Source organism: Bacillus litorisediminis (genome assembly GCF_022808645.1).
Lineage (GTDB): Bacteria > Bacillota > Bacilli > Bacillales > JC228 > Bacillus_BF > Bacillus_BF litorisediminis.
Genome location: NZ_JAKZKT010000030.1, coordinates 1 through 53829, shown reverse-complemented (window position 1 = coordinate 53829; position 53829 = coordinate 1). Strand labels below are relative to the sequence as shown.

General features: G+C 38.0%; 47 protein-coding genes, 1 other RNA gene, 2 pseudogenes and 1 riboswitch. Of the genes and pseudogenes, 16 read left to right on the top strand and 34 right to left on the bottom strand.

All coding sequences use genetic code 11. The features are described 5' to 3' along the window. A partial coding sequence (locus MLE14_RS15225) for an ATP-binding protein (RefSeq protein WP_243299272.1) occupies positions 1–367 on the top strand: 367 nt, incomplete at its 5' end. A gap of 633 nt (positions 368–1000) precedes the next feature. Here the strand turns inward: MLE14_RS15225 and MLE14_RS15220 are convergent. The 3 genes from MLE14_RS15220 to MLE14_RS15210 form a co-directional block, all read right to left on the bottom strand. Then, entirely contained in the window at positions 1001–1321 is a 321-nt protein-coding gene (locus MLE14_RS15220; protein ID WP_243299271.1) for a hypothetical protein, read from the bottom strand. 462 nt (positions 1322–1783) lie between these two features. Continuing rightward, entirely contained in the window at positions 1784–4252 is a 2469-nt protein-coding gene (locus tag MLE14_RS15215) for a restriction endonuclease-like protein (RefSeq protein ID WP_243299270.1), read from the bottom strand. Beyond that, positions 4221–6752, bottom strand: coding sequence for an MrcB family domain-containing protein (locus MLE14_RS15210; RefSeq protein WP_243299269.1), 2532 nt, complete (start codon positions 6750–6752; stop codon positions 4221–4223). Before MLE14_RS15210 ends, MLE14_RS15215 begins: the two co-directional genes overlap by 32 nt. A gap of 633 nt (positions 6753–7385) precedes the next feature. Between MLE14_RS15210 and MLE14_RS22500 the strand changes: the two genes are divergently transcribed. Further along, positions 7386–7517, top strand: a complete 132-nt coding sequence (locus MLE14_RS22500) for a hypothetical protein (protein ID WP_279326855.1) — start codon at positions 7386–7388, stop codon at positions 7515–7517. A 16-nt stretch (positions 7518–7533) separates the two neighbouring features. Next, complete coding sequence (locus MLE14_RS15205) at positions 7534–7890, top strand: hypothetical protein (protein WP_243299268.1); 357 nt, start codon at positions 7534–7536, stop codon at positions 7888–7890. 58 nt (positions 7891–7948) lie between these two features. Here the strand turns inward: MLE14_RS15205 and lsrF are convergent. The 4 genes and pseudogenes from lsrF to MLE14_RS15185 all read right to left on the bottom strand — a co-directional run bounded on the left by lsrF (position 7949) and on the right by MLE14_RS15185 (position 13280). Continuing rightward, positions 7949–8735: pseudogene (gene lsrF, locus MLE14_RS15200) on the bottom strand (3-hydroxy-5-phosphonooxypentane-2,4-dione thiolase). Continuing rightward, positions 8732–9067, bottom strand: a pseudogene (locus tag MLE14_RS15195) (cupin domain-containing protein); the annotation flags it as partial. The pseudogenes MLE14_RS15195 and lsrF, both read right to left, overlap by 4 nt. 497 nt (positions 9068–9564) lie before the next feature. Beyond that, a complete protein-coding gene (locus MLE14_RS15190) occupies positions 9565–11130 on the bottom strand; it encodes a serine hydrolase domain-containing protein (protein ID WP_243299267.1) in 1566 nt (521 codons plus the stop codon). 176 nt (positions 11131–11306) lie between these two features. Beyond that, positions 11307–13280, bottom strand: a complete 1974-nt coding sequence (locus tag MLE14_RS15185; protein ID WP_243299266.1) for an LTA synthase family protein — start codon at positions 13278–13280, stop codon at positions 11307–11309. A gap of 341 nt (positions 13281–13621) precedes the next feature. On the opposite strand from MLE14_RS15185, the gene pepT reads away from it, so the two are divergent. After that, positions 13622–14851, top strand: coding sequence for a peptidase T (gene pepT / locus MLE14_RS15180; RefSeq protein WP_243299265.1), 1230 nt, complete (start codon positions 13622–13624; stop codon positions 14849–14851). 134 nt (positions 14852–14985) lie between these two features. On the opposite strand, the gene MLE14_RS15175 is transcribed toward pepT, so the two are convergent. Together MLE14_RS15175 and ssuE are read right to left on the bottom strand one after the other, a co-directional pair. Next, positions 14986–16344, bottom strand: coding sequence for an LLM class flavin-dependent oxidoreductase (locus MLE14_RS15175; RefSeq protein WP_243299264.1), 1359 nt, complete (start codon positions 16342–16344; stop codon positions 14986–14988). A gap of 219 nt (positions 16345–16563) precedes the next feature. Further along, positions 16564–16950 carry an NADPH-dependent FMN reductase gene (ssuE, locus tag MLE14_RS15170; RefSeq protein WP_243299263.1) on the bottom strand — a complete coding sequence of 129 codons (387 nt, stop codon included), beginning with the start codon at positions 16948–16950 and terminating at the stop codon, positions 16564–16566. An 88-nt stretch (positions 16951–17038) separates the two neighbouring features. After that, positions 17039–17145, bottom strand: a riboswitch (SAM riboswitch). A 724-nt stretch (positions 17146–17869) separates the two neighbouring features. Here ssuE and MLE14_RS15165 point away from each other — a divergent pair. Both MLE14_RS15165 and MLE14_RS15160 read left to right on the top strand, forming a co-directional pair. After that, complete coding sequence (locus MLE14_RS15165; RefSeq protein WP_313897765.1) at positions 17870–18181, top strand: hypothetical protein; 312 nt, start codon at positions 17870–17872, stop codon at positions 18179–18181. A 195-nt stretch (positions 18182–18376) separates the two neighbouring features. Next, on the top strand, positions 18377–18892 hold the full coding sequence (locus MLE14_RS15160) for a DUF3189 family protein (protein WP_243299261.1): 516 nt from the start codon (positions 18377–18379) through the stop codon (positions 18890–18892). Between the two features lie 30 nt (positions 18893–18922). Here the strand turns inward: MLE14_RS15160 and MLE14_RS15155 are convergent, their stop codons facing one another. From MLE14_RS15155 to xylF, 7 genes are all read right to left on the bottom strand, one after another. Further along, complete coding sequence (locus tag MLE14_RS15155; protein ID WP_243299260.1) at positions 18923–19594, bottom strand: CAP domain-containing protein; 672 nt, start codon at positions 19592–19594, stop codon at positions 18923–18925. A gap of 453 nt (positions 19595–20047) precedes the next feature. Next, positions 20048–21037, bottom strand: coding sequence for a Gfo/Idh/MocA family protein (locus MLE14_RS15150; RefSeq protein ID WP_313897633.1), 990 nt, complete (start codon positions 21035–21037; stop codon positions 20048–20050). 20 nt (positions 21038–21057) lie between these two features. Next, entirely contained in the window at positions 21058–22557 is a 1500-nt protein-coding gene (xylB, locus tag MLE14_RS15145) for a xylulokinase (RefSeq protein WP_243299259.1), read from the bottom strand. A gap of 112 nt (positions 22558–22669) precedes the next feature. Continuing rightward, positions 22670–24004, bottom strand: a complete 1335-nt coding sequence (gene xylA / locus MLE14_RS15140) for a xylose isomerase (RefSeq protein WP_243299258.1) — start codon at positions 24002–24004, stop codon at positions 22670–22672. A 30-nt stretch (positions 24005–24034) separates the two neighbouring features. Further along, positions 24035–25192 carry a sugar ABC transporter permease gene (locus tag MLE14_RS15135; RefSeq protein WP_243299274.1) on the bottom strand — a complete coding sequence of 386 codons (1158 nt, stop codon included), beginning with the start codon at positions 25190–25192 and terminating at the stop codon, positions 24035–24037. Next, positions 25176–26720, bottom strand: a complete 1545-nt coding sequence (locus MLE14_RS15130) for a xylose ABC transporter ATP-binding protein (protein ID WP_243299257.1) — start codon at positions 26718–26720, stop codon at positions 25176–25178. Before MLE14_RS15130 ends, MLE14_RS15135 begins: the two co-directional genes overlap by 17 nt. A 77-nt stretch (positions 26721–26797) precedes the next feature. After that, positions 26798–27883, bottom strand: coding sequence for a D-xylose ABC transporter substrate-binding protein (gene xylF, locus MLE14_RS15125; protein WP_243299256.1), 1086 nt, complete (start codon positions 27881–27883; stop codon positions 26798–26800). A 141-nt stretch (positions 27884–28024) separates the two neighbouring features. Here xylF and MLE14_RS15120 point away from each other — a divergent pair, with 141 nt between their 5' ends. Next, on the top strand, positions 28025–29074 hold the full coding sequence (locus MLE14_RS15120) for an aldose epimerase family protein (RefSeq protein WP_243299255.1): 1050 nt from the start codon (positions 28025–28027) through the stop codon (positions 29072–29074). A 132-nt stretch (positions 29075–29206) separates the two neighbouring features. After that, complete coding sequence (locus MLE14_RS15115) at positions 29207–29827, top strand: YesL family protein (RefSeq protein WP_243299254.1); 621 nt, start codon at positions 29207–29209, stop codon at positions 29825–29827. A 102-nt stretch (positions 29828–29929) separates the two neighbouring features. Here MLE14_RS15115 and MLE14_RS15110 read toward each other — a convergent pair whose 3' ends face one another. The 4 genes from MLE14_RS15110 to MLE14_RS15095 all read right to left on the bottom strand — a co-directional run bounded on the left by MLE14_RS15110 (position 29930) and on the right by MLE14_RS15095 (position 34934). Then, positions 29930–31543 (bottom strand): glycoside hydrolase family 43 protein, encoded by a 1614-nt coding sequence (locus MLE14_RS15110; RefSeq protein ID WP_243299253.1) that lies wholly within the window; start codon positions 31541–31543, stop codon positions 29930–29932. Between the two features lie 73 nt (positions 31544–31616). Then, on the bottom strand, positions 31617–32438 hold the full coding sequence (locus MLE14_RS15105) for a carbohydrate ABC transporter permease (RefSeq protein WP_243299252.1): 822 nt from the start codon (positions 32436–32438) through the stop codon (positions 31617–31619). A gap of 15 nt (positions 32439–32453) precedes the next feature. After that, positions 32454–33332: a carbohydrate ABC transporter permease gene (locus MLE14_RS15100; RefSeq protein WP_243299251.1), complete on the bottom strand. Its 879-nt coding sequence runs from the start codon at positions 33330–33332 to the stop codon at positions 32454–32456. A gap of 294 nt (positions 33333–33626) precedes the next feature. Next, complete coding sequence (locus MLE14_RS15095) at positions 33627–34934, bottom strand: extracellular solute-binding protein (protein WP_243299250.1); 1308 nt, start codon at positions 34932–34934, stop codon at positions 33627–33629. A gap of 364 nt (positions 34935–35298) precedes the next feature. On the opposite strand from MLE14_RS15095, the gene MLE14_RS15090 reads away from it, so the two are divergent. Continuing rightward, entirely contained in the window at positions 35299–36480 is a 1182-nt protein-coding gene (locus MLE14_RS15090; RefSeq protein WP_243299249.1) for an ROK family transcriptional regulator, read from the top strand. 158 nt (positions 36481–36638) lie between these two features. On the opposite strand, the gene ssrS is transcribed toward MLE14_RS15090, so the two are convergent. Together ssrS and MLE14_RS15080 are read right to left on the bottom strand one after the other, a co-directional pair. Continuing rightward, positions 36639–36834: non-coding RNA, 6S RNA (ssrS, locus tag MLE14_RS15085), on the bottom strand. A 68-nt stretch (positions 36835–36902) separates the two neighbouring features. Then, positions 36903–37097 carry a hypothetical protein gene (locus MLE14_RS15080; protein WP_243299248.1) on the bottom strand — a complete coding sequence of 65 codons (195 nt, stop codon included), beginning with the start codon at positions 37095–37097 and terminating at the stop codon, positions 36903–36905. Between the two features lie 158 nt (positions 37098–37255). Here MLE14_RS15080 and MLE14_RS15075 point away from each other — a divergent pair, with 158 nt between their 5' ends. After that, positions 37256–37414 carry a hypothetical protein gene (locus tag MLE14_RS15075; protein ID WP_243299247.1) on the top strand — a complete coding sequence of 53 codons (159 nt, stop codon included), beginning with the start codon at positions 37256–37258 and terminating at the stop codon, positions 37412–37414. Next, complete coding sequence (locus tag MLE14_RS22495; protein WP_279326448.1) at positions 37398–37529, top strand: hypothetical protein; 132 nt, start codon at positions 37398–37400, stop codon at positions 37527–37529. The genes MLE14_RS15075 and MLE14_RS22495 overlap by 17 nt, the downstream gene beginning before the upstream one ends. A 74-nt stretch (positions 37530–37603) precedes the next feature. Here the strand turns inward: MLE14_RS22495 and MLE14_RS15070 are convergent, their stop codons facing one another. Next, positions 37604–38047 carry a hypothetical protein gene (locus MLE14_RS15070; protein WP_243299246.1) on the bottom strand — a complete coding sequence of 148 codons (444 nt, stop codon included), beginning with the start codon at positions 38045–38047 and terminating at the stop codon, positions 37604–37606. Between the two features lie 135 nt (positions 38048–38182). Further along, a complete protein-coding gene (locus MLE14_RS15065) occupies positions 38183–38710 on the bottom strand; it encodes a CBO0543 family protein (RefSeq protein WP_243299245.1) in 528 nt (175 codons plus the stop codon). 203 nt (positions 38711–38913) lie between these two features. Between MLE14_RS15065 and MLE14_RS15060 the strand changes: the two genes are divergently transcribed. Further along, the gene (locus tag MLE14_RS15060) at positions 38914–39438 is read left to right on the top strand and encodes a CBO0543 family protein (RefSeq protein WP_243299244.1); all 525 of its coding nucleotides are present in this window, start codon (positions 38914–38916) and stop codon (positions 39436–39438) included. A 49-nt stretch (positions 39439–39487) separates the two neighbouring features. On the opposite strand, the gene MLE14_RS15055 is transcribed toward MLE14_RS15060, so the two are convergent. After that, positions 39488–40258, bottom strand: a complete 771-nt coding sequence (locus MLE14_RS15055; protein ID WP_243299243.1) for an SDR family NAD(P)-dependent oxidoreductase — start codon at positions 40256–40258, stop codon at positions 39488–39490. Between the two features lie 176 nt (positions 40259–40434). On the opposite strand from MLE14_RS15055, the gene MLE14_RS15050 reads away from it, so the two are divergent. Next, entirely contained in the window at positions 40435–41025 is a 591-nt protein-coding gene (locus MLE14_RS15050) for a TetR/AcrR family transcriptional regulator (protein WP_243299242.1), read from the top strand. Positions 41026–41068: 43 nt separating this feature from the next. Here the strand turns inward: MLE14_RS15050 and MLE14_RS15045 are convergent, their stop codons facing one another. Next, entirely contained in the window at positions 41069–41860 is a 792-nt protein-coding gene (locus tag MLE14_RS15045; RefSeq protein WP_243299241.1) for an ABC transporter ATP-binding protein, read from the bottom strand. A 268-nt stretch (positions 41861–42128) separates the two neighbouring features. Between MLE14_RS15045 and MLE14_RS15040 the strand changes: the two genes are divergently transcribed. Genes MLE14_RS15040 through MLE14_RS15030 form a run of 3 tightly spaced genes read left to right on the top strand, consistent with a single transcriptional unit; the run spans position 42129 to position 43501 of the window. Continuing rightward, a complete protein-coding gene (locus MLE14_RS15040) occupies positions 42129–42641 on the top strand; it encodes a hypothetical protein (RefSeq protein ID WP_243299240.1) in 513 nt (170 codons plus the stop codon). Positions 42642–42684: 43 nt separating this feature from the next. Next, positions 42685–43167 carry a putative iron-sulfur cluster-binding metallochaperone gene (locus MLE14_RS15035; RefSeq protein WP_243299239.1) on the top strand — a complete coding sequence of 161 codons (483 nt, stop codon included), beginning with the start codon at positions 42685–42687 and terminating at the stop codon, positions 43165–43167. After that, on the top strand, positions 43154–43501 hold the full coding sequence (locus tag MLE14_RS15030) for a n-acetylglutamate synthase (protein ID WP_243299238.1): 348 nt from the start codon (positions 43154–43156) through the stop codon (positions 43499–43501). Before MLE14_RS15035 ends, MLE14_RS15030 begins: the two co-directional genes overlap by 14 nt. A gap of 324 nt (positions 43502–43825) precedes the next feature. Here MLE14_RS15030 and MLE14_RS15025 read toward each other — a convergent pair whose 3' ends face one another. From MLE14_RS15025 to MLE14_RS14990, 8 genes are all read right to left on the bottom strand, one after another. Continuing rightward, positions 43826–45469 carry a DUF4127 family protein gene (locus MLE14_RS15025; RefSeq protein WP_243299237.1) on the bottom strand — a complete coding sequence of 548 codons (1644 nt, stop codon included), beginning with the start codon at positions 45467–45469 and terminating at the stop codon, positions 43826–43828. Between the two features lie 135 nt (positions 45470–45604). Further along, complete coding sequence (locus tag MLE14_RS15020; protein ID WP_243299236.1) at positions 45605–46945, bottom strand: FAD-dependent oxidoreductase; 1341 nt, start codon at positions 46943–46945, stop codon at positions 45605–45607. Positions 46946–46981: 36 nt separating this feature from the next. Next, positions 46982–47818 (bottom strand): carbohydrate ABC transporter permease, encoded by an 837-nt coding sequence (locus tag MLE14_RS15015; RefSeq protein ID WP_243299235.1) that lies wholly within the window; start codon positions 47816–47818, stop codon positions 46982–46984. Further along, the gene (locus MLE14_RS15010; RefSeq protein ID WP_390628961.1) at positions 47808–48740 is read right to left on the bottom strand and encodes a carbohydrate ABC transporter permease; all 933 of its coding nucleotides are present in this window, start codon (positions 48738–48740) and stop codon (positions 47808–47810) included. The genes MLE14_RS15015 and MLE14_RS15010 overlap by 11 nt, the downstream gene beginning before the upstream one ends. Positions 48741–48753: 13 nt before the next feature. Next, positions 48754–49452, bottom strand: a complete 699-nt coding sequence (locus tag MLE14_RS15005; protein ID WP_390628959.1) for a hypothetical protein — start codon at positions 49450–49452, stop codon at positions 48754–48756. A 61-nt stretch (positions 49453–49513) separates the two neighbouring features. Further along, entirely contained in the window at positions 49514–50794 is a 1281-nt protein-coding gene (locus tag MLE14_RS15000) for an ABC transporter substrate-binding protein (protein WP_243299233.1), read from the bottom strand. Positions 50795–50899: 105 nt separating this feature from the next. Next, the gene (locus tag MLE14_RS14995) at positions 50900–51601 is read right to left on the bottom strand and encodes a response regulator transcription factor (RefSeq protein WP_243299232.1); all 702 of its coding nucleotides are present in this window, start codon (positions 51599–51601) and stop codon (positions 50900–50902) included. After that, positions 51598–53412 (bottom strand): sensor histidine kinase, encoded by a 1815-nt coding sequence (locus MLE14_RS14990; protein ID WP_243299231.1) that lies wholly within the window; start codon positions 53410–53412, stop codon positions 51598–51600. The genes MLE14_RS14995 and MLE14_RS14990 overlap by 4 nt, the downstream gene beginning before the upstream one ends. Positions 53413–53829 lie beyond the last annotated feature (417 nt).

Sequence of the window (53829 nt, the reverse complement as noted above, 5' to 3'; positions counted from 1 at the left end):
TAAGTTCGTTACAGCCGCTGAACTAGTGGAAGAACTCCTAATGGCGAATGAAGAACACAAACTTGTCTTGTTTGAGAAGAGGTGGCTCAAATTTGATCTAATCATCATAGATGAACTGGGGTATGTACCCTTTACGAAAATAGGAGCAGAACTATTATTCCAATTCTTCTCTGGAAGATATGAAAGAGCAAGTGTAGTGATTACAACCAATCTAGAATTTACTGAATGGACCTCCATTTTTGGAGATGAAAAGATGACGGCTGCCCTATTGGATCGGCTTACTCATCGATCTCATATTCTTCTTTTAAACGGAGAATCTTATCGATTTAGGCAAAGTATGAAGCAGAGAGAGGAAGGAGAACAGTAGTCTGGGCGCGCGAGGTGTTAGGGTGTCTTGCCCCTACCCGGGGCAAGACACCCTAACACCCAGTTCCTCCCACTAATGGAAGCTAGAATTTATTAAGTGGCTCACTTTTGAAGTGATCACTCTGGCTCAATTTAATATTGACAAAAACAGTTCATATAGAAATCGAATTATCGGTCTATATCTATAAGAATTTTCCGTTGTTGCGAATTTCAACATGTTTACGATATCGAGTTGATATCTCAAAGGAACTCCTCCTTCTCCTTTAGGCTTCGGTAAACGCATTCAAAAGTGTTTTTATATTTTTTTGTTCACTTAATATTAAAACCACTTTTTTTCTCGGTTAAATCAATTACTTACTAAAATTATATTACTTCTTTATACTATTACCAACCATTTACATTCGCAATTTATCTAAAATACAAAAATTTTCCAATGTTGAAAAAACAAAGCAATAATTTGTTAAAAAATTAAAAGAGTTTTTTACAAGGGGACTTATTAATTAGTAGAATACAGTTTATACATGTCTTCGAGAGGGGGTAGCTTGGTGTTGCTGCTTACAAACACTTCTAAAGAAACAAAAAAAGCGGAAACTATCCGCCCTTGAATCACTTATACTTTTAAATCGTTTTTCAGTTATTTTAAACTTAAACCTGTTACCTTTTCGAAAGCCTCTTCGAAAAATTCACGAAAATGACCATTGTTTAGAGTGTGAATATATGCTTGATAATATTCTTCTGTTCCTACGTCGCTTTCGTCATCCCAATCAAATGGCTCTGTGGTCTCGACAGTCCATTTATTTAAAATCCATTCATCTACAGTGTCACTGCAGTTGTTTTTGATATCTTCAATCACTTTGGAGGACATTGCAGTTACATGCTTGTTAACAAAACTTTTAATCTCTTCATCTGTTGGAATCTCTGAAAAATCAACCCGTAAGTTGGAACCACTCTGCATCGAAGTCCTGGCCTTCATCGATTAAAATCGCGTCATACATATGTAAAATAGCTTCCCCAATTTTCACTTCTCGATAATTACCGGTATCTCTTTCTCATGAATTTTTAAATCATTTTTTAACCAAGAGTGAAAATTCCGGAATATTATGATTATTTGTCTTTCAAATAGAGTCTACAGCATAATATCAAAATCGAATAAGCTTTCCGGCTGTTCCATCATATGAGTTATCATTAGCTCAATACTACGAGCAAGGGAAATGTTTAAGCATAAGATTAAAATTTTCCAATCGGAATGATCCTTTGCCAGTAATTTGGCTCGTCCTGAAGAATCAAAGTTTGCCCGCTTCCGGCAACCCCCCTTATTACATAATCAGGTTGAATTTTTCATTAAAACCAGTCAGAGAAGGGGACATATTTTTTATACAAAAAAACTTAACCCCCATACGAGTTAAGCAAAAAATAATTAATTTAATAGAGCCAACAACAACTTAAAAACATAAGAGGGATTATTTATTAGATTATTTACCGTAATAGTAGTTATTTTATCTGAAGATTTTAATTCGATTATTTCCTTATTATGTTGAAAACAAACTTCAATTCCCCTTATCTGGTACTTTTTAATTTGCTTAGCATCGTCAATTATTGATTTATCTAATTCTATTTTAATTTTATCTGAAATTCTTCTTAACATTTGCCATATCAATCTTTCTTCTTCAGATTTCATAAATAATTCTGGAAGTTCCTGAGCATTTTTTAAATTTTTTAATGTAGTCAGCATATACGATGCTATTCCATAGTTAACTGGTTTTATTGTTTCATCTAAATTTCTCCAAATATCAACCTTAAAATTAACAATTTTCTCCTCAAAATATACATTTACGATTTTCCCAAAACAAACAACACCATTTTGTGATCCAACTTCCTTTGATAAATATAAAGCAACATACTTAGCTTCCTGCCAACCATTTTTTAGGTGGGAATGAGGAATTTTATAGGTTAAATTTTGAATTGAAAACTTAAAAACCTCAAATGAGGAAACCACCCCTACAAGTACTTTTTCTTCAATGGATTCCTTCCAATTTTCAATTGACCCTTTTGGTAGAATTCCTTCTTTTTGTATTTCTTCAGGACTCTTCTCAATTAAATTTTCAATAAATCTTTCAACCATGCTTGTAGCATTAGGTAAAAATGGAAATCCGCCTATATTAACTTTACCTATACTTTTATAAAAATTGTGATTCTCATAAAGTTGTTCTTGATTCCATGGAAATAATACGTATGCACCGAAAGCAGTTCTCTCATATGGTCCCCCATTTTCCGCAACTATTGAATCTCTATATCGGTGCATAGTATTTATATCTTCCTCCATTGGCCCCGGACTCAAATATTTTTTTCCGTAATAACTACCTTCAGCCGCAAAATCAATTCTATACTTTGCATCGAAAACATAATTAAAAGAGTAATTAACACCCTTTTTCCAAAGGCTTAACATAGTGTCTGGTCTTTGTGAAATGGTTGGTAAGTCTCCTTCATACTTTTGGTAAGTAAGTATAATCTTTTCTTTTGTTACTGGGTGTCTATATATTCTTGTTGCTTGTCGATTAGATTCAAGGTTAACATATAAACCATCTCGACTTACTTTAATTATATCTTGACTTATTAGTTCATACTTTTTACTCAATATTTGACCAAGTTTAAGGTATGTCCAGTATTCGTATAATGTAGCTACATCTTTTACAGACATTTTAAAAATGTTAGTTTGTAAGGTTAATCCTTTTGAGACAGTTAAAAAGATTTTATAAGCATCTCTGTATCCTGCCGCTAATTGAAGAACTAAACTTGAAAAGGTTTGATTTAAACTAGGTAAATTCCTCCAAAATGGTAATAATATCTTGAATTCAAGTTTATTTTTCATCTGCAGAACAAGATCTTTAATATCATTATACCCGTCAAATTCAGTTGATCTTTTATTATAATTTAATCTTTTTAATAGGTCCTCAAGCTTTATTAATAGGCTAGACATCATCCATTTTATAAAACGGTTCTCATGGGTATCATAAGTAATCTGTTTTTTAACAGACATACCCTTTACAGGCATATATATTTTTTTCTCAACTCGGATACCCTTTTGAACCTCTATAAATAGTTGTTGATTCTTATGCAGAAAATTCCTTCCATAAGAATCAACATGTTTCATCCGGTCACCTCTTACCATTTCGTATTTTTTTTCTAACTTATGATGAGGCTGACGTTCAATTTGTTCAATAGAATTAATAAAAGAAGTAAAATAAACAGATATTAATCGAAAAAACTCAGCTGGAGAAGGGTTCCCTTCTAGTTTTGTTGTTGCACTATGATATGTTTTTTTTAGAAAATGAAAAGCTAAGTTGTAGATTTCATCATTTACCTCTTCTAAAAGTTTTTTATAATCTTCTTTATAGTCAAGCTTTGTAGGGAAAATTTCAATCGTAACCTTTAATAATGCATTTTCCTTTTCCATAATCTCAAAAGTGGAATAACCAATTTCATTTTGGAAGTGTAAATTCCCCAAAAGAACATACGACTTTCCAATACTTACTCTACCTACTGCATTTCTTAAAAGTGGGTGCTCATGATAAAATGACAAGTCTTTATCTCCTTTGGGAGATACAATAATCTGATATGTACCATTTTCAAAGAATATTGGCCGTAGTTCACTGTATTTTTCATTTAGTTCCATATTATTGATGTCAAATACTTTAACATTTTCTATTTTTTCACCAATTACTTTAAAATACATTACATCATGGAAATCTAACTTCCTATACTCTTGTAAGCCTAAATATCTCTCATGAAAAGGTTTTCCTTTAATAATTAGAGAGAAATCAGATGTTTCTATATTAACAAGTTCAATTTCTTCTTTAGCTAATCCAGAATGAGGTAAAACTATCATCTTTTAACCTCCTGAGCATTTCCACAACTTTAATGGTACTTTTCGGATATTTCGATAGTTTTATTTCATCGTTAACTAAATCTAGGTCAATAGGAAGGTCTTTATTTGTAAATAATCTGTAAAGCTCGACTAATACACGTTCAACCCTATAATCACTTCCAGAAATGCGTGGAAGAATCTTTTGTAATATACATCTATCCAATGCCCGTTCAAAACTCATAAGATTTCCTTGATCGTTATAAGCTAAATAAAAGCAAATTTCATCACGAACTCGATACCCCACATGTGAACCGAGCGGTTTAAGGATACTATTTATTTTTACTAATTCTTGATTTGCTCTTTCAACTATATCTGCATGAAATCTAAATACATCTTTAAGATGAACATAATTGCTTATAAAAGATTGATTATGAATATGAACTGGCTCCACATTAGACTGCTGATATAAAAATGCAAGATATTCTAGGTTAACATTATTAAATTCAATTGTATTGGCACGATCTAATACCTTTTTACTGAAAGGATAGGTTGTTTCGTCCATATTTACAGTACCGATAATATAAACATTATCTGGAAAATAGATATTTTCACCAGCTACTTCCTCTTTAATTAACGGTAATGTTTGTAACCCGTTCTCAGTTAACTCTCTGCTTTCCATTACACTTAATACATCACTAAAATAATACTCTACTCTTGCAAGGTTCATCTCATCAAGTACAACAAAATATGGCTTGTCCTTATTATTTTGGGCTTTTCTAATGACTGAAGTTAATGGGCCCTCCACAAAGTCACCTTTAATATCTTTGTATCCTAATAAATCAGATCCATCATTCCAATCTGGCCGAACAGGTATTAATGTAAATTGTCCATTTTCCTTTGTAGCTCCAACACTTTCTGCTAACCATTTTACTACCATTGTCTTACCAGTACCTGATATTCCCGATAAAATAACAAAAGGTTTAGTCCGAATTGAAAGGTATATATTTTGAACTTCTTCTGTTTCATAGTAAAAACCTTTACTAGCAATATAAGAATCAATATGGGATATTATTTCTTTTATTGGTAGTATCTTTTGTGCACCCTCAACTACTATACTTGCTCTGGAATTAGGTGAATAATTCTTCTTTGATATGTACTCTTCATAGTACATAATCATTTCTTCTAAATCCTTTATAAGCTGATCTTCTGAAGGGAAATTTTCTAAATGATATGGAATGTATACAGCAACAGATTCTGTGTAGTTCCTTGCCTTTTTTGTAATTCCTAAGTCAAGGTTGTTATCCTTAAAAACTTTTGAACTCATTTTGATAGAGGAACGTATCTCTTCATTAATTCTTACCATTTCATCTTTTGGAGTTTCTGTTACTCCTTGAGCAAAAGTTAAGTATAACCTCTTCATGTCATCGCTAAACAAATAGACTATATAATAACCTCTTTGAGTTGATGTTGTAATTTGTTTATTCATAACTGCTATCCACGGAACAGTAGTCCAATTACCTTTACCGGAGGAACCAGTAACCTCATAATTGTCATTAATAAAAGGGAGATCCTTAATAAGAGTAGGAATTTCATGCCTTAGTAATGTTCCTAGAGGATGGTTAGAAAATGGACCTTGCCTAGCTTCTATATACTCATTCATGATCTTTAACAAATATTTCCTCAGCTTCCCATCCATCACTAATTTCCACTCCTCATCTACAATTCCTGTTTCCATAAACCAATTTAAAATATTTCTTGACCGATATTTTGCGACAGATTCTTCCATTAGGTTTTCGCCTAATGAGTTTTTAACTATTAGCATTCCTACTTTAGAAAGAAGAGAATGTTTCTCTGCTTTGCTAAATTCATTGATGACATCTAATAAATCAATCATCACATTTAAATATGGCTGTTGTTTTATTTGGTTGGCCAGAAATTCAAATTTATTATCTATTTCAGTATATTTTTTTATCATTTCATTATTAACTTGATAGTTTTCAGATAGAAATCCAAGAATTTTTAAACCTTGTCGAGCTCTTAACTTGAGCCTTTTTACGCTATCTTCAGTATACGTTTTTGATATCTCTTTGGGATTTAGATTTTTATTAATTATTTCATCTAGTAAATTAAGAGTCTGATCTAAATTTGCTTCTGGAAGTTGATCTGTTGTAAATTCTTTAAGCTTTATTGTAGTTTTATTTTTCATTTCACCTTTTTCAACAAAAGGTAATTCATGAAAAAATGCCATAATAAATGAAGATCTACCCTGGGTTTTTATAAAATCATCTTTAGAAGCATTTCTAACAGAAATAAATTCTTCCCAAGCATCTAATAAATAATCAAATGATATAAAGTAATAAGGTAGTTTTTTTTCTCCTCGAGAATACTTGTCCCTTGATGAATTAGTTTCTACGTATAACCCTTCATTATCAACTTTTGTTATCCAATTTGGTTTTTGCGCATTTAGTGTGTATATCTCTCTTTTAATAGTAGCTAATTCCATAAAAAGCTTCTTGAACATCATAATACCTCCAGATCATTCTCCTTTGCATATTTTACCATAATAGAAATTAAAACGGATAGTAAGCCTCTTCGCAAATAGAGTATACACTGAGTCAATTGGTTTTGTAGAAAGTAGAATTTGCCTGCGTCATGGATATTTGATACTACATAGGATATTGAGTACATAAGATAAAGTTTGTTGTTGAATAATTTTAATATCTAAACGTTCTCTTTTAATTCACTTTAAACATAGAAGTCAACTAGAAATGAAAATATTGGAGCTGAGAGCATGAGGTGGATTGCAGCTTGCACATGTTAAATATTCACCCTATTCGTTATACCCTTTTCTGCTAATGCATTACATCTTAAAGCCGCCTTCATCAGAGACGGAAACCTCTGGTTACTGCAAAATGAAGATGTTAAGCAAATAACGGACACCGGAAATATAATCAATGTTCCAAAGTTGTCCACTGATGGCAAATGGCTATTATATCAGACCGAAACCCCTTCTTCCCCTCAACAAACCCGGCAAGAAACTGAGATCTGGCTCATAGAGGTTGAAACCGGTGTAAAGAAGAATTTTTTCAAGACGGGTATTCCCCTTCCTGGTAACCGCAAAAAAAATGTGGTTGCTTTTAATGCTGGAGGGATATTGAACATTTCTGATATTGCAGGCGGGGGCCGGATTGTGTTTGGTTTTAAGAACAAGGATTTAAAGATACGGGAAATGCCAGTGTATGGTACGTATACACCTGAGGAACTCGCTGAACTTGATTTTGATTAGATCACGGATAAACGCATTGTCACATCACGTACAAGAGAAGGACTGGACCAATGATTTTAGCAAGCATCCATTACCTGCCCTTTATTCGATTGATTTAGAGTCTAACCAGCAGCTTCAGATTACGAAGCCTCCTAAAGGGTATAGCGACTATAGCCCTCAGTATGTAAAGTCTATCGGTAAGCTGGTTTGGTTTCGGGGAACATCTATTATAGATCGGGATAAGGATCTTTGGAAAGCGAATCCGGATGGGACTGGAGCTGAAAAGTGGATTGAGAAAGTGGAGGTGATTGAGTTTTTGAAGAACGCTAATAGGAATGAACCGCCTCGAAATCTCCTTTCAAGTTGGTTCTTTCTATTGGTCAAGGGCCACTGATAAACAATGAACCCTACAGCTCAAAATTAATAGTTGTTTTTAATCTATCTGTTTTTACTTATACCTTAACATTAGTACCAGACTCATACAATTCCACAGCTTGATCGACTGTAAACCCTTCTTTTACAATCGCATGAATCGCCTTAATCATCGCTCTAGGATGAGAAGATTGCCAAATGTTGCGCCACATATCCACACCTGCCGCTCCCTGGTTCATGGCATTATAGGTGATCTCGAGGTTTCGCGGATGGTATCGAACTTTGCCCCCCTGCGATTACGATTGGGACTGGACATGTACTCGTTACCTTTTCATAATTCTCACAGTAATAGGTTTTGACAATGTCAGCACCCGTTTCCACTACAACTCTGGATGCTAAGGCTAGAAATCTAGCATCTCTTTTTTCTAATTCATGACCCACTGCAGTGATTCCTAGAACTGGAATTCCATAATCATGGGCATCCGTTACAACATGTGCTAAATTGGTAATAGTCTGCGTTTCATTTTTAGATCCAACAAAAACCGATACCCCTACGCCCACTACATTATGCCTGATGGCTTCTTTTACAGAAGTGACAATCGTTTCATTTGATAAATCGTTTAAAACGGTTGGTCCACCTGATACACGTAGAACCATTGGCTTTTCTACATCCTCTAGGATACAAGCAGCGAGCGTTCCTCTTGTTAAATATAAGGAATCTGTATAAGGCAGAAGCTCTTTTACGGTTTCACCAGGCTTTTCAAGTCCTGTAATTGGACCTAGAAAATATCCATGGTCGATTGCGAGCATCACTGCTCTTCCATTTGGTAAAATTTTATTTAAGCGATTTTTAAATCCCCAGCTCATGATGGGTTCACTCCTTTATTTAAATCCGGCTTTTCAATCGTGACAGAGTCATTTCTCCCTATATGCGGTGATTTAATGAAGACTGCATTAAAATTTTGATTTGAATTGTTAATTAAGTAATGAGAGTCATGTGGCCTGCACTGGATCATATCTCCTGGCTTCGCGGGAACTCTTTCATAATTAATATAAAAATCGATCTCACCTTCAAGAATGTAAAAGATTTCTTCACATTCTGTATGGTATTGATTCGGAAAATCCTTACCAGGCTTTAAGACAACAATACCGACATTAAGATTAAGACATTTTTTTAAATCCGCTTTGTTATCTCCGAATCAATCTGTTTACGTGATGTACCAAGAATCGGCAAAGTCAAGATTGAGCCAATTACTATCCAAACATACGATTTTACTGCGGACAATAGTAGGATTATCTTGCTGCAGAGAGTGTAACCTTTACAAATGCTTATATTGATTACGATTTTTAAGCTTTACATGAAGAAATGACGGTATCTAGTAGTTTACGTACCATCTTTTTACATATTAATATTCTCTATCTCATTCGGACTCCCTCTTAATTAAAGGGGGATGCTCTCGTTTAAGGTTTAAATCATTATTTTTACAATCTCATCAATTTTATTATTTTTACCTATTTACCTGAACTCAAAAGTTCACTAGCATAAAACACAATCGACAAAATGCCTGCATCGACGTAGAATGAACAGTAAACTTGTCAAAATTTGCGCTTACCCGGGGAATGATTTCAATAAAAACATCTTTATCTATATCGAAAAATAGCCCCGGACATTGACCGGGACATCTTTACAAATCTATTATTTTTTCTCCTTCACAAGCTCTATATATTTAGCTCGGTTCCCTGAAATTGCAAACCCTCTCAACTGATCCTCTTCAAATATAAATTCAACCAAAAAAGTAAAAGGATCATTGGTTACGAATTTGTTTTGTTCTATTTGATAGAGGACCTGCTCCCCATTTCTGGAATGGGAGATGTACAAGATTCCATTTTTCTCAATGACATCATACCAGGTGTCGAGCTCACTGCTATGGTATCGTCCATTATAAATAGAACGATCCTCTGATTTAAAAGGCTTCAGCTTTTGAAGTGGAAGGAGCTTTTCTTTTGTCTTTAGGACACAATTCGTACCAAGATATATATCTAGATTTTGTGACTGTATTTTAAAATGGTTGCCCGAAACATGCGTTAAAGGTGTATAGCCATAAGGATTTTTTAAATGAGGTTTCCCCTCTTTTATCGTTATATCAAAGGCCATAAAAGGATCTGATGAAGCAAAGTAGTACCCTTCTATATCCTCTAGATTATATTCTTCCGTATATTCTTTCGGCTGCTCTTCTTTTGACTCTCTTTCTTCATGACCGAAGATTACGTCTGCCACGGCAAAAGCTGCGTCCTTCATCAGTATATTTTGCGTATTAGCAAGAAGTACAATGTCTACATCATCCTCGGTAAAGCGCATTATCTGGCTTCTGTAAGCAGCATCCGCCCCACCGTGTTCTATGTATGGATGACCTTTATACTCTCCGACAAATAACCCGCCGGCATAATTGCTTTTCGTTCCATCTGTTAAAGTTGGATTTTCAAACATGATTTGGAGTGACTCATTACTACAGATGATAGGGTTTTTATAGTTGTCCATCCATTTTAAAAAATCAGTGGCCGTTGTGTTAAGAGACGTTGCCCCGTAAGTGCCATAGTTCAGAACACTATTTACAAAGTTCCCGGTCCCGTCATCATAATAGGAATTCGCTAAATTTGGAATAACCTTCCAGTAGTTGTCCTTAAAAAAGGTTTGCTTCATTCCAAGGGGGATAAAAATCCTTTCTTTCGCAAATTCATTTAGGGATTTGCCAGATACACGTTCAACGATTTCAGCCAGCAGCGTAAAATTAGAGTTGCTATACAGATATTGGGACTGCGGCTTGAAGTTGAGCTTTGTTTGCTTGCTAATCATAGATAGTGCGTCTCTTTGCGTGATGGTATCTACGATTCTTACGCCGCTTAATCCTAAAAGCTCCCATTGATCTCTAATTCCGCTCACGTTATTTATCATCTGGCGTATCGTCACTGGCTCTTCAAAGCTGATATATTCAGAGACATACTCTCTCACATCATCATCGATATGAAGCTTCCCATCCTCTTGCAGCAATAGCACACACATAACGGTGATTTGCTTAGAAACAGAAGCCACGTGGAAAACGGTCTCATCTTTAACAGGTATACCTTGTTCGATATTGGCATACCCGAAGTTTTTAAAACATAACAGTTCGCCGTCTTTTCTGACAGCCACCTGTCCCCCAGGGCATACCCCCTGCTGCCATTTGGCAAAAATCGAATCTATTTTTTGTTCGATATAGCTCACAATCTGTACCCCCAGAATTTGAAAATAATCTTTAATCTATATTTCGAGATGCGAAAGAAATATCCTTTACATTTAAATAAAAAAAATCCATGTTCAGAAGCAACTTAACGGAAAATTATGTAAGGATAAAAAAGACTACCCCGAAATTCCTTCAAGGTAGTCTTTACATGCATCATCTATTGATTTGATTCTTCTGTGGATTCATTACTTTCTTCATCCGTCTTATTATAATCATACTTTGAACGATCCACTGGCGTAAAGCCATCTGGTGTATAGAATCGTAATAAATCTCCATTTACAACCTGATCAGAGTGCGATAGTTTTTGCTCTACAAGCTCTTGGTATTGTTGCGCTTGTTCTAGCAGCCCAGGATCTTCGATTGGCAATCCCGTGTTAGGATTATAGTATTTGCCATCCACTGCTGTGATTGTTGGGCTTACAAAGTCTCCATTACGGAATGGAATGAGCTGATCATGTTCTTCGGATAGTAAGTCTGTTCCGAATTGGACATAGTCATTTGTTTCAATGCCGAGCAGGTGGAGTAGGGTTGGAAGGATGTCAATTTGTCCTCCGTACGTATGGTTCACTCCGCCTTCCATTCCTGGTACTCGGATGAAAAGTGGAACCTCTTGTAAGCTGGCATTTACAGCTGGTGTGATTTCTTTCCCTAACACTTGTTCCATCGCTCTTTTATGGTTTTCCGAGATACCGTAGTGGTCTCCGTACATAATGATGATGGAGTTGTCGTATAGACCGGATTCCTTCAAGTAATCAAAGAACTCTTTTAGAGCTTCATCCGCATAACGGGCTGTCTGGAAGTACGTATCCACGGATGGGTCGCCTGTTGTATGCGGAGCAATGGTTGCTTCCTCTTCACTAATTGGATATGGGTAATGGTTAGACACCGTAATAAATTTAGTATAGAATGGCTGCGGCAACGATTCTAATAACGGAATCGATTGATCTAGAAACGGCTTGTCCTTTAACCCATAATCCGCTAAGTCTTCCGGATTCATCACATAATAATCATCATCAAAGAAGTGATCGTAACCGAATGATTTATAAATTTCATCACGGTTCCAGAAGCTTCCTGCATTGCCGTGGAACACAGCTGATGTGTAGCCTTTTTCCTTCAGAATCGCTGGTGCTGCCTGGTAGGTGTTCATTCCTTTTGTTGTAAAGGCTGAGCCTTGTGGCAGACCATACAGCGAATTTTCTAAGATAAATTCAGCATCTGCTGTTTTCCCTTGAGCTGTCTGGTGGTAGAAGTTATCAAAATAAATCGTGTTTTCTTCTTCCGTCATCGAGTTCAGGAATGGTGTTACCTCTTCCCCATGCAGCTTATAATCAATCAGGAAGTTCTGAATGGATTCGAGATGGATATAAATCACGTTCATCCCTTCCCCTTTACCGAAGTATTCAGGATTCGGATCTGCATGGTTTGATTTTGTATAGTTGATGACTTCTGTAATATCGTTGCTGTCTGCTAATACACGCTGCGCTGAAGCTTTTGTGCTTTGAACTGCATCGTAAATCGTGTAGTTGTACATACCCAGATATTTCACGATGTAGTTGCGGTCAAATCCTCTTGTCAATAATTGCGGACGGTCAATTTCCGCTAACGCCAGGTTAAAGGTTGAAATTCCAAGTGAGAAAGTCAGTAATGCCAATACCATCCGGCGTTTGATGTCATTTGCTTCGATTTTGACCAGTTTAAAAGCTAATAAGCCAATTAAAAGCAGAACATCGACAAAGAATAACGCATCATATGGTTTCAAAAGAGCAGTAATACTGCTGCTGACATCTCCAAAGTTTTGAGTCTGCGTTAATGTTGGCAAGGTAATAAAGTCATTAAAGAAACGATAGTACATGACATTGGCATATAAAAGAAATGATAATACGAAATCAATAATGATTAACCATATATATTTCTTTTTGCCTCTGGCGAAGAACGCCAGACCCAAGAACAGCATCGATGATCCTAATGGATTTAGGAGCAATAGAAACTCTTGAAATGTATTTTCAACACCTAAGTCAAATTGTGTCAATTGTACGATATATGTTTTCAGCCATAGCATGATTACTGCCAGAAAGAAAAAGCCAACAAATTTATTAACTAAACCTTGACCTTTTTGTATGAAGGTATTCATGTATTACACCTACTTTCAAGTAAACACTTAAGTTAGTCCATCATTATCTATCTATTATACTCTTCATTTTTACAGGAAATTATGAACAAATTTTGAACGGTGTTTCATTTTTTTTAGAGACACGCAAGTATATTATTATACCCATTCCTTAATAAAAGTCAATAACTTGATAAAGTCTCTTTCCTATTTCATGGATTATTTCTAATACCCCTATTCTAAAGCAATCAAACTTTAAATCAAGTGTTTTATTAAAAATGTAAAAGCTTTGTTAAGGGAATGTATAAGTATTCTGGTGCAATATGGTAAAATAATCACGTAGACCAAAGAGGAGTTGAGGATAGATGAGAGATGACCTTATTAAAAGATTAACAACCTATGTCAAAGTTGATACACAGTCTAATGAAGAGAGTGATACTTGTCCATCCACACCAGGGCAGCTTACATTAGCGAAGATGCTGGCAGACGAATTAAAATCGATTGGGATGGAAGAAGTGACGGTCGATGAAAATGGCTATGTCATGGCTACCCTTCCGGCCAATACGGAAAAAAATGTGCCGACGATCGGTTTTTTAGCACACCTAGATACAGCTACTGATTTTACCGGAGCTAACGTAAAACCGCAGCTTGTTGAAAATTATGGCGGCGGAGACATTCGGTTAAATGAAAATGTAGTCCTATCTCCGAAGGATTTTCCTGCCCTAAGCCAATATAAAGGCCATACTTTGATTACAACAGATGGCACAACCCTTTTAGGAGCCGACAATAAAGCCGGAATTGCTGAAATTATGACGGCCATGGATTATTTAATTCAGCATCCTGAAATCAAGCACGGAAAAATCAGAGTCGCTTTTACACCTGATGAAGAAATCGGGCGCGGACCACATAAGTTCGATGTCGCTGCTTTTAATGCTGCATATGCCTATACCGTGGATGGCGGACCGCTTGGAGAGCTCGAATACGAAAGTTTTAATGCAGCCGGTTTCAAGCTGACCATTAAAGGAAACAACATTCACCCAGGCACTGCCAAAGGTAAAATGATTAATTCTGTAAAAATTGCGATGGAATTTAACAGACGCTTACCTGCTGAGGAAGCTCCAGAGTATACCGAGGGATATGAAGGCTTTTACCATTTAAGCTCCATTGAAGGCGATGTCGAGCAAACGAAAATATCCTATATTATTCGTGACTTCGACCGGGACAATTTTAACGCGAGGAAAGCAAACGTTGAAAAAATTGTGAAGGATTTGCAGGCTGAGTATGGCGAAGACAGAATCATATTGGAAATGAAGGATCAATACTACAATATGAGGGAAAAAATTGAGCCTGTAAAACATATTGTCGACATTGCGTACGAAGCAATGGAAAGATTAGATATTACACCGGTGATAAAGCCCATTCGCGGCGGTACAGACGGTTCCCAGCTCTCCTACATGGGACTGCCAACCCCAAACATCTTTACAGGCGGTGAAAATTATCACGGCAAGTTTGAGTATATTTCCGTTGATAATATGGTAAAGGCAACGAATGTGATAATTGAGATTGCGAAGCTGTTTGAGGAGAAGGCTAAGTAATTGGTTAAATGGAAAAAGCGCGAGTCATTGTAAAAATGCTTGCGCTTTTTATGTTGTTGCAACACTAATGAATTGCCAATAAAAAACAACTTCATTACGCTGCAAGGCGCAAAAAAGTGTTTTTACATTTCCCTTTAAATAATCACAGTTTTTTTTCGATGTTGTCTAGCTGGATGATGATCATTTAAATAATCATGTCCAAATAAGTTTTTACGGAATGTTCCTTCCTCATATTCTTTTCTGACTAGACCACGTTCATGTAAAATAGGCACTACATATTCAACGAAATCCTCAAAGGTTCCTGGTGTAATGGCATAGACAATGTTAAACCCGTCTATGCCTGTTACATGTACCCATTCTTCTAATGAATCTGCTATTTTTTCAGGGGAACCAACAATGACAGGACCCATTCCGCCGACTCCTACAAATTCCGTTACTTCTTGAACGGTAAATTCAGAAAATGCTTTTAAAGTAGATTGAATCGCATCATTTTCAACATATTTAACCTTTTCATGCGGATCAAGTCCATCTAAATTCAATCCTGTCCAGCCGCCGATTAAGGCAAGCGCTCCCTCGAAACTGGCATACTTTTTGTATTCGGCCAATTTTGCTTCTGCCTCTTCTTGAGTAGGGGCCACAATTGGCGTAATCGCAGTTAAAATTTTGACTTCCTCTGGTTTTCTTCCTGCTTTGATGGTTTCTTCTCGGATCGCTTGAACTGTCTTTTTTGTACTTTGCATTGAAGTAGCACCAATAAATGCCAGTTCTGCATGTCTTGCAAGAAACCTTCTTCCTCGCGACGATGCTCCGGCTTGGAAAATGACAGGTGTCCGTTGGGGGGAAGGTTCACACAAATGAACACCTGGGACTTTGAAATACATTCCTTCATGTTGAATGTCATGAACCTTATCTGGATCCGCAAAAATTCCTCTTTCTTTATCTAAAATGACGGCATCATCTTCCCAGCTTGCTTCCCAAAGCTTATATACTACTTCCATATATTCTTCAGCTATTTCATAGCGCTCATCATGACTTATTTGTTTATCCAAGCCCAGGTTAACAGCTGCACTATTTAAATAAGAGGTGACAACGTTCCATCCGATTCTTCCTTTTGTCAAATGATCGAGAGTAGACATTTTTCTGGCAAATGAATAAGGGTGATCATAAGTAGTTGAAGAGGTTAATCCAAAACCTAAATGTTTTGTTGCCTGGGCCATAATGGGTACAACAAATGCCGGATCGTTTACAGGGACTTGAACACCATCACGCACAGCCGGATTTCTTGAATTTTTATAAACATCATACGTACCTAACACATCTGCTAAGAAGATTGCATCAAAACGGCCTTTTTCCAGCACCTTTGCAAGATGCGTCCAATATTCAGCATCTTTATAAGTAGCGGAGCGATCATCTGGATGTTTCCATAAACCAGGTGATTGATGACCTGAACAATTCATATCAAAAGCATTTAAATAAATCCTTTTTGGTGACATTTAATTTCCCCCAGTTTCTTAGGTATTTTCCTCTTCTCGTTTTTACAAAAGGTTTTTATTCTTAAAACGTCCATTGTTTCCCAAGTCGGATATCCTGAAGAAAACTATGCAATTGATAATGTAATCGATTGATCGTGTCCAAATCTGTAACAGGTTTTCTTTGATCTGTTTTATCTACATGGCTATTTAATATATAAATGCCCTGACATGGTTTCCCTTTTAATGTGGTAATCGCGGTTTTAAAGCAAAATCAATGGCGAGTAAATGGGCTGGACTGCCGCCTACCATTATGGGCAGAACGGGTTTATCCTTAAAGACACCTTCTGGCAATAAGTCTAAAAACGCTTTTAATACACCTGTATAGGAAGCCTTGTAAACGGGTGAACCGATTATGATCCCATCTGCATTCTCTATTATGTTTGAACTTTCTCTCACTTTTGGGCTGTTATAGTGCCCATATGCCAAATCGGCAGGAGAAAAATCTAATACGGAAAAATGCGTAATTTGATGTCCTTCATTTTCTAACGAATCCTGCAAATACTGAAGTACGATGTTGGTTGTTGACTTTTCAGATGGACTTCCACATAAAATAACAATGTTGATCATTAATCATCCTTCTTTCTCAGATCAATTTTTTCAAAATAAAAAGTCCTCATTTCTCGCAAAGAAAAGAGGACTCCCTTTTATGTAATCACTCTTATCTTCCAAGACTATGCTTGCTGGAATTAGCACCTTTCTATCACATGGATAGAGGTTGCTGAAGCGTCATCGGGCCAGTCCCTCAGCTTCTCTGGATAAGATTTTTATTTAATTTTTTAATTATCTTAATATTGCAATATCCGTTTGTCAAGCGAATTCCGATTATTTTTATAAGAATTCTTGAAATTGATGTGAGAAAAACCTCAAGTTATCATGAGTAAACGACCCGTTACAGAGAGTAAATCCCCTCCTGCCGGTAGTAAACGGCCCGCTACCGAGAGTAAATCCCCTCCTACCGAGAGTAAACGGCCCACTACCGAGAGTAAATCCCCTCCTACCGAGAGTAAACGGCTCGCTACCGAGAGTAAACCCCCTTCTACCGAGAGTAAATCCCCCTCTACCGAGAGTAACCCCCCTTCTACCGGTAGTAAACGGCCCGCTACCGAGAGTAAATCCCCTTCTACCGAGAGTAAATCCACTCCTACCGAGAGTAAACGGCCCGCTACCGAGAGTAAATCCACTCCTACCGAGAGTAAATCCCCTTCTACCGAGAGTAAACCCCCTTCTACCGAGAGTAAACCCCTTCTACCGAGAGTAAACCCCCTTCTACCGAGAGAAAACCCCCTTCTACCGAGAGTAAATCCCCTTCTACCGAGAGTAAACTGCCCGCTACCGAGAGTATATCCCCTCCTACCGGTAGTAAATCCCCTCCTACCGGTAGTAAATCCCCTCCTACCGGTAGTAAATCCCCTCCTACCGAGAGTAAACGGCCCGCTACCGAGAGTAAATCCCCTCCTGCCGGTAGTAAGCGGCCCGCTATGGTTGTATAAGACCCACTACCGAATCTGGTAAAGTAAATGGATTTGCTCTCTCCATTTTGGGTCCCGAAAACTTAATTTTAGGGCCGATTGTCGCTCCTGATCATAAATTAGCTTTGGCATTAATCGATCGATTGGCATATAAGCATGAAGGAAAGCTCAGGATTGATACCCCCATCCATAATCATCTCTTTATTAATTGTTTACAGGAAAGGGGTTTTGAAATAGCGAGTGAACCTCCTGTTATGATCTTTAATTGCGATACCCTGCCTAAGAGAAATGGCCAATTATACGGTATTGCTGCACAGGTATTTGGATAGAAGAGCATGTTAAATAGCGTGAGTTATCTGCCTGAATTTCGTACGCTCTTTTTGGAAATGGAAGACGTTCAGGTATAAAAATCGATATTTATAAAAAAATAAACACACTGAGTGTGATGGTTTTATAGAGTTGCCTAGTTGCAAACGATTTCAAAAATCTCCAGAGGTTAGTCATAATAATTGCGAGGAATCCCTATGATTTATATTTACCATGATTTTGGCGGTACTCATACGACTTCTATGGCAGCCGCTTATCATTTAAAGATTTTGCTTCCCTCTTCGAAAATTTTGAGCAAAGAAGAAATTTTATCTATTCCTTATTTTAATAAATTAAACAAACAAGATGCGGGGAAGCTCATTTTTCATGGGAATGACGAGGAAGGACACCCCGTTTATACCATCGGACGCAGGTCGAATAAATATGTGGTACCTGCTCTTAAAAATATGTCCTTATTATTGCAAGAAAAATTTAATTTTGAAGAAAGGATCATTTTTTCTAACACTTCACCTACAGTTCCGCTCCCCATGACGATTGGCGGTTTTTTGTCAAGAGAACTTGGCATTGATTCAATTGGAGTACCATTGCTGGTTAAGGGTGCTCAAATTTGCAGTCAGCACATTTACCAATTAGTTGAACAAACAAAGAAAATCGCTCATGAAAAGCATGAGCAAACGGTGATTGTGATTGAAAATCAATCGTTTCAAATTTAAATAAAAAAAAGACATGGAATCATCCATGCCTTATCTTCCTATGAACATTTGCGTCCAGTAGTTCCCATCTGCTACATATCCGACACCGATATCAGTAAAGCTTGAGTTTAATATATTGGCTCTGTGGCCAGCACTATTCATCCAAGCATTTACAACTTCCTGAGGTGTTCTTTGGCCATATGCAATATTCTCTCCAGCAGAGCGATATGAGATTCCAAAGTTTCTCATCATCGTAAAAGGAGAACCGTAAGTTGGACTGTTATGATCGAAATATCTTCGATCGCGCATATCTTGAGATTTATATCTTGCAACACGAGAGAGTTCAGCATTCAATTTTAATGAAGGTAATCCAGCTCTTGCTCTTTCTTGATTCACTAAGTCAACCACCTGTTTTTCGTAGCTGCTGACTGTCATGCTTCCAACACTTACAGAAGTGGAAGCAGTAGTATTAGAATAAGAAGCAGACTTTAACCGAATAATGGAGCCAACTTGCATATTATATGGATTCACATTTGGATTTAATCTCATTAGTTCCTGATAATTAAGCCCGTACCGTTTAGCAATAAACCAGAAAGTATCTCCCTTGGACACTTTATATGCTTCAAAAGGCGGCTGATTATACATGGTCATTGCGCTTACCGAACCGCTGAACAAAGATAATGTTAAAACACTTGCTGCAACTATTTTTACTAATTTTTTCATTTTGAAATCCTCCGTTGTTTTCTAGGTCATGTTGTTTTTCAAAATGCTAATTCAAAAATTGAGAGGTCTATTAAACTATCAATTTCTGACTGAAACAATTTCTTTTCATTAAAATGCTGCTGAAACTTAAATCTCCCTATTATGTATCGCCCCGCTATCTATACCATTTTTCCATTCCATCCACTGCTATGTCGAAAGCGGATTAACGGAATGCCCACTTCCCAAAAATGAAAACTTTTTTTATTCTAGCTTTTATCATTTTCTATTAAAAAAGTTTTCATTATTGTAAGAATTTTTCCATTTCCTTAAGTATAAAAAGCAAAATGCTGTTCTGTCAAAGCCAATTTAAGGAATACCATATCCATAACAAACTTATATTTTTAGTTTGACAATGCAGATTTAATAAACCAGCTTCCCTCACTAGGAAACTGGTTTGCTCATGTTCATATTCATTTATTTCAACTTTACAGAACATCCGCTTTCAATCGATTGGTAACATGCTTCGATGACACGCATATTTTTAATAGATTCTGAACCTGGGTAAATAAGGGATGTATCATTGATAACTGATTGGGAGAAGTGTTCGACTTCCAGTTTGTAGATATCACCTTCGATTTTTTCGATACGCTCTCCAAAATTAGTTGTAACTACTACGTGACCAATATGACCGTTTCTGTCTGGACGGAAGGCGTAAGGTACTTTAATCGTTCCTTTTGTACCGACCACTTCATATTCGTTTCGTCCTGTCATTTCGAAGCTGCAATCAAACAACCCCGTCACCCCGTTTTCCATTTTAACATGGATAAATGAAGAAAGATCTACACCTGTTTTCGGATCAAGTTCAGCGCCTGCGAACACTTCAATCGGTTCACTGCAGAGTACATGCCGAATTGCATGAATAGAGTAGCAGCCAACATCATACATGGCCCCGCCGCCCATTTCCTTTTTCAAACGAATATCATCTTGATTAGCAAGATTAAAAGAGTGGCTTGATTTGAATAACTTTACATCTCCAATCTCACCTGATCTTATGATTTCGCGAACTCGGTCATGTTGCGGATGAAGCTGATACATGAAAGCTTCCATAAACTTCACTCTGCATTCTTTTGTAACCTGTACGATTTCTTCTGCTTCTGCTGCATCTAGTGCTAATGGTTTTTCACAAAGAACATGCTTTCCCTTCCTGGCTGCCTTTATCACCCATTCTTTGTGCAAATGATTTGGCAGTGGAATATAGACCGCATCAACTTCCGGATCCTCTAATAAATCATCGTAGCTTTCATAAGCTTTTGGAATTCCGAGTTCCTCTGCTGCTCCGTACACCTTGCTTCCGCGGCTTGCAATAGCCGCTGCTTCTGCGTTTGCCGCCCGGAAAATAGCAGGAATTAATTGTGTTCTGCCAATATTAGCTGTGCTTAAAATACCCCAGCGCACTTTTTTCACAATGCTTCCTCCCATCCGAATTAATTTCTAAAAGACTGCAGTTTTTCATTTAATTCTTGGGTGGATCGATACACTAGCTGATAAACCATAAATAATTCACGATATTTTTCAACATTTTCTTTCACGGGCTCGATTGTTTTCGCTTCCTTCACAAAAACATCGGCACATTCTTTTAACGAAGCGAACCAGCCAGTTCCAACTGCCGCAAGCATCGCTGCCCCAATTGACGGCCCTTGTTCATTCGCTAGCTTTACAATCTTTGCATCGAAAATATCCGCCTGCATTTGCAGCCAGGCTTCATTTTTGGCACCACCGCCAATCGAAACAATTGTATCGATTTTCTTCCCGTTCTCTCTGAAAATATGAATGGATTCGTGAAGGGAGAATGTTATTCCTTCTAAAACCGCCCTAACGAAATCTTTTTTAGTATGAGATGCATCCATTCCGATAAAACTGCCTCGAATGACCGAATCGGCATGGGGCGTACGTTCACCAACTAAATACGGCGTGAACATTAATCCGTTCGAACCTGCTGGCACACGCTCAACGCCATCAAGTAAACTTACATAATCTTCATTAGCTGCAAAAACATCTTTAAACCAGCTTAAAGAATACCCTGCAGAAAGGGTCACTCCCATTGTATAGTAGGCATTCTCTTCACCGTGATTAAAATAATGAACCTTCCCTTGAAAATCCCGGTCGCCGCTCTCTTCATAAGAAAGAATCACACCAGAGGTTCCAATGCTGCATAACGTTTTTCCTTGCGATAAAATCCCTGAACCAATTGCCCCGCAGGCATTATCCGCTCCTCCTGCAAATACTTTTGTTGTCTCAGATAATCCGGTTCTTTTCGCAAAAGCAGAAGTAATCGTTCCTACAAATTCGTGGGACGCGACCAGCGGCGGACATAAACGAATGTCAATTCCGAACAACTGGCAAAGCTCATCGCTCCATGCTTTTTTACTCACATTTAATAATAAAGTTCCTGCTGCATCGGAGTACTCACTATGAATGGCACCTGTCATGGCGAAACGCAAATAATCTTTTGGCAGCAAGAAAACAGATGCCTTTTCAAAAATGTCTCTTTCATGCTCTTTTACCCAAAGAATCTTCGGTAATGTAAAACCTTCAAGCGCAGGATTTTTCGTTATCTCAAGTAGCCTCTTCTCACCTGCTGTCTCGTAAATGTCTTTACATTGTTTCGTTGTACGGGTATCGTTCCAAAGAATCGCATTCCTTAAAACCTTGTGATTTTCATCCAGTAATACTAATCCGTGCATTTGTCCCGAAAAACTAATGCCCTCAATCGCGGTAACATCCCCATCAAAATTCTTGACAAGTTCTGTTAGTGCTTCCGCCGTTTTCTCGACCCATTCAGACGGATCTTGTTCGCTATAACCTGATTGCTTATGAATCAGCGGGTAGGATTTTGAAACTTCTTGACATACAGAACCCTTTTGATCCACTAATAGCACCTTGACCGCACTCGTACCCAGGTCAATCCCGATCACATATTTCATATCCATTACTCCCTTTAAACTGCGTCTAATTTACTTCTTTGCTAAAATTTTATACTTACATAATTTGTAAATAAAAGGATATACCATAGGTACATCCTTCATTTAATCAAATTTATTCAGAAACAACGGTTAATAGATATTGGTTAATAATAGATTTAAGACGCTCAGTTCGTCCGGAACGATTCTTGATTTCACCAAGCTGCAGAGCATACTCTTCTAGCTGTTGAAGATTGGTCTTCCCTTCAACAATGTCTTTTCCAATTCCATGAGTGAAGCTGGAGTAGCGCTCTTCGACAAAGTCTTCAATTACTCGATCTTCAATTAGCTTTTGTGCTACTTTTAAGCCAACCGCAAAGCTGTCCATTCCAGCAATGTGAGCGTGGAAAAGATCTTCCGGTTCAAACGATCCTCTTCTTACTTTTGCATCGAAGTTGAGTCCGCCTTTACCTAATCCGCCATTTTGAAGAATTTCATACATGGCGAGCGTTGTAGAGTATAAATCTGTCGGGAATTCATCTGTATCCCAGCCTAATAGCGGGTCGCCTTGGTTTGCATCAACTGATCCCAACATACCGTTAATTCTTGCAGTGCGCAGCTCATGCTCAAACGTATGTCCTGCCAGTGTCGCATGGTTAGCTTCAATATTAAATTTAAAGTAATCTTTTAGGCCATAATTTTGTAAGAACGCCATTCCAGTGGCTACATCAAAATCATACTGATGCTTCGTTGGCTCTTTCGGCTTCGGTTCGATTAAGAATTGGCCATTAAACCCGATTTCTTTTGCATAATCAACGGCTAGATGGAAGAAGCGGCCTAAATTATCAAGCTCAAGCTTCATATCTGTATTGAGCAATGTTTCATACCCTTCACGTCCGCCCCAGAATACGTAGTTTTCAGCACCCAGTTCTTTCCCGATTTCCAAACCTTTTTTAACTTTCGCTGCTGCATATGCAAATACATCTGCATTGACAGAAGTTGCTGCTCCGTGAACAAAGCGAGGGTGAGAGAACATATTCGCTGTATTCCAAAGAAGCTTTGTTTTACTAGTTGCCATATATTCCTTAATCATCGCAACAATTTCATCTAAGTTTTTATACGTTTCACTCAAAGTATTTCCTTCTGGAGCGATATCGACATCATGGAAGCAGAAGAATGGCACATTTAATTTTTCAAACAACTCAAAAGCTGCCTCTACCCGTGCCTTTGCTAAGTCCATTCCAGAAAATTTATCCCACGGGCGAAGCATGGTGCCGATACCGAAAGGATCTGTTCCATCCATCGTAAATGTGTGCCAGTAAGCAACACTGAAGCGAAGAAGCTCTTCCATAGTCTTTCCGGCTACTACTTCTTCCGGATTGTAATATTTAAAGGCAAAGGGATTGGTCGATTTCGGACCTTCATATTTGATTTGATTTACATTTTGAAAATACTGTGTTTTGGTTGCCATTTTTTATCCTCCCTTAATCTTTGAATCTATTTATTTCTTGTTAGAAATATCAATCCATACAGCTATAATTAAAATTGAACCTTTTACAATGTACTGCCAGAATGTTTCGATGTTCATCATACTCATACCGTTATCGATACTTGCCATTATTAGAGCACCAATTAACGCACCGAAGATACGGCCTTTACCACCAATTAAGCTCGTACCGCCGATTACACATGCCGCAATCGCATCGAGCTCGTACATGTTACCAGCACTAACTGTCGCAGCATTCAGACGGCTTGTGAGTAACACTCCTGCAACTCCAGCAAGTCCACCCATCGTAATAAACACCCAAAGTGTATTACGTTTAATATTGATTCCAGATAGAGCTGCTGCTTCTTGGTTGCCGCCGATCGCATAGATATAACGGCCAAAAGCAGTTTTATTTGAAACAAAAATAAAGATAGCAGCAATTAAAATAACAATTAAAAACGGTACTGGTAATCCAAAATAACGATTTAACATATACGTAATGAGTAGAATGAAAAAGGAATATAATGTAACTTTTCCATAGTCAATCGTTGCATTTGAAACAAGTAATCCCATACTTTTCCGTTTCGAACGATTTCGATTCGTCCAAAAGATAAGAAGTACAATACTGACAATCGCTAACAAATATCCTATTCCATAAGGAAGATAGCTGTTTCCAATTTGTTTGAAACTTTCACTCATCGGAGCAACCGTTTGCCCTTTACTAAATCCGATTAAAATCCCTCGGAATATAAGCATTCCGCCAAGAGTGACTATAAAGGCAGGTACGGCACGATACGCGACCCACCATCCTTGCCATAAGCCAAATAGTGCACCGATCACAATGGCGGCAATGACTACTAAAAAAGTGTTCCAACCATACCAAACATGTAATATCGCGGCAATTCCGCCTGTTAATCCAACAAGCGATCCAATGGACAAGTCGATATGTCCAGCTACAATCACAAGCGTCATCCCAATCGCTAAAACCGCAATGACAGACATTTGCGTAAATAGGTTCGAGATATTACGGGAAGATAGAAACTCGCCGCCGGTAAAAACGCTAAAAATAACTGCGATTAAAACCAGTGCAATAATTAATGTGTATGATTGTATATCGAGTTTAAAGCTTAATCCCTTTTCTTCTTGTGCGTTTGTATTAACTGTTGACGGCAGATGATTCACCTGTTTTCCCTCCAGTCGCACACATCATAATTTTTTCTTGAGTCGCTTCTTCTCTTAAGAACTCCCCAGTAATGGACCCTTCTGACATAACGAGAATACGATCAGACATCCCCATTACTTCTGGAAGCTCCGAGGAGATCAGAACAATACCAACTCCTTGCTTTACTAAATCATTCATAATTTTATAGATTTCATATTTTGCACCCACATCAATCCCGCGTGTCGGTTCATCTAAAATTAAGATTTTTGGATTATTTAAGAGCCATTTGCTTAAAACTATTTTTTGCTGATTTCCTCCACTCAACTTTCCAACGGTTGCTTCTAAGCTTGGTGCTTTTAATTTCATTTTTGCAGCCATGCTTTCGGCACTCTTTATCTCTAAGGCATGATCAATTACCTTTAATTTCATCACTTTATTTAAGGCAGTTAATGTCGTATTTTTTGTAATGTCCATCCCTAAAACCAGACCATATCGTTTCCGGTCTTCCGATACGTATGCCAATCCTTCTTTAATAGCATCAGCAGGCTTTGTAATGTTGGTTTCTTTCCCATCTATGAAAACTTTGCCTATCTTTTTTCCTTTAAATCCTCCAAAGAGACTTATAAAGAGTTCCGATCTTCCGGCACCCATTAAGCCTGAAAATCCTAAGATTTCTCCTTTTTTTAAAGAAAAAGAAACGTTATGAATAATCTTCTTTCCATATGGGTCAAACGTTGAATAATCTTTTACTTCTAAAATATTTTCTTCACTGATTGGATGAGGTTCATAAGGGAATAGCTCTGTTAACTCCCGGCCCACCATTTTCGTAACAATTTTATCTTCAGACATCTCTTTAATAGAGTTTGTACTAATCGTTTTTCCGTCCCGTAAAATTGTTACTGAATCTGCTAATCTCATCACTTCACCAAGCTTATGGGAGATATAAATACATGTAACTCCTTTTGCCCGTAAGTCTTTTAACAAATTCATTAAAATTTCTACATCACTTTCCGTTAATGCCGCGGTCGGCTCATCTAATATTAAAATATCAGCTTTCTTCGTAAGAGCTTTTGCGATTTCAATGAGCTGCTGTTTTCCAACCGTTAGATCTTTCACTTTCGTTTGCGGATTAATATGCAGACCAATTTGATTGAGCCACTTTTGCGCTTCCGCATAAATTTTACTCCAGTTTATGACTTTTGCTCTCATCAAGTCGTGGCTTAAAAAGAGATTTTCAGCAACGGTCATTTCCCCTACTAATGCAAGTTCCTGATAAATAATCGCAACTCCAGCATCTTGGGATTCTTTAATGGATTTAAACTGAACTTCTTTTCCGTTAATGAAAATGCTTCCTTTATAAGTACCATATGGATATACTCCGCTTAATATCTTCATTAATGTTGATTTTCCTGCGCCATTTTCACCGCATAAAGCATGGATTTCCCCTCTGCGCACTGAAAATGTGACGTTATCTAACGCACGTACCCCTGGAAAATCTTTAATAATCCCTTGCATTTCAAGTGCGAACGTTTCTGTCATTAGATTCACCACCTAAATTCTGGAGGGTAATATTTATAGATGGCGGGGGGAAACTCCCCCCTTGAATGATAAGTGTATTATGGACGCGGAGGACGTTCGCTTTCCGGAACATTTTTGTAAACGTCATCATAAGAATGGAAACCATCTTTAATGACAGTATCCACAAGATTCTCTTTATCTACTTTAATCGGATCCAGCTTAATGAATGGTACATCGACTTTACCATTATGAATAGTAGAATCTGCTGTTACGGATTCTCCTTTAGCTAGTGCCACGGCAACCTCAGCACTCTTTTCAGCGATTGCTTTAATAGGTTTGTAGACAGTCATTGATTGTGTCCCTTCAGCAATACGTTGAACGGCTGCTAAGTCAGCATCTTGACCCGAGATCACTACTTTACCTGCTAAGCCTTGTGCCTGAAGAGCTTGGATTGCTCCTCCAGCCGTACTATCATTAGATGCTACAACCGCATCAATTTGGTTATTGGTTGCTGTTAAAGCGTTTTCCATAATTTTTAAAGCTTCTGTTGCGTCCCAGCCTTTAACCCATTGGTCACCTACAATTTCAATATCACCGCTGTCAACTTTCGGCTGGATGATGTTCATTTGCCCTTCTCTGAACATTTTTGCGTTGTTATCTGTTGGAGAACCACCCATTAAGAAGTATTTTCCTGCAGGAACTTTCTCTAGCAAGTATTCTGCTTGCATTTCCCCTACGCGAACGTTATCAAATGATACGTAAGCGTCTACATCTGATCCGTTAATTAAACGGTCATAAGCCAGTACCGGTATTCCTTCTGCTTTCGCTTGGTCAACAACTGTTGTTAAAGCATCAGAGTTAATGGCAATAATGACAAGCGCATCAATTCCTTGAGAAATCATATTTTCGATTTGAGATAACTGCTCCGCTTCGTCTCCGTTAGCCGATTGAACAAGTACGCTTGCTCCTAATTCTTCTGCTTTCGCTACGAAAAAGTCACGGTCATGCTGCCAACGCTCTAACGATAAGTCAGATACGGACAGACCGATTTTAATACCGTCTTCGTCGTTAGCGTTATTGTCACTTGTCCCTGGATTCTTACCAGCATCTTGACCGCATGCTGCTACTGTAAATAATAGAAGTACCATTAATAACATCGATAGTAAGCTCATACATTTCTGCATATAAAATTATTTCCCCCTTATTGGTTCATCCTTTACATTTAAATTCTACCACCGCATACTTAGTTTGTCTATCAAATAAACAAAGTTTAGTGTATAATTTTTTAAACAATATTTTTTACTAAAACAACTGGATGTGAGCACATGAAAATAATAACTAAAGAAATTCAACTATCTAAGGATGTAGTTTGGAAAGCGTTTACGCTAACCAATCACAATGATATAGAAATTAGTTTTCTAAACTACGGAGGTACCATAACCGATATTCGAACTCCGGATCGAAATGGAAATATTGAGAATATTGTACTTCGTTATAAAAATTATCAAGACTATCTTGCAAATCCTGCCTATCTTGGTGCCATCATTGGCAGGGTTGCCGGAAGAATTCCCTATTCAACTTTTACGATTGATAACAAGACATACACAGTTTCTTCGAATGAAGGGCCTCACCATTTACACGGAGGAAAAACTCAATTTCATAAAGTATTATGGGACACTCGGGTATTTGAATCAGATTCATCTATTGGGGTCGAGCTGACTCACACAAGTCCTGACGGAGAAGACGGATATCCTGGAGCTGTAAATGTTTCCGTAACTTATGAATTAACCGATACTAATGAATTTATAATTAGTTATCATGGTATTACAGATAAACCGACTCCGCTTGCTTTGACCAATCATACCTATTTTAATTTAAGCGGAAACTTAAAAAGGACGATTGAACAACATGAAGTCAAAATAGATAGTGATCAATTTTTATTATTAGAAGAAAAAATGGTTCCGACTCGGAACTTTGCAAACGTTGAAAATACGCCTTTTGATTTTAGAAGCTGGCGAAAAATTGAAGATGGAATCAATTCGAATCATGAACAAAATAAGATCGCTGGAAATGGTTATGATCATTACTTCTTATTTAACCATAACAGGAATAATGCGGTAGAAATTAAAGAACAACAAAGCGGGCGAAGGCTTACGGTTCTCACCGATGAACCAGGTATGGTCCTATATACTGGTAATAATCTAGATCAAGAAGCTGATTTAAAAGAAAGTAAATCCCAAAAATATTTAGGGCTCTGTCTGGAAACACAAAACCATCCGATTTCTTTCTATAATCAACAGCTTCCGTCCATTATACTAGCACCCTATGAAACTTACCAATCAAAAACCGTCTTTGCCTTCTCTGTGGAAGAGTAGAGGAGAGAACGATTTGGTTGATCCTTTCTTTTATCTTTTTACTATTATCTTTATACTATAATGACAGGAAACGATATTTTCTGATGTTCATTTCGTCTTTCCATAATTTATAACGGAATCAGGAGGATCCTTATGAACCCGACTAGTGGAGTTTTATACCGTATGATGGAATGGGTAACAAGGTTTGCTTTCCTCAATTTACTATGGATCGTTTTTACTTTAACGGGCGGTCTGATACTTGGATTTTTCCCGGCGACCGTTTCCATGTTTGCTATTATCCGTAAATGGTTAATGGGAGAATCAGATATACCTGTTTTTCAAACCTTTTTAACCTATTATAAAAAAGAATTTTTTAAAAGTAACTTACTTGGTCTTTTTGTTGGCGGTATCATCTTATTGATTGGGGTCGATATTTTTTACATGTACGCCAATGGGATTGACATTTTAAGGATCACTTACTATCCATTATTTATTTTTATATTATTGTTGATATTGTTTCTTTTTTACATTTTCCCTGCATTTGTGCATTTTGATTTAAAGATACTGCCTTTATTTAAAAACGCTTTTCTCATTATGCTGATTCATCCCTTGCATAATCTCTTTATACTCATTAGCCTTGTATCCGTCTTTTTCATTATGAGGGAAATACCCGCTTTATTCTTTATTTTTGGCGGAAGCACTTATGCGTTTATCACCATGTGGCTTTCACTGCATGCCTTTCATAAAATCGAGAATAAAAAGAAAACCGCTTAGAATCATTCATCTTTTAACAAGGGAACTGCTTTTCTCTTATACGTTGAAATCTTTATAACACAACAAAACAAAAACCACCTTCAAAGGTGGTTTGTTTTATTATTATTTTTCTTCCGGTTTATATACGAAATAATCGAAATCAGCATATTGGTTCTGGCCAGATGTATCTTGGCATTGCATTCCTACAAATGCACCTGTAAAAAACCCGCCGCCCTGAATATAATCATCAGATAGCTTATAGGAATCAAATTGGATCGGTATCACAGTCCAAGTGAGCCCATCATAGGAATAAGAGTACTGATAAGTATTCGTTTTGACCTCTACCCGCAGAAAAACATATTTGATATGCTCAGGAATCGCAACTTCTTTTCCTAATAGCGGTTGCCCAAAAGTGAAATTATCACATGTCATAATTTCTAGAATCCTGCCTTTTTCCTCATTCCACGAAATTTGCAGAGAAGTCCAATTCTGAGTATTATAATAATTCACGAGACCTGCAGATTGCTGAAAAGTGTTGGGATTAAAAGCTACTTTCGTTTCTGCGGTAAAATTAAAATGCTGCCAGCGTCTTGCCACAAAGCTTTGTGTAAACTTTGAGGTAAGAGATTCTTTTCCATATAGCCGCAAATGACCCGGATTGTCTGTTAATGAAAGTATATCGTTTCCTAATGGAATTCGCAGTGTCTGGAAATGCAAATTTAAAGTATCACTATTAAAATCATCTTTTTCTGGATAGTCTCTTTCCCATTTTACTTCTTCCATATTCGGTCCTTGAATTTCAAGCGAAGGCTGATTGCCGCCCACTACATATGGCCAATCGTTTTTCCATTCTAACCGCTGAATTGCTGTTTCTCTTCCTAAGGGACAAAATCCTCTTGGATCAAGCAGCGGCTGGCCCTCTCTTGGCAATGGCCTTCCCGTTAAGTGTACTAAGAACCATTCATTGGTATGTGTTTGAACAATAGAAGCATGACCCGCTTTTTGCAACGGGTTTCTTGGATAAGGCATTGACGTGATTAATGGATTTTCAGGATGAACCTCGTATGGTCCTCTTAGATCTTTTGAACGGGCAATCGTAGCCTGGTGATCATATTTAGTACCGCCTTCTGCGGTTAAAAGGTAATAATAGCCATTGATTTTATATAAATGTGGCGCTTCGGTCAGCTTTATATCTGTTCCCTTAAAAATAACTTCAGGTTTGCCCACCAGCTTCTTTTCCTGAACACTATATTCCTGCAGGACAATTCCATAGAAATTGTGATTGCCTACACGATGATCCCACATCATATTGACTAAGTATTTCTTTCCGTCATCATCGTGAAACAAGGATGGGTCAAAGCCTGAACTGTTTAAATAGATGGGTTCCGACCAATCGCCATCAATTGTATCACACGTAACAAGATAATTATGGCAATCCTTCCATCTTCCTTCTGTTACTTTGACGTCTGTATAAATGAGCCAAAATTTCCCGTCATTATAAGAAAGAGCCGGTGCCCAGATTCCCCCTGAATCAGGGTTCCCCAACATATTCAATTGACTTAATCGATTAAGCGGTCTTGAGACGAGACGCCAATTTTTTAAATCCTGTGAATGGTAAATTCCTACACCTGGAAACCACTCAAATGTGGAGACAGCAATATAATAATCTTCTCCCGCACGGCAAATACTTGGATCTGGATTGAAACCAGTTAATATTGGATTGCGAATAGTTGCCATATTCATCCACCTCAGCTACATTTTTTATCGATTTATTTAAAAGCTTTACTTACAAAGCAAGAGCACTCATCGATTATCCTTTTACAGCGCTGGCTGAAATACCTTCTACGATTTTGTTGCTAAAGAATAGGAATGCAATTAATATCGGAAAAATACTAATCACTAATGTTGCACCTATTGCTCCCCAGTCAGTCAAATATTGTCCAATAAAGTTTTGTATTCCTACAGTTAACGTCTTGTACTGATCAGAACTGATAAATGTATTCACAAATACAAATTCATTCCAATTATATATCATGTTGATAATAACCGTAGTTGACATGACAGGCATGGTCATAGGCATAACGATACGGAAAAATATGCGATGGACTGAACAGCCGTCAATAATAGCTGCTTCCTCTATTTCTCGCGGCAACGTGTAATAAAAACCTAAAAGTATCATGATAGTTATAGGCAAATTATAGGCTATATACGTAAGAATAATTGAAATAGGGTTATCAATTAACTCCACACTTAAAAACATTTTAAACAATGGGATCAAGGCAGAGTGAACCGGAATCATTAAGCCAATCATAAATAAACCTAAAAATAACGAACTTAATTTCCAGCGCATTCTTGTAATTGCAAAAGTAGCCATACTTGCCAGTAATACCGTAAAAAAGATTGCCACTAACGTATACCATACGCTATTAAAGAAATAGATTCCGACATCGCTTTGCAAAACTTTAACGTAGTTCTCCCATTTTAATTCTTCTGGAAATGATAATGGCGCAGAAGCAAATATTTCTGTAGTATCCTTTAATGAAAATAATACGAGCCAAACGAGCGGAAAAATTTGAAACACCGCAACAAGTCCGAGAATACAATAGAGAATTGTGTAGCCGATTCGTTTCATGAAAGCTCCCCCCTTCTAATATTGTGTGTCATTATCTGATGCAGTCAGCCTGCGGATGAATACGGTAACAATTAAAGTAATGATTAACAATAAAAAGCCAATGGCGCTTCCGTAACCGAAATCATAGCTATTAAATGCCATTTTATACATATAGGAAGCTATAACTTCACTTGCTCCGCTAGGTCCTCCGCCGGTCATTACCCAGATGAGGTCAAAATACTTTAATGACCCTACAATCGCCAGGACCACTGTCACTTTTATAACACCCTTAATGAGAGGAATTTTTATTTTATAAGCAATTTGAAAAGCAGAAGCTCCGTCTATTTTGGCCGCTTCTATAAGAGAGTCCGGAATGTTCTTCAAAGCAGCATAGTAAATCAAAATATAGAAACCAGCATATTGCCATAAAATCGGGATAAATATTGCATACAATACAATCTCAGGATTCCCTAACCAGACTGGGGGATTCTCAATGCCTATCCCTTTAAGCAAACTATTAAGAATACCATTTGCAGGGTTATAAATCTTAATCCAAAGCTGAGCAATGGCAACTGAAGACAGTAACATGGGAATCAAATAGATTTTCCTTAGCAGGCCAGCCCCTTTTATCTTAGATGCCAATACTAAAGAAATGACCAGGTAAACAGCTAAGCTAACAGTTGAAAAAATGGCCAGTAAAAAAGAATGGCTTGTACTTTCCCAAAACTTTTCATCTTTTAAAACATTGATGTAATTTTCTAACCCGATAAACTTCATCTCGCCTATTCCATCCCACTCCATGAGGCCATAATAGCCGGTCAGTGCAAGTGGAATGTAAATCAAGAAAGCGATCAGAATTAGTGCAGGAAGAGTATATAACGCAATAATTAACTTGTTGGACATCACTTTATTCATATCCCTTACCACCCCTAGTCAATCTGCTTCAACAGTTTTCCTTTTTTATTGCATGAGTAAAAAAATAGTTTAATAGAAACTTTCAATCATTCCGACATTTGTAACCGTTTTCTTTTGCGAGTAAAAAACATCTGCAAGAATTATTTATAACCAAGCAAAGATAGAATAGCAAACTTTTTTTCGTTTGTCTAGTCGATAAACAAAGTTGATTCGCTTTTTAGAAAAAAAGCTGCCGAAATGTTTTTTCGACAGCTTTGCCAAATAGTCTAATTAAATTAATTGATATTACCTTTATTATTCACCCTTAGCTAATGCATCTTCTTGCACCGACGCAAAATCTTCAGGTGACATTTCTCCTCCAAATAATGTTTGGATTGCATCTAGATGCACTTGTGCAACATTTGGATCCATTTGCACGTCTGCAAACAATGTTATATTGCTAGCCTCATTTAATTTATTTAAAACATCAATATACATAGCTGGCAGATCAACAGAACTAGTATCTACCTTTGTTGCCGGGATTACTCCTGCATCAGTTACGGCCTGTTGGCCCCATTGTTCAACAAAATATTTTACGAATTTCTTTGCTTCTTCTTTAACCTTTGAATTTTCAGAAACAAATAGACCTACTCCAGGTCCTCCAACCCAACTATTCAAATCACCGTTTCCTTCAACAGTTGGAAAGTTAAAGAATCCGACAGAGTCTCTAAATTCTTGCGGGACATCCGTATTGGTTGTGTAGTTTGGCAAATCCCATGATCCAATTAGATACATAGCTGCCTGACCATTCATAAATAAGCTTTTTGCTTCTTGGTCTGAAAGAGCATTATAGCCCTCTGCAAAGGCACCCATATCAACTAGGTTTTGAATTTCTTCCGCTGCCTTAATTAATGCAGGATCTTCGAAAGACCCAGTTCGGTTAATGGCGTTAGTTAAAGTTTCAGCACCGCCAATTCGATCTGCTAAATACATATACCATAATGATCCTGTCCAACGGTCTTTATTGCCAAGAGCTATAGGTGCAACATTGTTGTCTTTCAATGTTTGAATTACATTTTTAAAATCTTCGTATGTTTCAGGTACTTCCAGCCCATACTCATCGAAAATCGCTTTATTATAGAAAATAGGTGCGATATTTAATTCTAGCGGAAGTCCATATGTGTTGCCATCGATCGCATAAGCCTCAGTTGTACCGGAAACAAATTGATCTTGTAATCCATCTTCCAAAAGATCATTTAAAGGAGCAAATAAATTTCCTTCAACATAAGGTGTCAAGAAACCTGCTGCCCAAGTCATTCCAACGTCAGGAAGTTTCTTAGATGAGGATAGGACCTTTAACTTTTCTTTATATTGCTCATTCCCAAGAATTTCTAATTCAACATTAATACCTTCATTTTCACTCTCAAATTGTTCGACGATTTTGTTAACTATTTCATAGTGATCCTTTGAACTTCCCTCTGGCCAAAGATGCATAAATGTAATAGTTTTATCCCCATTGCTATTTTTAGCCTCTTCATTGCCTCCACCTGAACATCCTGATAGAATCAGCATAAAGACGGCTAATACTGAAAACCAAAATCCATGTGCTTTCTTTCTTAACATACATATCCCCCTTAGAATATTGTAACCGCTTTCCGAACTACATCTTTAGAATAGCAAACTAAACCTTGTTTGTCTACTGGACAAACAAAGATTATAATAGAAATATAAAAATAAAATGGGAAAGTGGGTATCCGTATTTTTTTAAATAAAAATTTTCCGCTCAGAAATTTGGTTAGTCCCTGCTCTTTATGAAAATTTATGTATTTAACCTAGATTCAGCACTCCGGAAATGGTGATATAATAATGAAATAATAAGTTCGTAAAACCGTATTTTAAAAAATAAATGATACTTGTTTTAAAAGTGTGCTGATCTTTCCCATTCCTCATTAAAAGGTTTTAAAAGAAATATTAAAAGGAGACTACAATGAATATTGATGTATATCAGACTTGGAATCAATTTGTTGTTAAAAAAGGGAATAAATCATTAGTACTTGAAACCATCATTAATAGCTCACCTATTTCAAGGGCAGATATCGCACAACGAACAGGATTAAATAAAGGAACCGTATCCTCTTTGGTTAGTGAGCTTTTAGATGAAAAGTTAATTACAGAATCTGGCCCTGGTGAATCTAGCGGCGGCAGACGGCCGGTAATGCTTCTATTTAATCAGGATGCAGGGTATTCTATAGGAATTGACCTAGGTGTCAATTATTTGCTTGGGATACTGACAGATCTGCAAGGAAACATCTATTGTGAAAGAAAGATATACTACAATCAATTATCATTTGAAGAAATCGAGAGCAAGTTATATGAAACCATCGATCACCTCATTGCTTCTGCTCCCTCCAGTCCATATGGAATTATTGGGATCGGAGTCGGTGTTCCGGGTACTGTCAGCAATACAGGCGAAATCTTATTAGCACCAAACCTGGGATGGAAAAATGTAGAGTTCAAAAAAATATTAGAAAGCAAATATAATATCCCGATCATCATTGAAAATGAAGCGAATGCCGGTGCATATGGTGAAAAGAAATTTGGAGCAGGAAAAAACTCTGAAGATATTGTCTATGTAAGTGCAGGGATTGGAATTGGTGTTGGACTTATTCTTAACGGTAAACTTTATAAAGGAAGTAATGGTTTTTCTGGTGAAATGGGACATATGACAATCCAAGCCAACGGATTGAAATGCCGATGCGGCAACGAAGGATGCTGGGAGTTATATGCTTCGGAACAAGCATTACTGAATGCTGCTAAACAACAAAACATTAAAACTAGTTTAAAGGAATCCCTTACCCTTGAAGACATTTTATCCTTAGCTGAAAATGGTGATCAGTTAGCCATTCGTTTATTTGAAAATATCGGCAACTATTTAGGTATTGGTGTAACTAACATCATAAACATTTTTAATCCAGAACAAATTATTATCGGCAATCGGCTTGCTTCTGCCAAAAAGTGGCTGATTAAACCTTTAAAACAAAAAATGGAGACTCATACATTGTGGTACCAGCAGCATGATTTGAACATTAATTTCTCAGAACTATCTACCCTTTCCACTGCATTAGGAGTTTCTGCTTTAACGGTAGAAAATTTTTTAGTGTTAGTGTAAAATCGAGTCTGCTCAATGTAAGGAAGCGTGACACACCTGCTATGGGTGGTCACGCTTTTTCATTTTCTGCCTCTGTTCGGTTCGAAGTTCCTAAGCTCAAAAAAATACCAATAAACACAAAAATCCAGCTTCCAAACGGAAACTGGTTAGTCTTCATGTATGCAGCCGCTTTTGCCGTATCCGAATAAGAAAGTTTTTAACCACCACTCCTCAAAGTGGGTGTTCGCAGAAACCTTCCTGCCTGTTTTCCTTGTCGTGTAGACGGAAATTTGTCATTCCAGTTTCGATTTAAAACTCCCTTTAACAGCTCATAAGGTAAAAACTTTATTATGACCACGAGCAAAGCAGCTTGTATTGATATTTTACCTCGATTCATGAAAAATTACAATGTTATTCACTGCCATTCTGATTTTTTCAGAAGATTAGGCTTGAAGCTGTGATTGAACATCATTTATTAGAGTTTGGATTTGTGTAACTTCATTAGAAGCTGTCTTTAATGCTTCGGCACAAAGAGTGGGGTTTGCTGCCGATTGTTCAATAGCTGAAGTAATCATGTCTTTTACAATGGCTGAAGCAGCCTCTGCTTGTTTTAATTTATTCGTATCGATTTGAGCCATATGAATTCCTCCTAGTTGCTTTTTTTCACAAATTATATATTGCTCCCAAATCTTTGTTTTATCCATTCATTAAAATTAATACCTTCTCCAAATTGTTCCTATTGTATATTTCCTCTCCACTATACAAAAAATAGGAAAGCTAGAAGGAGGAGTAAAGAATGCCAATTGATGAAAAAGATCTTGTCAGACAGCCTTTAATGTCAACAGCTACTAATGCACATGGATATGAAAAGGAACCGGCTCAATCCAAACCAGCCAATGTACCCAAAATCGGAGACACAATCATAGGAGATGAAAAAAATGAAAACAAAGGATAATTTTTTAGAGGGCAATAAGGTCACTCAAGATAATCAAATTTATGGAACGCCAAATAGTAAGGCGAAAAATGGAACCGGTGACTCACCCAATGATAATGTTCGGAAGAAAAAATAGGAATGGAACATACAGCCAAATCATTCTTGGCTGTATGTTTTTATTAATATGTACTTTTAAATGAATTATTAAGCCTACTTATTCTTTCTAATATAATGCAAATGCCATCTTAAGAAATAGCTGGTCGCTGGATAAAAGGGGATTGAATACAGGAGTTTCCAATTTTTATGGCTTATATAACCCATTTGTAAACATACCCATTCATAAATCAAGGCAAAAATTGTCCATGCTAACACATACCAAAAAAAACTCCCCCGCTTTTGAGGCATAAAATTGAGGAAAATAATACTAGCTGAAGGTGTTAAGGTAACCTGAACTATTGTCTCTGGAACCCTAGGTTCTTTATCTATTCCAAAATCGTATGCATCAAAAGAAACCCCGATTATTAAATCTACAAATAGTGTAACAGCTGCAATTGTAAACCAGGTTATATACATTTCTTTTCTCGTGATTCTTTTGGGCATAAAATAAATAATGACCAAAAAGACCAACACTGTTCCAAATGTTAAATACCACATGAGCCCACATCCGATATCGTGTCAATAATATGGATAAGGATATTATTTCTAATAATTTGTGCTTTATGTATTCTATCTTGACAGCAGTAAATTAAAAAAGTCAATTTCATTTGGAAACTTATGGAAATTGACTTTTTAAAGCTTAGAATTAAAGGCTTTTCCTCTTGCGATTTTTTCACTCAGCAAATATAACACTATGTATATGGGGAAAGAATAAAGACTGTTCCAACCTAAAGGTTGATATAGTTTGGACATAATTGCCAATGGCTCACCTATAAATGCAGCAATGATTGCAAAAATAAATCCTTTTTTTAAAGGTAGCCAATTCGGTTTTATTTCTAGAAAAAACATTACGGTTATAGGCAAAAGAGTAAGATCCCAAGGTAAATATCCGGGAAAAAAAGGAAGTACGTCATAAGGGTACACCCATAACCCTAATTGAACACCCACTGAGTCTAATATTAAAGCGATAACTCCCATAAATAAGCCTGCACGAAAAAGGTCTCCGGTATCATTTTTATTATGAAACTTCCACCAGACAAGCCAAGGAATAATGCCCAAAAGTAATCCAGCCCACCACAGTGGTGTAAGAAAAACCATTTTATACCAGGTCTCCATCAAAACACGATGAGCATGGCGATAATTCGTAAAAGCTTCAATCATTTCATTAATGACTGCATGACTTTCCACTTTGATCACGCACCGATTTACAAATTTTAAATTTATAATTTGTTTTTGCTCACTTATCTATGCATGTTTATAGTTAACCGAGAATAATTTGGCTGATGTCAATCAAGCAAATTAAAGGGAATATGTTTTTAATAACCGGGAAATCTAGAAAAAAATAATGAAAATGTGGGAATTATATGCAAATTATTTATCCTATCGTTTTTTTTCTAATTTCGTTGAAATGGGGAAAATGGAACAATCTGAAACAATATTACCCGACTATGCTGTTTATGGTAATCGGGAACCTCTTATATGGTTTTTTATTTAAAGACTATCCCATGTGGAGATTTGAGCATACATTTGAACAAGAACTTCTGCCTACCAGAATGAGTATTGAATTTTTAAAGAGTTTCACTTCATTTCCGATTTTGACCTTTCTTTTTCTGTCTCATTACCCTGAAGATCAAAATAGAATTAAAAAAGTTCTATACATTGTAATGTGGGCATTTTTATTCGTTTTGATCGAGAAAATCTCTAAATGGCTCGGAATGATTAGTTACCATCATGGGTGGAATATATGGTGGTCCCTTTTGTTTGATATTGTGATGTTTTCTATTCTAGCCATTCATTATAAACGTCCTATTATTGCTTGGATCCTCTCGGGAATCATGTTTTTATTTTTATGGCATGTTTTTGATATTCATTTTGAATTACTAGAGTAACTAATATAAAAAGGCTGCTGAGAATTTTCAACAGCCCTGTCGATTACTTTTATCGTGAAGTATAACCTGCATCCACATGAATCGTTGTACCCGTGACATAGGAAGATGCATCAGAAGCTAGCCATAGACTTGCCTGAGCAATTTCTCTTGGTTGACCAAAGCGGTTTAATAAGCTTAATTGCGGAGCATATTCTTCTTCTGTGAAGCCGAACTGCTCTAATGCTCCGCGAAGCATTGGAGTATCAATAGCTCCAGGAGCCACTGAGTTTACACGAATGTTTAACGGACCATTTTCCATGGCTGCTACTTTTGTCATCCCAACTACACCATGTTTGGCTGCCACATAAGCGATGTTTTGTGGCTGCGGTCGGAAGCCGCTAACTGATGAAATGTTAATAATAGATCCACCATGACCTTGTTTTTTCATTTGCTGTAATTCGTATTTCATACAAAGTGCTGTTCCTGTTAAATCCACTGCTATTAGTCGGTTCCAATACTCCTCATCAAAATCTGACGCTAGTTTATCATCAGGAGTTAAAGCCGCGTTATTTACAGCAACATCCAATTTTCCGAATGTATCGACTGCAAATTTTATCATTGCTTGGACTTGATCTGATTTTGAAATATCCACTTTAACGAAAGCTGCTTCTCCACCTGCTGCAATAATTTCCTCCGTGACAGCTCTTCCCTTTTCTTCATTGAAATCAGCAATCACAACCTTTGCTTTTGCTTCTGCAAAAAGCTTCGCTGTGGCCTCTCCCATACCCATAGCTGCACCTGTAACAATGGCTACTTTACCTTCTAATACTGGGAATGTCATAGTAATACCCCCTATTAAGTGATTAATTCGTTTACATCCCTACTATATAGAAAGAAAATCTCTCTCAATGAGCAGCCTATATAGAAATGTTCATTACTATACAATCGCATCGATTTTGTACAATAAAGTTGCAGAAGTATTCCGCTTCCAACATACTAGATATGAGGTGAACAAACATGCAAGACTTCATCGATAAACGAATTCAGCGTTCAAAAACGGCCTTAAAACAAACTTTTATAGATTTGTTATATAAAAAGCCATTTGCTCAGATTACCATCTCTGAAATTGTCCGTGCAGCCAATTACAACCGGGGCACCTTTTATCACAATTTCCACACAAAAGAAGAGCTATTGGATGAAATTATTCATGATGTTCTCGAGGAAATGATAGAGGAAATTCGAAAACCTTATAAAAACTATAAACAAATAAATATAAAAGAACTTAATACGGAAGATATTACATTGTTTTCGTATTTTAAAGAAAATGGGAAGCTTTTTAAATTATTATTAAGTAACCATATTCGTGTTGACTTTCGATTTCAAATGGCAAATGCGATTGAAGACTTATTCATAACCGAATATGAATACCAGCTTCCTGAAGGAACCCAGCTTGATCCAAGGTGGTTTTATATTTACCGGGCTCATGGAATTGCTGGTGTCATTATCCGCTGGATTGAAGAAGATTTCCGGACCCCTCCTGAATATATGGCCAAGCAAATTGTAGAGCTTATGGTGACGTCGACAGATGTTTTTCATATGAAGGAATAAAAAAGAGTAAGTCATCTTTTCAATAGATGGCTTACTCTTTTCATTATTTTTTTACCATTTGTAATTTCGAAAGCAATGGCCGGTTGTGATTCCAGATTACATCAACAGGAAGCTCAAAGAACTCGGAAAGCTGTTGGCTAGAAATGATCTCACGAGTGTTCCCTGCTGCAAAAACACGTCCCTCTTTTAGCAATAAGGCTTTATTGAATACAGGTAAAATCTCTTCGACATGATGGGTTACAAAGATGATAGTAGGAGCATCGTGTTTCTTCGCTAGTTCCTCAACCGATTCCAGCAATTGTTCACGGGCGATAAAATCCAACCCGCTTGTGGGCTCATCCAGAATCAGCATTGAAGGATCAGCCATTAATGCACGAGCAATAAGAACGCGCTGTCTTTCGCCTTGGGAAAGAGTTTCATATTCCCTATTGGCATAGCTGATACATCCGAGTTCTTGTAGTAACTTGACCGCCTTTTTTCTCATTTCATCGGTCGGATCTTCGTAAAGACTGATGGAAGCAAATGCACCGCTTAACACCACTTCAAAAGCGTTGTCGCCGGGGTGAAATTTTTGCTGAAGCGCGGAGGAAACATACCCAATCTTTTTTCGAAGCCGTTCTGCCAGATACGTTTTCCCAAACTCAAATCCTAGAACGTTCATGTTTCCCTTGGTTGGAAAGGTATACGCATTAAGCAAATTTAAAATCGACGTTTTCCCTGAACCATTTAATCCTAATAATACCCAGTGTTCTCCATTTTCCACGCGCCAATTGATATCCTGCAAGATCCACTGATTTCCCCGTCGCAATGAAACATTTTCTAAGTGTAAGATCATATTGATTTCTCCCTCGTATCCGATTTGTTCCGATTCGCTATATTTCAAAGTTTGATTGTCATTATTAGGCTTGTCAATATGATTATTTCCTTAACTTTTGAAACGGAGGGACGGTTCTTGCGTTTCAGAGGCAGTAAGAATGAAACAGAAGAACCGTCCCTCTGTTTCCCTCTGTTTCACCATTTTATGTTAGTATGGTTTTAAGTTGTTTTAAATTTTATAGAGACAGAAATGCTAAGAACACCTTAGCATTTCACGGAGTGATGAAATGAAGAAAATTATAATAGGAACTTTGATTACCATTTTATTAGCATTAACAGTTTATATATTATGGTACACCTTCCCTACCCAGCATATTAAAACCTTCGAAGGTGTTTCTTTTCAATTAGAAAGTGAAGCTGAGGCAGAAAAAGTAAATATACATATTAACGGAGTCGTACAACGAAGTCTGAATGGTCAAAGGACATTTGAAGGTACGATTGATATCGAAGGCGAAGTGCTGCCGGTTCCGGAAGATCAGAGAAAAGTGGTGGTTCGTTTTCTTGAAAACGGACTAGGTTCAATCATTTATGTCGGTTATAAAGAAGATGGAAAACCATATACCTATTCTTATGGAACTATGTTTATCAATAAAAATTTAAGCAAGCTTACCATATTAAAAGGAGACTGGACGGCAGCAAACGGTTTAATCATTTCTGCTCCAGCAGGTGATCGGACGGAAGCGGTTCAAATTTCAAATGAGTTAATGAGGGAATTTTTAGATGGGAAATCGCTTAGGTAAACATGCTGTTTAGCGGTATTTATTTTGGTAAAGGGGGAAAATGATGGAAGCATGCTGTAACGGGTTAAATGAAATTAAAATAGAAAATCATGATTATTGTCCATCCTGTAAAAATAAAGCCAAACGTGTAAAACTCATTACTTTGAAATCATTGCTTAAACCAGCTTCATTAGTTACTTTAAATTCTAAAGAGACTCACTATTTTTGTTCAACCTCAGATTGCGATGTAGTCTATTATGATTCGAATCATAAAAAATACCTTGTTTCTGACTTAAAGGTTCCAGTTCACCAAAAAGATGACAAAGCCCCTATTTGTTACTGTTTTGATTGGACAAAAGAAAAAATAGTGGATTATCTGGTGAAAGGTTTGACTCCAGTTGAACCAATTCGTGAAAACATTAAAGAAAATCGCTGCGGCTGTGAAGTCAATAATCCGCAAGGCAGCTGTTGTTTGGGGAATATGACAGCATTTATTCAACAATTATCCTGGTTTAGTAGATGGGGGAGAAAATATGATAGATTATAATGGCCGTAAATTTGTCTCGATGGAAAATACGGATAATGGTGAGGTTTCTTCCAATACTTTTTTCGAGTATAGACAGAATGGAAATATTGTTTCAGCCACCTATAGCGGTGTTGAAATTATTCAAGGAACCCTCATTGGCATTGTAAGAGAGGATGGTTCCCTGGAATTCAGATATAACCACGTAAATAGCAAAAATGAAATAAGAGGCGGAAAATGTGTTTCGATTCCTGAAATCTTAGCCGATGGCCGAATCAGGCTACATGAGAAATGGCAGTGGCTTGATGCGGAACAAACAGAGGGCAGTTCGATTATTGAGGAAGTTGTTATTGATTAAAGAAATGAGATGCGGTCGAGTTCGATTATAGGCAGCATCTCTTTCTGCTTCTCAGAGTGAGACTCTTCCTACTGTGAGTAAATCGCTTGCTTCCGGTAGTAACATCATCCCTACCGGTAGTAAATCCTCCGCTTCCGGTAGTAAAACCCTTCCTACCGGTAGTAAATCCCCCGCTTCCGGTAGTAACCCTCCCTTCCGGTAGTAAACCCTACGCTACCGGTAGTAAAACTCCACTACCGAAACTAAATCCCCCGCTTCCGAGATTACATGAAATAAGGACAGTTCTTCTGTTTCATCCTGAAACAGAAGAACCGTCCCCTTGTTTCACTGCAATTCCAACTCAGGCTCTAGTTCAGCTTCAAAAATCCGCGGCCAAGGGAGTTTTACATGAACTCCTTCTAATTCGGAAATGGTCATATAAAAACCCTGGGTTCCTCTAGATCCGATGTAAACTTCTTTTCCGTCAAAGTATTGGTACCACTTTTCGGTTTCGGCCGTTAATTTTTCTTTTACAAAACTATTCACAAGCTCATAATTGGCCCCTAAATCCCATTCACTGGCTCCAATTTGTTGGATATAGGCTCTGGCTGCTGGGTGAACGACGTTTTTATAGCCTTGATCTTTGGCAAATCGGTGCAACAGAAACTCATAGTGGGATTCTGCTGTTTGTTCATATAAAGGAACACCGAATTGATTTTCTTGTTCTGTAAAGGCAAAACGGGCTGCTGCATGACCTACGGTGATTCCAAGTGCGTTCCCGGCTGTGTTCCAGCCGCTATAGGCAAGGATTTTCGTCAGGTCCACTGTTTCGGCAAGCTTAGTGACAAGGGCTTCCTCAGCTTTATTGACAAGTAACACATCACCAATCGCTACCTGCTTTCCTTCTGAAATCAACTCACTTGTCCGTGCAACCAGCTTATCCTCGTTTCTAGTTGAACCATTTGAAGATGGCGTATTTAATAAAAGATGAATATCCGCCTCTGCTTCGTTTTCAACTATTCTTCCGCCAGCTGCTTCGATATGTTTTTCAACATTATAATCAAAGGTTCGATCTTCAAAAGGAGCGATCCAGTCTTTTCCGTGGATCCCATTATACTCAACATAGAATGACGGTGATGTAGTAAACAGCTGATTGACAAAACGCGAAACCAGTACGACATCGACTTCATCTGCACCTGGGAAAACCGCAACTTGATCTTCGACTCCAAGCGAAGCTACTTTTTCAAGTAATACCTCTCTTTCAGCACGGTGAAGACCATAAGGTGCAGCATCATCCTGAGACAAGATTAAGTAGTCAATATAGCCCTCATTAACCCAGTCAATCATGAGATTGTTTACTGTATGATTTCTCGCTCTTGCTTTTTTATAATCCTCTAAAACATCCTCAGGAATCAGGGACTCTAATTCTTCAAGCCTTTCTCTTCCTTCCATCCCCAGGTTCACAACCTTATCGTAAAGAACGGCCCACTCACTAATTAGCGTATAATATTTTAGATATTCATCGCTAATTGCTGTCACAGCCAGTCGTTGAATCGTGTCATAAACATACACAGGTTTATCAGGATATAATTCCTTTAGCTGTTTAATCACCTGGATATCAGCAAGGGCATCCTCTAGTGACTTTGTACCAGTCCTTGAAGCGACTAACCCCCCATAAGCCAACATACTGGTTGAAATGACAAAGCCATCTGCCTGATCACCATTTTCTAACAGCCACTTACTGATTTCTTCCCCATTTCCAGGTGTCGTAAATTTCCCAATCATCTCTTTCGGCGGAGCAATCACTTCGACACCAGCAGAAGCCCCCACCTTGGTTGGAAAATAAAGATTAGCTGGGCGATCATCAAGCGGAACCATAAGAATCGTTGCGAGTTCATTCTTTTCCTCTGCGGCACTAACCGCACCTAATGAACTCATTAATAAAAAACCAACAAGAATAACAGCAAGGATATTTCGAAAGCTTTTCATACAACTCCTCCTTTACATTATTGGTTTACCTTAAAGTGTGTAACATGGGAACGATTCTTGGATTTCAGAGTAAACATAAGTTGAGTTCTAGCATGAGAAGTAATGATGAAACAGAAGAACCGTCCCTCTGTTTCATCAAAGAACTACGCCATTTTCTACTAGGATAGCTTGTAATTTCTTGATATTGAGGTGTTTTGGAGCTGTGTTTTCTGTGATAGAAAGTGCAGCAGCGGTTCCGGCAGCTTGGCCTGTTGCCATGGCACTTGGGGTTAATCTGGTTGTTGCTAATGCTTCGTGAGTGGTGGAAATACACCTCCCTGCTACTAATAAATTTTCAATTTTCTTTGGTACCAGACTCCGATACGGAATGCCATAGCTCCCATCCCCCTGGATGTCATTGGCTTGGACGCCTCTTCCGGTTGGATCATGGATGTCAATTGGGTAGCCGCTAAGCGCAATCGTATCCTCGAATTTCTTCCCTGAAACTACATCCTCAATCGTCAAAGCATATTGTCCATCTATCCGGCGGGTTTCCCTGATGCCAATTTGTGTTCCGACGGCTGAAATCGAGGCTTTTTTAAATCCTGGAATGTTCTTTTGTAAAAACTCAGCCATCATCAGGACTTGTTTTCTGCCTTCCTTTTCCCCTTGTGTCACGTCGAAAACGTCCGTTCCATCTAAGCCTTGGACACGGGTACAGTTGACCAGTACCTCATCCTCTTCCGGCCCTGCGAAAAAAAGAACTTGGTCCCGGTTGATGGGAACGCCCGATTCATTCCATTCTTTATAAAAGCCCTGCACACCCGTAAGCGGCAGTTCATCAAGTTCGTTAATCGGTGTTTTTTTATAAAAATTGCTTGGATTGGCCTTCATTGCTTCTTTTACCATGGCAAGGTTGACGCCTCTCATGCGAAACTTCATCGTCATCGGCTGCGTTTTATGATCGCTATCTCTTCCCTTTAAACAAGGTGCCCCGGCCAGATAGGCAATATCTGCATCTCCGGTTGTGTCCACAAATCTTTTAGCCGAAACGGTAATCGGACCTGATTTTGTTGTGAGTTTAATAGATTTGATCTGGTTTCCTTCCACTTCCACCTGATCCGCAAAACTATGAACCAGTACTTCAACACCTGCTTCCTCCAGCATGTCTAAAGCTAACAGCTTATATTTTTCAGGATGATACGGGGTGACTGAATATGTAAAACCAACTGTATCACGCAGATGTCCAGGTGACCCGCCTTGACTCATGAGCCTATCTACAATTTCTTGGGCAATGCCTTTTATCACTTGAATTCCCGAGGATGTATGAAAGGTCATCCAAGGGTATACAAGTGCGACCGTGGACATCCCGCCCAAAAACCCATATCTTTCAATCAGAAGTGTTTTCGCACCTGCTCTGCCTGAAGCAATCGCTGCATTTATGCCAGCAGGACCGCCTCCTGCCACCACGACATCAAATTCTAGATATCTCTTCAAAAATGACACATCCCCTTTCCTATTTTTCAAAGCAGCTTACTTTCCGCCTGTCATGGCGATTCCCTCAATAAATTGCTTTTGGGCAAAGAAGAACACAATCAAGAGTGGAACGGTTGCCATCACAGAAGCACTCATCAGCAGCTCCCATTTTGTACCGACCTCATCCGTAAATAAAGCTAACGCAAGCGGCAACGTCATCTTTTCTTCTGAGTTAATGTAAATGAGAGGTTCATAGAATTCATTCCAGCTTGTTAAAAAAGTGAATATTGTCAAGGTGGCGATCGCCGGTTTGGCTAACGGAAGCATGATATTCCAATAAATGCGGAAATAGGAACAGCCATCCAATTTGGCTGCCTCTTCCAATTCCTTAGGTACCAATAGGAAGAATTGCCGCATGACGAAAACGCCGAATACACCAGCTGGACCTAGTATCGGGATTGCAATGAGCGGAACGTGTGTGTCAATCAGTCCTAAATCTCTCATAAATAAAAAGAGCGGAATCGTAATAACTTCAACAGGGATCATCATCGTACTTAACAGGCACAAAAATAAAATGGAACTTCCTTTAAATTTCAGTTTGGCAAATGCATAGCCTGCCAATGATCCTAAAAAGATTGTTCCTGCTGTTACTAGAATAGCAATATATAGACTATTAAAATAAAACAGGTGGAATGGGGTTGATTGCAACACCTCTAAGTAGTTTTCCCACTTAAACGGTTCGGGAATAAGCTGAAACACAAATACTTTTGCAGGGTCCTTGAAAGACGTATTAATCATCCATACGAAGGGAACAATCATAATCAGCGAAATAACCGTTAAGACCCCATAAAATAAAAATTTCATAAACGTCCCGTTTTTCTTTTTATTGTTCATGGAAAACCCACCTTCTTCTGCCAGCCCACTGCAGGATTGTAAAGAATAAGATAATCACAAATAAAACAAGGGCAATCGCGGAAGCGTAGCCAAAATCAAATAGTTTAAAGGCATTTTCCCAAATATAGTAGACTAGTACCTTTGTGTGGTTCCCTGGTCCGCCATTTGTCATGACATAGATTTGTCCAAATACCTTCATTGAACCGATAACCGTGAGAATAATAGTTAAAAATAAGGTCGGCGTGATCATGGGCAGTGTAATATGCCAAAATTGTTTTCCTCTTCCGGCCCCATCTAAAACTGAAGCTTCATAGAGGTTTTTATCAACTTGCTGTAAGGCTGCTAAGAACAATACCATATTCAGTCCCACATTTTTTAAGGCACTGACCACGATGACTGCCCCCATGGCAAGGTTTGGATCATATAGCCACGCTGGTCCGTCAATCCCAAAGATCGCAAGCATCTGATTAATGAACCCTTCCTCTGTTCCAAACATATATTTCCAGATAATCGACCATACGACAATCGATGTCATAACAGGAATAAAGATCGCAGTCCGGAAAATACCCATCCCTGGCAGATTACGCTGCAATAATAGAGCTAACAATAAGGCAAGAACAATGTTGATAGGAACAAGTCCTGCAGAGAAAATCAGGGTATTTTTTAAAACGACCCAAAAATCGGGATCATTCACAAGCCGCTGATAGTTTTCTGAACCGATAAAATCGGGGTCCCCTAACAGCTGCCAATCTGTGAGACTCATATAAATCGAATATACAAGCGGAAAGAGCATGACTATCAAAAAGCCAATAACCATAGGGCTTACAAATAAATAGCCATAAAAAGCTTCACTTCCTATAAATTTCCGTCGCCTCTTCATATTTAAAGGGAGGCCTTTGGCTGTTTGTAATTTTGATTCCAACTTTCCTGCCTCCTTACAGTGAATCAATTGCCTCTCTAAAAGTCGAAATGGCTTTCTCCATACTCTCCTCCGTTTTTCCTGTTACAATCGCTCCAAGCATAACGGCTTTTACTCCTGCCTGATAAAGAATCGGAATATCATGCGACTCCAATTTTCTTTGTGAAGGAACTAAAACAGGTACGTCCAAATTTGCAGCAAGCTGGTTATAGGCCAGTACATCGTTAAAGGTCAGTGGCGATCCATATTCTTCTCCAGGAACGATAGAGGCTTCAAGAGCCGTAACTCCAAAATGTTTCACTTTGCTGAACCTATCTATTTGATAATCACTGGATATCGCGAATGTTTTTTCAATTCCCTCTAACCCCAGCATCCAGCTTGGCTTATGGTGGGCGTAAATTGAATAAAAATCAAAGCCTAACTCGGTCAGCTTTTGCATTTCACTTTTGCTTATATCTTCAAACGAACCACCTGGCACAACGCCAAGCGGCCCAGAAAATTCTTCCCTGATTTTTTTAAACGTTTCCGAATAGGTCTGAACATCTGCAAATCGATTTCCAGATGCACGATGATGTACATTGACATGCATTTTAATCGCATCGGCTCGAGCCCGGATGGCTGCCTGTGCGAGATCTGTCCTATTTTCAGGCAAGCTCACTATTAGGGTCATCTTCTTTTCTTCTAACAAATGCTGTAAAGATGTTGTCAAACGCATTCACCTCAAAGATCAAAAGGGAAACGGTTAAGCCTATGTCAGGTTAACCGCAGCCTTTTTATCATTTCAATAATGGATCAATCTTTTCATTCATACCTTCTAAAATTTCTTCAGGCTCCTTCAATTCCCCAAATAACTCATCAAATCCAAATTGAATCGCATTATCGATTTTTTGCCATTCGATGTGACCTGCTTGCAGTCTCGCATTATCCATTTCATCAATAACCGCTCTTTGAATGCTTTCTACTGGCGGATTATTTGGCTGATCCACAAAATCATCCGAACTTAATACTGATTCACGCGGAGGCACGAAGAATGTCGAAGTGGCCGTAATTCCTTCTTGGCTAGTAAAGAACTTGAGAAGCTCTTGCGCTTCCTCAGGATGTTCCGATCCTTTAAAGAGAGCGTAGCCTGCCTGGCCCAGCATTGGGAATCTGCCTTCAGGACCCTCTGGAAGCGGTGCAATATCCCACTCAAAATCCTGTACATTCCGGGCAGCCGAAACATAGCTATACACATCAAAAAACATGCCGATTTTGCCTGATTCAAAGCTGACTTGTTCTCCCGCTTTCGGATGTGATCCATCCTCAAACATCATGCGCTGAAGCATTTTTAGCGTTTCTGCACCCTGTGAGCTGTTCCAAGTGAAATCAGTCTGATCCTCATTAAATAGATCGCCTCCATGAGACCAAGTATGAGACAATAAGGCAATCCATGTATTCCAGTCACGGAAAAAGTTGGCCCCATAAACTCCATCTCTGGAAATTGCCTTTGCTGACTTTTCAAACTGCTCCCAGGTCCATGTTCCAGCTTCAACATGCTCATTTGGTGTTTTTTCACCAGCATTTACAAACAAATCCTTGTTATAAAAAATAACCATGGGCGGTGTTGAGAATGGAATTCCTAAGAGCTGGTCATCTTTTTCAAATAAATCAAGTGTTGAAGGGAAAAAGTCATCCATATTATATTCTGCATCATCTGCAAAGGAGGACACGTCCTCTAACAGGTCGTTCTCCATAAATTGAGGTACCATCCGTTCAGCAACCCAGCCGATATCAGGCAGCTCTCGTCCTGCAGCGAGTACCGTTATCTTTTGCTGATAGTCTGGAAATGGTACACTTTCGATTTTCACTTTAATATTTGGATGTTCTTCATTAAATTTCGCAATTAGCTCGTTGTACACTTCCTGATGGGCTTCACTTCCCCACATCATAAAAGTTAATTCTACTTCTTCGTTATTGTTCTCATTTTCTTCAGATTCACTGGTACCCGCGTTATTGCTGCAGGCAGCTGAAAACGCTATCAATAGAATCGATAAAAAAAGTAAACTAATCTTTTTCATTCTTTGTTATCCCTCCCCTTATGTGTTTCATTTTAAGAAAGTTCCCCCGCCAACAATATCCTCTCAAAAAGAGAAATAGTTCGTTTATCTTAGATTTTTGGAATGTTATGAATTTTGCCGATACTGGACAGGTGTCATTCCTACTTCATGCTTAAAGACTGTCATAAAATGCTTAGGACTTTTGTAGCCTGATAGTTGTGCAACTTCATAAACCTTTAAGTTTGTCTCTTTTAGTAATTTTTTTGCTCGTTTCAGACGCTGCTCGGTTATATATTCAGTAAAAGTCTGATTCAGTTCTGATTTAAACAGCTGCCCTACATATTGCGGGTTTAAAAAGACATGATCGGCAATATGCTTTAAAGTAATTTCATGACTTAAATGGTCATCGATAAACTGAATAATCTTATCAAATTGCTTTGAAGTTTCTTGCTTTTTTTCCTCTGAATCCTTAAAAAGCTTAGAGAGGGTCTCTGATAGCTCCACCCGGTTAATCGGTTTTAACAGATAATACTGAATCCCATAACGCATAGCTGTTCGGGCATATTCAAAGTCACTGTGACCGCTTAAAATGATAACCGGAACATCTGCTGAGATCTGTCTTACCTTTGCGATAAAGGTGAGACCGTCCATTCCGCCCATTCGGATATCGGTAATCACTAAATGGGGCAGGCTTTGGAAAAGAAACGACAATGCTTCTTCGCCGCTTTTCGCTTCTGTTACGGTAAAACCGCCAATTACCTGTTCAAGCAAAACCTTTAACCCTTGTCTGATTATTTCTTCATCCTCAACGACCAGAATCTCTTTCATGTCCCTCTCTCCCCTTCTCTTTGAATCGGTAACGTCATTTTCACTATAAATCCTTTTTCCACTCCGCCACCAATCTCTATGCCATATTGGTTTCCATATAATAGCTGGATTCGTTCATGAACATTGGAAAGGGCGATTCCGTTATGCTTCTCAGATGACGTATGCTGTTGGTTCTCAATTAAACTTTTAAGCTCTGCTAAACGTTGATGTGTAATCCCCCTGCCATTATCCTCAACCTTAATGGTTAGCAGACTTTGTTCACAATTCCCCTGGATCGAAATGGAGCCTCCCCGATTTGACAGCCCATGAACAATTGCATTTTCGACTAACGGCTGCAGTACGAGCTTCGGAATTAATACATCCAAAACGCTTGCGTCGATTTCTTCATGATACTGGAGGTTGTCTCCCATCCTTACCCTTTGAATCGCTATATACGATTGGATAAACGTTAACTCTTCTTTTAACGTCACAATTTTTGCCGAATTATCAATCGTATATCTCATTAATTTTCCAAGTGATGTGACCATATCCGAAACTTCTAAATTCCCTTTTGTTATTGCGAGCATATTGATTGATTCTAGCGTGTTATATAAGAAATGAGGATTCATCTGGCTTTGCAGCGCCCGGAGCTCCGCCTCTTTCTCTCGCAAACTTGTTTTATAGACTTCAGATACTAGCCGATCGATTTCACTAATCATATGATTAAAACCCTTTCCAAGCTGACCAATTTCATCGTTTGACGTGATTTCTACCCGCTGGGAGAAGTTTCCCTTTTGTACCTTATCCATCGCTTTTCTTAATTTGTGAATCGATTGAACGAGCGGTTTTGAAAGGATAAAACCCAGTAAAAATGAAATGAGGATTCCGACAATCACAACCGCAAACAACACTTTTCGCAAGCGATTCACTTCACTAAATACAATCGATCGCGGAGTCAGCATAACCGTCTTCATCCCAGAGTAGTCTGATTCATTATAGACCATCATGTAATCCGTCCCATTTATCGGGAGGCTTGTATAGTTTTTGACTTGGATACCTTCTAGCTCGGAAATAAAACTAGACTCAATGATCTTGTCTTCCTTGTTTGGATAAATGAATTGATTGTTTTGATCAACTATAAAAATTTGACTGCTGGAGTCTGTATTCCCGACTATTTCTTCGATGAGCTCTTGTTTCAAATCAATCTTGATGATGCCAAGAGGGTCATAGGTAGACGGATCTCGAATTAATCTGGCAACTGAAAATACGGCGGTATCTTTTTTTAAATAATAATTGGGCTGGTGCAATGGAAGCAGCACCCACTCCCCGTCTGCCCTTTCAATTTCCTTGATCCATTTGTTATTTCGCTCAAATACTCGCAGCATCACAGTATTCGAATCTAAATTACTGAAAATCGTCCCATCATTCGCTAAAATATGGATCCCTTTAATTTCATTTCTCATATGAATCAGACTCGAAATAAAGCGCCACATCGGCAGCCTTTCTGAGGCAGGCGGAAACGATGTCGTTTCTCTTGGGGTTTTATGATTCATTAAAATATCTAAAATTTGCTGGTCATAGAGCGGGGATAACGAAATAATCTGCATTTCCCTTAAATACCGATTTATATTCTGGTTGATTTGATCAGCCAATTGGATTTGATATTCCTCGGTCCGTCTTTGGCTAGACTTGGCAAATTGGTAATAGGTGATGCTCCCTAATATCGTGGCTGTCAGCAAAATAAGCAGTGAAAAAACGAGCATTAGCTTCACCCGATATGGAAGTGAAAGCAGATAGGTTTGAAAGGATTGTTTGATTGTTTGGATCTCCATAGACTTCCCCTTTTGCAGCATTTTTTTATTGCTTTCGACATTGGTTGGGGAAATCCTTTTGGGGTTGGGATATGGGAAACCTATTTATTTCATTACGGTGGGATTTATATCGTAAATTAGGAAAAAGGGAGGAATGGATTTGAAATTGAATATGAGCACTTATATTGGGAGAGAACTACCCAGCATATTTGGACAGCTTTCCTTAATTTATCACCTTTCGTGTCCGAATAAGTCGCCTATTCGGACAGCTTTCCTTAATTTATCACCTTTCGTGTCCGAATAAGTGGCCTATTCGGGTTGGCCCCCTAATTTTGGACACGAGCTTTCGTTTTCTCGAGTTTTCTTAGTTTCTTGTTTTAAGTCAACCTTCTTCACCTCTTGGCATTATAAGTGATGTCACTACAGCGTCAAGCCCAC

Coding starts and splice junctions, on each gene's coding strand:
- MLE14_RS15045 (WP_243299241.1), bottom strand. CDS start 41,860: ATGATCTTACACTTAGAAAATGTTTCATTGCGACGGGGAAATCAGTGG.
- MLE14_RS15110 (WP_243299253.1), bottom strand. CDS start 31,543: ATGGCAACTATTCGCAATCCAATATTAACTGGTTTCAATCCAGATCCA.
- MLE14_RS15030 (WP_243299238.1), top strand. CDS start 43,154: ATGATAGATTATAATGGCCGTAAATTTGTCTCGATGGAAAATACGGAT.
- xylA (WP_243299258.1), bottom strand. CDS start 24,004: ATGGCAACCAAAACACAGTATTTTCAAAATGTAAATCAAATCAAATAT.
- MLE14_RS15075 (WP_243299247.1), top strand. CDS start 37,256: ATGCCAATTGATGAAAAAGATCTTGTCAGACAGCCTTTAATGTCAACA.
- MLE14_RS15100 (WP_243299251.1), bottom strand. CDS start 33,332: ATGAATAAAGTGATGTCCAACAAGTTAATTATTGCGTTATATACTCTT.
- MLE14_RS15005 (WP_390628959.1), bottom strand. CDS start 49,452: ATGCGTTTGACAACATCTTTACAGCATTTGTTAGAAGAAAAGAAGATG.
- MLE14_RS15130 (WP_243299257.1), bottom strand. CDS start 26,720: ATGACAGAAACGTTCGCACTTGAAATGCAAGGGATTATTAAAGATTTT.
- ssuE (WP_243299263.1), bottom strand. CDS start 16,950: ATGATCAACATTGTTATTTTATGTGGAAGTCCATCTGAAAAGTCAACA.
- MLE14_RS15035 (WP_243299239.1), top strand. CDS start 42,685: ATGGAAGCATGCTGTAACGGGTTAAATGAAATTAAAATAGAAAATCAT.
- MLE14_RS15070 (WP_243299246.1), bottom strand. CDS start 38,047: ATGTGGTATTTAACATTTGGAACAGTGTTGGTCTTTTTGGTCATTATT.
- MLE14_RS15095 (WP_243299250.1), bottom strand. CDS start 34,934: ATGTTAAGAAAGAAAGCACATGGATTTTGGTTTTCAGTATTAGCCGTC.
- MLE14_RS15210 (WP_243299269.1), bottom strand. CDS start 6,752: ATGTTCAAGAAGCTTTTTATGGAATTAGCTACTATTAAAAGAGAGATA.
- MLE14_RS15160 (WP_243299261.1), top strand. CDS start 18,377: ATGATTTATATTTACCATGATTTTGGCGGTACTCATACGACTTCTATG.
- MLE14_RS15175 (WP_243299264.1), bottom strand. CDS start 16,344: ATGTCACCAAAAAGGATTTATTTAAATGCTTTTGATATGAATTGTTCA.
- MLE14_RS15040 (WP_243299240.1), top strand. CDS start 42,129: ATGAAGAAAATTATAATAGGAACTTTGATTACCATTTTATTAGCATTA.
- MLE14_RS15025 (WP_243299237.1), bottom strand. CDS start 45,469: ATGAAAAGCTTTCGAAATATCCTTGCTGTTATTCTTGTTGGTTTTTTA.
- MLE14_RS14990 (WP_243299231.1), bottom strand. CDS start 53,412: ATGGAGATCCAAACAATCAAACAATCCTTTCAAACCTATCTGCTTTCA.
- MLE14_RS15000 (WP_243299233.1), bottom strand. CDS start 50,794: ATGAAAAAGATTAGTTTACTTTTTTTATCGATTCTATTGATAGCGTTT.
- MLE14_RS14995 (WP_243299232.1), bottom strand. CDS start 51,601: ATGAAAGAGATTCTGGTCGTTGAGGATGAAGAAATAATCAGACAAGGG.
- MLE14_RS15060 (WP_243299244.1), top strand. CDS start 38,914: ATGCAAATTATTTATCCTATCGTTTTTTTTCTAATTTCGTTGAAATGG.
- MLE14_RS15055 (WP_243299243.1), bottom strand. CDS start 40,258: ATGACATTCCCAGTATTAGAAGGTAAAGTAGCCATTGTTACAGGTGCA.
- MLE14_RS15090 (WP_243299249.1), top strand. CDS start 35,299: ATGAATATTGATGTATATCAGACTTGGAATCAATTTGTTGTTAAAAAA.
- MLE14_RS15105 (WP_243299252.1), bottom strand. CDS start 32,438: ATGAAACGAATCGGCTACACAATTCTCTATTGTATTCTCGGACTTGTT.
- xylF (WP_243299256.1), bottom strand. CDS start 27,883: ATGCAGAAATGTATGAGCTTACTATCGATGTTATTAATGGTACTTCTA.
- MLE14_RS15015 (WP_243299235.1), bottom strand. CDS start 47,818: ATGAACAATAAAAAGAAAAACGGGACGTTTATGAAATTTTTATTTTAT.
- MLE14_RS15120 (WP_243299255.1), top strand. CDS start 28,025: ATGAAAATAATAACTAAAGAAATTCAACTATCTAAGGATGTAGTTTGG.
- MLE14_RS15215 (WP_243299270.1), bottom strand. CDS start 4,252: ATGATAGTTTTACCTCATTCTGGATTAGCTAAAGAAGAAATTGAACTT.
- MLE14_RS15065 (WP_243299245.1), bottom strand. CDS start 38,710: ATGATTGAAGCTTTTACGAATTATCGCCATGCTCATCGTGTTTTGATG.
- MLE14_RS22495 (WP_279326448.1), top strand. CDS start 37,398: ATGAAAACAAAGGATAATTTTTTAGAGGGCAATAAGGTCACTCAAGAT.
- MLE14_RS15185 (WP_243299266.1), bottom strand. CDS start 13,280: ATGAATACCTTCATACAAAAAGGTCAAGGTTTAGTTAATAAATTTGTT.
- MLE14_RS15220 (WP_243299271.1), bottom strand. CDS start 1,321: ATGCAGAGTGGTTCCAACTTACGGGTTGATTTTTCAGAGATTCCAACA.
- xylB (WP_243299259.1), bottom strand. CDS start 22,557: ATGAAATATGTGATCGGGATTGACCTGGGTACGAGTGCGGTCAAGGTG.
- pepT (WP_243299265.1), top strand. CDS start 13,622: ATGAGAGATGACCTTATTAAAAGATTAACAACCTATGTCAAAGTTGAT.
- MLE14_RS15155 (WP_243299260.1), bottom strand. CDS start 19,594: ATGAAAAAATTAGTAAAAATAGTTGCAGCAAGTGTTTTAACATTATCT.
- MLE14_RS15050 (WP_243299242.1), top strand. CDS start 40,435: ATGCAAGACTTCATCGATAAACGAATTCAGCGTTCAAAAACGGCCTTA.
- MLE14_RS15115 (WP_243299254.1), top strand. CDS start 29,207: ATGAACCCGACTAGTGGAGTTTTATACCGTATGATGGAATGGGTAACA.
- MLE14_RS15080 (WP_243299248.1), bottom strand. CDS start 37,097: ATGGCTCAAATCGATACGAATAAATTAAAACAAGCAGAGGCTGCTTCA.